Source organism: Microbulbifer rhizosphaerae, assembly GCF_014191725.1.
GTDB classification, from domain to species: Bacteria; Pseudomonadota; Gammaproteobacteria; order Pseudomonadales; family Cellvibrionaceae; genus Microbulbifer; species Microbulbifer rhizosphaerae.
On sequence record NZ_JACHWZ010000017.1, the window covers coordinates 1 to 57,671 of the forward strand.

Annotated in this window: 36 protein-coding genes; 12 read left to right on the top strand and 24 right to left on the bottom strand. The window is 59.2% G+C overall.

Features of this window, described 5'->3' with window-relative positions; genetic code table 11:
• Positions 1–140: 140 nt before the first annotated feature.
• The 4 genes from manD to FHS09_RS16275 all read right to left on the bottom strand — a co-directional run bounded on the left by manD (position 141) and on the right by FHS09_RS16275 (position 6,252).
• Positions 141–1,352 carry a D-mannonate dehydratase ManD gene (gene manD / locus FHS09_RS16260; protein WP_183461835.1) on the bottom strand — a complete coding sequence of 404 codons (1,212 nt, stop codon included), beginning with the start codon at positions 1,350–1,352 and terminating at the stop codon, positions 141–143.
• A 127-nt stretch (positions 1,353–1,479) separates the two neighbouring features.
• Positions 1,480–2,505, bottom strand: a complete 1,026-nt coding sequence (locus tag FHS09_RS16265; protein WP_183461837.1) for a DUF4380 domain-containing protein — start codon at positions 2,503–2,505, stop codon at positions 1,480–1,482.
• Between the two features lie 3 nt (positions 2,506–2,508).
• Positions 2,509–3,492 carry a glycoside hydrolase family 43 protein gene (locus FHS09_RS16270; RefSeq protein WP_221192069.1) on the bottom strand — a complete coding sequence of 328 codons (984 nt, stop codon included), beginning with the start codon at positions 3,490–3,492 and terminating at the stop codon, positions 2,509–2,511.
• Positions 3,493–3,846: 354 nt separating this feature from the next.
• Positions 3,847–6,252, bottom strand: coding sequence for a glycoside hydrolase family 3 N-terminal domain-containing protein (locus FHS09_RS16275; protein WP_183461842.1), 2,406 nt, complete (start codon positions 6,250–6,252; stop codon positions 3,847–3,849).
• A 121-nt stretch (positions 6,253–6,373) separates the two neighbouring features.
• On the opposite strand from FHS09_RS16275, the gene FHS09_RS16280 reads away from it, so the two are divergent.
• The 9 genes from FHS09_RS16280 to FHS09_RS16315 all read left to right on the top strand — a co-directional run bounded on the left by FHS09_RS16280 (position 6,374) and on the right by FHS09_RS16315 (position 18,696).
• Positions 6,374–8,626: an alpha-glucuronidase family glycosyl hydrolase gene (locus FHS09_RS16280; protein WP_183461844.1), complete on the top strand. Its 2,253-nt coding sequence runs from the start codon at positions 6,374–6,376 to the stop codon at positions 8,624–8,626.
• 133 nt (positions 8,627–8,759) lie between these two features.
• On the top strand, positions 8,760–9,209 hold the full coding sequence (locus tag FHS09_RS16285) for a hypothetical protein (protein ID WP_183461846.1): 450 nt from the start codon (positions 8,760–8,762) through the stop codon (positions 9,207–9,209).
• Between the two features lie 476 nt (positions 9,210–9,685).
• Entirely contained in the window at positions 9,686–12,715 is a 3,030-nt protein-coding gene (locus FHS09_RS16290; protein WP_183461848.1) for a TonB-dependent receptor, read from the top strand.
• Between the two features lie 159 nt (positions 12,716–12,874).
• Positions 12,875–13,597 (top strand): SapC family protein, encoded by a 723-nt coding sequence (locus tag FHS09_RS16295; protein ID WP_183461850.1) that lies wholly within the window; start codon positions 12,875–12,877, stop codon positions 13,595–13,597.
• Between the two features lie 39 nt (positions 13,598–13,636).
• Positions 13,637–14,671, top strand: coding sequence for a cupin-like domain-containing protein (locus tag FHS09_RS16300; RefSeq protein ID WP_183461852.1), 1,035 nt, complete (start codon positions 13,637–13,639; stop codon positions 14,669–14,671).
• Between the two features lie 31 nt (positions 14,672–14,702).
• Positions 14,703–16,223, top strand: a complete 1,521-nt coding sequence (locus FHS09_RS16305) for a tryptophan halogenase family protein (protein ID WP_183461854.1) — start codon at positions 14,703–14,705, stop codon at positions 16,221–16,223.
• A 127-nt stretch (positions 16,224–16,350) separates the two neighbouring features.
• Positions 16,351–16,860, top strand: coding sequence for a CE1 family esterase (locus tag FHS09_RS22580; protein ID WP_221192058.1), 510 nt, complete (start codon positions 16,351–16,353; stop codon positions 16,858–16,860).
• On the top strand, positions 16,832–17,485 hold the full coding sequence (locus tag FHS09_RS22585) for a carbohydrate-binding domain-containing protein (protein WP_221192059.1): 654 nt from the start codon (positions 16,832–16,834) through the stop codon (positions 17,483–17,485). Before FHS09_RS22580 ends, FHS09_RS22585 begins: the two co-directional genes overlap by 29 nt.
• Before the next feature lie 86 nt (positions 17,486–17,571).
• Positions 17,572–18,696 carry a LacI family DNA-binding transcriptional regulator gene (locus FHS09_RS16315; protein ID WP_221192060.1) on the top strand — a complete coding sequence of 375 codons (1,125 nt, stop codon included), beginning with the start codon at positions 17,572–17,574 and terminating at the stop codon, positions 18,694–18,696.
• Between the two features lie 15 nt (positions 18,697–18,711).
• Here the strand turns inward: FHS09_RS16315 and FHS09_RS16320 are convergent, their stop codons facing one another.
• On the bottom strand, positions 18,712–19,584 hold the full coding sequence (locus tag FHS09_RS16320; RefSeq protein ID WP_183461856.1) for an SDR family oxidoreductase: 873 nt from the start codon (positions 19,582–19,584) through the stop codon (positions 18,712–18,714).
• Positions 19,585–19,675: 91 nt separating this feature from the next.
• A complete protein-coding gene (locus tag FHS09_RS16325; protein ID WP_183461858.1) occupies positions 19,676–20,038 on the bottom strand; it encodes a PRC-barrel domain-containing protein in 363 nt (120 codons plus the stop codon).
• A gap of 833 nt (positions 20,039–20,871) precedes the next feature.
• Here FHS09_RS16325 and FHS09_RS16330 point away from each other — a divergent pair.
• Positions 20,872–22,842: an alpha/beta hydrolase family protein gene (locus FHS09_RS16330; protein WP_183461859.1), complete on the top strand. Its 1,971-nt coding sequence runs from the start codon at positions 20,872–20,874 to the stop codon at positions 22,840–22,842.
• Positions 22,843–23,013: 171 nt separating this feature from the next.
• Here FHS09_RS16330 and FHS09_RS16335 read toward each other — a convergent pair whose 3' ends face one another.
• From FHS09_RS16335 to FHS09_RS16365, 7 genes are all read right to left on the bottom strand, one after another.
• Positions 23,014–23,823, bottom strand: coding sequence for a 3-keto-disaccharide hydrolase (locus FHS09_RS16335; protein WP_246395097.1), 810 nt, complete (start codon positions 23,821–23,823; stop codon positions 23,014–23,016).
• Positions 23,811–24,368 carry a gluconate 2-dehydrogenase subunit 3 family protein gene (locus tag FHS09_RS16340; protein ID WP_183461860.1) on the bottom strand — a complete coding sequence of 186 codons (558 nt, stop codon included), beginning with the start codon at positions 24,366–24,368 and terminating at the stop codon, positions 23,811–23,813. The genes FHS09_RS16335 and FHS09_RS16340 overlap by 13 nt, the downstream gene beginning before the upstream one ends.
• Before the next feature lie 2 nt (positions 24,369–24,370).
• Positions 24,371–26,059: a GMC oxidoreductase gene (locus FHS09_RS16345; protein ID WP_183461861.1), complete on the bottom strand. Its 1,689-nt coding sequence runs from the start codon at positions 26,057–26,059 to the stop codon at positions 24,371–24,373.
• Between the two features lie 70 nt (positions 26,060–26,129).
• Complete coding sequence (locus FHS09_RS16350) at positions 26,130–27,029, bottom strand: hydroxypyruvate isomerase family protein (RefSeq protein WP_183461862.1); 900 nt, start codon at positions 27,027–27,029, stop codon at positions 26,130–26,132.
• A 12-nt stretch (positions 27,030–27,041) separates the two neighbouring features.
• Positions 27,042–28,292 carry a nucleoside permease gene (locus tag FHS09_RS16355; protein WP_183461863.1) on the bottom strand — a complete coding sequence of 417 codons (1,251 nt, stop codon included), beginning with the start codon at positions 28,290–28,292 and terminating at the stop codon, positions 27,042–27,044.
• A 115-nt stretch (positions 28,293–28,407) separates the two neighbouring features.
• Positions 28,408–29,466 (bottom strand): sugar phosphate isomerase/epimerase family protein, encoded by a 1,059-nt coding sequence (locus FHS09_RS16360; protein ID WP_183461864.1) that lies wholly within the window; start codon positions 29,464–29,466, stop codon positions 28,408–28,410.
• 31 nt (positions 29,467–29,497) lie between these two features.
• Entirely contained in the window at positions 29,498–30,661 is a 1,164-nt protein-coding gene (locus tag FHS09_RS16365; RefSeq protein WP_183461865.1) for a Gfo/Idh/MocA family protein, read from the bottom strand.
• Positions 30,662–30,946: 285 nt separating this feature from the next.
• On the opposite strand from FHS09_RS16365, the gene FHS09_RS16370 reads away from it, so the two are divergent.
• Positions 30,947–31,966: a LacI family DNA-binding transcriptional regulator gene (locus FHS09_RS16370; RefSeq protein ID WP_183461867.1), complete on the top strand. Its 1,020-nt coding sequence runs from the start codon at positions 30,947–30,949 to the stop codon at positions 31,964–31,966.
• Positions 31,963–32,859 carry a sugar phosphate isomerase/epimerase family protein gene (locus FHS09_RS16375; protein ID WP_221192061.1) on the top strand — a complete coding sequence of 299 codons (897 nt, stop codon included), beginning with the start codon at positions 31,963–31,965 and terminating at the stop codon, positions 32,857–32,859. Before FHS09_RS16370 ends, FHS09_RS16375 begins: the two co-directional genes overlap by 4 nt.
• Positions 32,860–33,080: 221 nt before the next feature.
• On the opposite strand, the gene FHS09_RS16380 is transcribed toward FHS09_RS16375, so the two are convergent.
• From FHS09_RS16380 to FHS09_RS16430, 11 genes are all read right to left on the bottom strand, one after another.
• Positions 33,081–34,430, bottom strand: a complete 1,350-nt coding sequence (locus FHS09_RS16380; RefSeq protein WP_183461869.1) for a serine hydrolase domain-containing protein — start codon at positions 34,428–34,430, stop codon at positions 33,081–33,083.
• Positions 34,431–34,468: 38 nt separating this feature from the next.
• Positions 34,469–37,276: a glycoside hydrolase family 2 protein gene (locus tag FHS09_RS16385; RefSeq protein ID WP_343057504.1), complete on the bottom strand. Its 2,808-nt coding sequence runs from the start codon at positions 37,274–37,276 to the stop codon at positions 34,469–34,471.
• Between the two features lie 236 nt (positions 37,277–37,512).
• Entirely contained in the window at positions 37,513–39,087 is a 1,575-nt protein-coding gene (locus FHS09_RS16390; RefSeq protein WP_183461871.1) for an RICIN domain-containing protein, read from the bottom strand.
• 105 nt (positions 39,088–39,192) lie between these two features.
• Entirely contained in the window at positions 39,193–41,925 is a 2,733-nt protein-coding gene (locus FHS09_RS16395; RefSeq protein WP_183461873.1) for a cellulose binding domain-containing protein, read from the bottom strand.
• Positions 41,926–42,212: 287 nt separating this feature from the next.
• A complete protein-coding gene (locus tag FHS09_RS16400) occupies positions 42,213–43,793 on the bottom strand; it encodes a sodium/sugar symporter (RefSeq protein ID WP_183461875.1) in 1,581 nt (526 codons plus the stop codon).
• Between the two features lie 122 nt (positions 43,794–43,915).
• The gene (locus FHS09_RS16405) at positions 43,916–46,108 is read right to left on the bottom strand and encodes a WD40/YVTN/BNR-like repeat-containing protein (RefSeq protein WP_183461877.1); all 2,193 of its coding nucleotides are present in this window, start codon (positions 46,106–46,108) and stop codon (positions 43,916–43,918) included.
• Positions 46,109–46,241: 133 nt separating this feature from the next.
• Positions 46,242–46,880 carry a tryptophan 7-halogenase gene (locus FHS09_RS16410; protein ID WP_221192062.1) on the bottom strand — a complete coding sequence of 213 codons (639 nt, stop codon included), beginning with the start codon at positions 46,878–46,880 and terminating at the stop codon, positions 46,242–46,244.
• A 181-nt stretch (positions 46,881–47,061) separates the two neighbouring features.
• Positions 47,062–49,974: a TIM-barrel domain-containing protein gene (locus tag FHS09_RS16415; protein WP_183461879.1), complete on the bottom strand. Its 2,913-nt coding sequence runs from the start codon at positions 49,972–49,974 to the stop codon at positions 47,062–47,064.
• 88 nt (positions 49,975–50,062) lie between these two features.
• Positions 50,063–51,739 carry a DUF5597 domain-containing protein gene (locus FHS09_RS16420; protein WP_183461881.1) on the bottom strand — a complete coding sequence of 559 codons (1,677 nt, stop codon included), beginning with the start codon at positions 51,737–51,739 and terminating at the stop codon, positions 50,063–50,065.
• Between the two features lie 135 nt (positions 51,740–51,874).
• A complete protein-coding gene (locus tag FHS09_RS16425; protein ID WP_183461883.1) occupies positions 51,875–54,760 on the bottom strand; it encodes a TonB-dependent receptor in 2,886 nt (961 codons plus the stop codon).
• A gap of 64 nt (positions 54,761–54,824) precedes the next feature.
• Positions 54,825–57,353 carry a glycoside hydrolase family 95 protein gene (locus FHS09_RS16430; protein ID WP_246395098.1) on the bottom strand — a complete coding sequence of 843 codons (2,529 nt, stop codon included), beginning with the start codon at positions 57,351–57,353 and terminating at the stop codon, positions 54,825–54,827.
• Positions 57,354–57,671 lie beyond the last annotated feature (318 nt).

Sequence of the window (57,671 nt, forward strand, 5' to 3'; positions counted from 1 at the left end):
CCCCCTCGATGTGGCTCTGTGTTTAGGGTTCTTTCCAGCCTCCAAACATAACCCACGATGTCGAGGCTGGGCAGGTCAATCCATGATGTCTACAGCGGGCCTGCGGCCCGCGAGCCGAGCTGGGGCTCGGCGCTCCCGGCTTACCAATCGTGCATGGAGCCGTCTTCCAGGCGGTTCACCGGCAAATAAGCTCTCTGGTAGGGAAACTGTTCCGCAAGCGGCTCGTCGATATCCACACCCAGCCCCGGTGCGTCGCCGGGGTGCAGGTAGCCGTCGGCGAACTGGTATTGGTGGGGGAAGACCGCATCGGTATCCGCGGTGTGACGCATATATTCCTGGATGCCGAAATTGGGAATCGACAGGCCGAAGTGCAGCGCCGCGGCCATGGTGACCGGGGACAGGTCGGTGGCGCCGTGGCAGCCGGTGCGCACCTTGTACAGCTCGGCGAGGTTGGCGATGCGCTTAAGATGGGTGATGCCGCCGGCGTGCAGCACGGTGGCTCGGATATAGTCGACCAGCTGTTCCTCGATCAATTGCTTGCAGTCCCAGATGGTGTTGAACACTTCGCCCACTGCCAGCGGTGTGGTGCTGTGTTGGCGGATCAGGCGGAAGTTGGCCTGGTTTTCCGCCGGCACCGCGTCTTCCAGCCAGAACAACCGGTAGGGCTCCAGGTCTTTGGCCAGCCGCGCCGCCTCGATGGGGGTGAGGCGGTGGTGCACGTCGTGCAGCAGGTGCACGTCCCAGCCCAACTGCTCCCGCGCCGCGGCGAACAGCTCGGGGGCGCTGCGCAGGTATTTTTCCGTGGACCAGAGGTTTTCGGTGGGCAGGTCCGCGTCCGCGGGCTCGTAGAAATCCTTGTCCTTGGAAACACCGTAGGTGGAGGCGAGCCCGGGCACGCCGGATTGCAGGCGCACCGCGCGATAGCCGCGGTCGATATAGCGCTGCGCTTCCGCCAGGGTGTCCTCGATGGTCACACCGTTGGCGTGGCCGTAGACCATGCAGCCCTCGCGGCAGGCGCCGCCGAGCAGTTGGTAGAGAGGCAGGCCCGCGGCCTTGGCTTTGATATCCCAGAGGGCCATATCCACCGCGGCGATGGCGGACATGGTCACCGGGCCCCGGCGCCAGTAGGCGCCGCGGTAGAGGTACTGCCAGGTGTCTTCGATTTTGTGCGCGTCGCGGCCGATCAGGCAGGGAATAACGTGGTCGTTCAGGTAGCTGGCCACCGCCAGCTCGCGGCCGTTCAGGGTGGCATCGCCGACGCCGTGCAGGCCGGAATCGGTTTCGATTTTCAGGGTGACGAAATTGCGCCCGGGACAGGTGATGATCACGCGGGCGGCAGTGATTTTCGACATGGAGTTTCTGTCCTTCGGGAGTTGGGTCTTTTGCCCTGTAGGAGCGGCCGTTGGCCGCGATCGACGGTGGGTAAATTCTCAGATCGATCGCGGCCAACGGCCGCTCCTACAAAAGGGGGAAATTCGGTCAGGGCGTTTCGAGACCCAGCTCCCGCAATGCGCGCAGATGTCCCTCGACGGTGTCCTCCCCGGTATAGGCCACCGCGTGCCATTTTTCCGTGGCGGACATGGATTCGCCGGGGGCGAGTGTGCGGTAGGGCCCGTGCACTTCCAGTTCCAGCACCCCGCTGCCCGGCTGCGCCGGGTCCGCTTCCAGGTAGAGTTCCACCAGGCTCTGGTCCGGGTGTATGGCGTCGCGGGGCAGCAGTGGGAATTCGATCACGAAAAGCTGGTCGTCGGTAAAGGCTGCAAACCAGCCGGCGGCGGGCTCGATATAGGCCTTGGCCTTGATCTGTTCGCCGCGGGTGAAATCGAAAAATCCGCGCTTGCGTTTTTCTTCATCGGCCTTGGCTTCGCCGGCCATCTCGGGAAATTTCGACAGACGCAGGTCGCTGTCGAAATCCTTCACCGGCACATAGACCCGGGTTTCCGGCCCCACCCGGGTGTTGAACCAGATATCCCAGCTCACGGCTTCGTCCCGGCGGTTGACGGCTTCCACCCGATGCTCCAGGGCGTCGCCATCCAGACGGACTTCCTTGGTGAGCTGCAGGCCGGTGACCGGGCTCACCGGCGAGACGATTTTTGCCGAGGTGTCGGTGAGTTCGGCCAGGGAGTATTTGCTCAGCACGGTGAAAGGGTCCGGCGGCCAGTCCGCCTTCGCTGCGCGGCGTTCGGGATTCACGGTCTGCTGTCCCCACCAGTTGCTCTGCGGCCCCGGCCAGACGATATGGCCGAAGTAGGGGATAAAGCCGGCGTCCGCGGAGACTTCGGGCGCGGGTTGTTCGCGCACCGCCTCGCCCACTTTCAACAGGTTGTCCCGGCCGGCGGCGGCAAACCCCAGGCCGCGGCCGCCCAGTCCGGTGGTGAAGCTGTAGCTCAGCTTGTCGTTTTGCAGCCGGTGCACCTCGACCTCGCGGGTGTCCGGATCGGCACAGGCTGCAGCGGCGGTAAGCAGGCCCGCCAGCAGGCAGGGGATTCTTTTGCTGTTTTTCATGGTTCAGTCCGCAAAGGCGCTCAGGGTTTGGATGCTGCCGTCGTCGTTGTGCGCAAGCGGCATCATTTTCACATTGCGCAGGTGGGTCTGGCCGCCGGAGAGCTGGGTGTCGTGGTAGAAGAGATACCACTGGCCGTCGAATTCCGCGATGGAGTGATGGTTGGTCCAGCCCAACACCGGTTCAAGGAGTATGCCGCGATAGGTGAAGGGGCCGTAGGGGCTGTCGCCGGTGGCGTAGGCGATATTGTGGGTGTCACCGGTGGAGTAGGAGAAGTAATAGGTATCGCCGTACTTGTGCAGCCAGGCGGCTTCGAAGAAACGCTTGTCGTTGTCGCCGGCGGGAATGGGGCTGCCGTCTTCGTATTGCAGCAGCACTTTCTTCGGCTGTTCGGCAAAGCTCAACATATCATCGGAGAGTTTCGCCACCATCGGTGCAAGGGCCGGCTTGTCGTCGGCAGGGTAGCTGTCCTCCGCCACATATTCCCCCGTCTGCCAGCGCTGCAGCTGGCCGCCCCAGATGCCGCCGAAGTACAGGTAGTGCTCGCCGTTGTCCTCGAACACGGTCGGGTCGATGCTATAGCTGCCGGGGATGGGTTTTTCCAACGGCTCGAAGGGGCCGGTGGGGGAATCGCTCACCGCCACGCCGATGCGGAAGATATCCTGCTTGTCCTTGGAGGGGAAATACAGGTAGTACTTGTCGCCTTTTCTGGCGGCGTCCGGTGCCCACATCTGGCGGCCGGCCCAGGGGACGTCGTCCAGCGAGAGCGCCACGCCGTTGTCGATCACCTCACCGCCCAGCTTGTCCATGGACAGGATATGGTAGTCGCGCATCGCGAAGTGCGCGCCGGTGTCGTCCATGGGGATATCGGTTTCGATATCGTGGGAGGGATAAATATAGAGCTTGTCGTCCCACACGTGGGCGGAGGGGTCGGCGGTGTAGATATGGGAAACCAGCGGCTCGGAGACGAATTTGCGCTCCTGGGCCATGCGTCGGTTTTCGGCTTCTTTCTGGATTACGTCGGGAACTTCAGCCTGTGCTGTACTGGCGGCTTCAGGTTTTCCGCCGTCGCAGGCAGAGAGGGCGGCGGCCAGTGCCACGAGGGCGGGCAGTGCCCGTTTCTTCATCATCATTATTGGTTTCTCCATTTTTTATTTATGTGTCGGTTTTTGTTTCTGTTGTAGGAGCGGCGGGGCGGCCATCCGCCGTTGGCCGCGACAAATCGGCAGGATAGCCGATTTGGACGCCGCAGGCGCCCGGAGGGCGAGCGCCATGGATGGCGCGAGTCAGCGGCATGAGCTACGAAGTGAGGCAGATCGCGGCCAACGGCCGCTCCTACAAGGTTATCCTTCCACCATCAGTGTGGCGGTTTTCAGGTCCGCGGAATTGCCACCCACCATAATCTCAAATTCCCCCGGTTCGACAACCCTTTGCATGGTGCTGTTCCACAGGGACAGTGCTTCCGGGCCGAGGGTGAAACGTAGTTCACGTTTTTCACCCGGCTGCAGGGTGACGCGTCGGAAGCCGCGCAGTTCTTTTACCGGCCGGGTCACCGAGGCCACCCTGTCGCGGATATAGAGTTGTACCACTTCGTCGCCAGGGTACCCGCCGGTATTTTCCACCGCCACCGAGACTTGTACTGAACCGTCTGTTTTGATCGTCGGCGCGGAGAGTTGCGGCTCACCTATTTTGAAAGTCGTGTAGCTGAGGCCGTAACCGAAGGGAAACAGCGGAGATTTGTCGTCGAACAGGTAGCCGCGCCGGGAGCTGGGTTTGTGGTTGTAGTAGAGGGGCAGCTGGCCCACATTGCGCGGGAAGGTAACCGGCAGTTTGCCGCCGGGGTTGATATCGCCGAACAGCGCTTCGGCCACCGCGGTGCCGCCCTCCTGGCCCAGGTACCAGCCCTCGATCAGGCTGTTGGCGCGGGCGGCGATATTTTCCAGCGCCGGCGGGCGGCCGTTGATCAGCACTACCACCACCGGTTTGCCCAGCTCGAACATGGCCTGGGCCAGTTCCTCCTGCTCGCCTACTAAGCGCAGGCTGGAGCGGTCTCCCAGGTGGTTGTTCGCCCAGGCCTCGCGGCTGGTCTGCTCGGTGTCGCCGAGCACCAGCACTATGGCGTCGGCATCTTGCGCCACCTGTACCGCCTGTTGGATGCGCTCGCGGTTTTCCTGCGGGTCCGCCTGGGTCACTTCGCTCGCCCACCAGTCGGAACTCTCGGTAATGCGCGCGCCCTCGGAGTGCACGACATTCGCCGCATCGCCCAGCCTGGCCTGAATGCCGTCGAGAATGCTCACGGTGTGGCGCGGCTGGCCGGAGTAGCCGCCCAGACGTAGTGCCGCGGCATTGGGGCCGATTACCGCCAGGGTTTTCAGTGCGCTTTCATCCAAAGGCAGGGTGCCGTCATTTTTCAACAGCACCAGGGATTTGCGCGCGGCCTCCAGGGCCAGTTCGCGGGCTTCGGGCTCGCCGGCGAGGGTTTCGGCGCGGTCCGGATCGCCGTAGGGGTTTTCGAACAGACCGGCGTTGAATTTCAGGGTCAGCATGCGCCGCACCGCGTCGTCCAGTTGCGCCTCCGGCACCCGGCCCTCGCGCACCGCCGCGGCGAGGGTGATGTAACCCTGGCCGTCTGGCAGGTCCGAATCCACGCCGGCGCCCAGTGCCGCGGCGGCCGCGGACTCCATATCCGGCAGCAGGTGGTGCAGGTCGACCAGCTGGGGTATCGCCCCGTAGTCGCTCACCACAGCACCCTCGAAACCCCACTCCCCGCGCAGCACCTCTTCCAGCATCCACTTGTTGACGTGGCTGGGGACGCCGTCGATCTCGTTGTAGGAGGCCATCAGTGCGCCCAGTTCAGTGCGCTTGACCACCTGCTCGAAGGGCGGGAAGAAATACTCCCGCAGGGTGCGCTCACCGAAGGGGGCGGCGCCCACGTTGATGCCGCTCTCCGGCTGGCCGTGGCCGGTCATATGCTTGAGGGTGGCGAAGACCCTGTCCTCCGCCAGCGGCAGGGTTTCGCCCTGCAAGCCTTTCACCGCAGCCACGCCCATCTCGCCCACCAGGTAGGGGTCTTCGCCGAAGGTCTCCTCGATGCGCCCCCAGCGCGGGTCGCGGGCGATATCCACTACCGGCGACAGAACCAGCGGTACGCCGCGGGCGCGTACCTCACCGGCGATCGCAGCGTTTACCCGTTGCACCAGCTGCGGGTCCCAACTGCTGGCCAGGGCGATGGCCTGGGGAAAACTGGTAGCGTCGTTGGCGGCCAGGCCGTGCAGCGCCTCCTCGTGGAATAGCACCGGGATGCCGAGGCGGGTTTCCTCCAGTGCGTATTTCTGCACCGCATTGACGAACTCCACGTGATCGCGCGGGTTGCGCCAGCGCGGGCCGTCGTCATTGTCGGGGGAGGGCGCGCCGCGGCGGTCAGAGGGCCGGGCGATATGACCGATGCCGTGGGGGTGGGCGTCGCGGGCTTTGGCCGGGTCGAAATTGAGTTCGGCGTCGACGATATCCGCCTTGCCCTGCCACAGGGTGGTGATCTGGGCGACTTTTTCGTCCAGGGTCATGCGCGCCAGCAGGTCCTCCACGCGGGTTGCTACCGGTGCCGACGGATCGCGGTACAGGGGCGCGGACGGTTCGGCATCGGCGAGCTGAGGCCCGGAGTTCAGCTTGAGCGCGACGACGGCGGCAATACAAAGTCCGGCGCCGAGGCCGATGGCGAGCCGGCGTCTGGATGGATTCGCTGATTCCATGGGGCTTTCTCCCTTTGTTTTTATTGTGTGTTATGGTATGGCAGAATATGATAGCGCTACCATAATAAATCCATGCGCCGTCTTGTCAAAAGAATTCCAATAAAAAATCGAGGTGAGAGTAATGCGCGTTGGAGCCCTCTGGTGTCGATTGATTTTGCCCTTGCTGATACTGTCCTCACCCTTTTCCCGGGCCGAGGACGGCTACGACCTGTGGTTGCGTTATCAGGAGCTTCCAGCGGAATGGCGCTCGGCCAACGCAAAATCCCTGCGCTCGCTGGTGGCGCCGCAAAATCCTTCTCCTACCCTGGCCGCCGCGCGGGATGAGCTGTCGCGCGGTCTACGGGGGCTGTTGGGGGAAGAGGTTCGCTTGAATGAAAAGGCCGGTAGGGGCGCGCTGCTGATCGGCACGCCGGCGTCGTCGCCGCTGATTGCCGGGCTTGATCTGCCGCTCGGCGACCTGGGGAACGAGGGCTATGTGATTCGCAGCGTCGAGATCGGCGGCCGCGCCGCCACCGCCATCGCCGCCAACAGCGATATCGGTGTGCTCTACGGCACTTTTCACTTCCTGCGCCTGTTGCAGACCCGCCAGCCGCTGGTGGACCTGGCGATCGAGAGCAGGCCGAGTGTTCAGCTGCGCCTGCTCAACCACTGGGACAACCTGGACGGCAGCGTCGAGCGCGGCTACGCCGGGCAGTCCCTGTGGGACTGGTGGAAACTGCCGGACTACCGCGACCCCCGCTATACCGACTACGCCCGCGCCAACGCCTCCCTTGGCATCAACGGCACGGTGCTCAACAACGTCAACACCAATGCAAACAGCCTGACCCCGGGCTATATCGCCAAGACCGCGGCCCTCGCGGAGGTGTTCCGCCCCTACGGTATCCGCGTCTACCTCTCCGCGCGCTTCAGCGCCCCGGTGGAGATCGGCAGCCTGGAAACCGCCGATCCCCGGGATCCCGCGGTGCGCGACTGGTGGAAAGCGAAGGTTGACGAAATTTACAAGGCCATCCCCGATTTCGGCGGATTCCTGGTGAAGGCCAATTCCGAGGGCCAGCCGGGGCCCCAGGACTATGGCCGCAGCCACGCCGAGGGCGCGAATATGCTCGCCGAGGCCCTGCGCCCCCACGGCGGCGCGGTGATGTGGCGGGCCTTTGTCTATTCCGACGTCAATCCGGAGGACAGGGCCAAGCAGGCCTACAGCGAGTTCCAGCCGCTGGACGGGCAGTTCGCCGACAATGTGCTGCTGCAGGTGAAGAACGGGCCCATCGACTTCCAGCCCCGGGAGCCCTTCCACCCGCTGTTCGGCGCCATGCCGTCGACCCCGCTGATGATGGAGTTCCAGATCACCAAGGAATACCTGGGGTTCGCCACCCACCTGGTCTACGTGGGTCCGCTGTACGAAGAGGTGCTGGATGCGGATACCTGCCAGCCTTCCCTCCTTGTAGGAGCGGCCGCTGGCCGCGATCGGCCCCAGATCGAGGCCAACGGCCGCTCCTACAACAATGAAGAATCATCCTGCGGAAATGGCGCCACCGTCGCCCGGGTAATCGACGGCAGCCTGCACAACTATTCGCGCACCGGCGTCGCCGGCGTCGCCAATATCGGCAGGGATCGCAACTGGAGCGGCTCCATTTTCAACCAGGCCAACTGGTACGTCTTCGGCCGCCTGGCCTGGAACCCGGACCTCGGCGCCCAAGAAATCGCCGAAGAGTGGCTGAAGATGACCTTTACCGCGGATAAGCAATTTGTCGACGCCGCGGCGGAAATGATGATGCGCTCGCGGGAAGCGGCAGTGGATTACATGACGCCCCTGGGGCTTGCGCACCTGATGGGCACCGATCATCACTACGGCCCCGCCCCCTGGGTTTCCGAACTCCCCCAGCCGGAGTGGAACCCGGTCTACTACCACCGCGCGGACAAAAACGGTATCGGCTTCGATCGCACCGCCGAGGGCAGCGACGCCGTCGCACAGTATGCGCCGCCCGTCGCCGGGCGCTTCGGCAGCCGGGCAAAAATCCCGGAGGAATACCTGCTGTGGTTTCACCACCTGCCCTGGGATTACACCACCAGTTCCGGCCGCATCCTGTGGGAGGAACTGGTTCACCGCTACGACCGCGGCGTGGGGGAAGTGGAGGCGATGCAGGCCACCTGGGCGGAACTGAAACCCTTTGTGGACCCCGAGCGCTTTGCCGAGACCGACAGTTTCCTGCGCATCCAACAGCGGGAGGCGCGCTGGTGGCGGGACGCCAGCATCGCCTACTTCCGCGAGGTGTCCGGCTGCAAACTGCCGGCGGGGGTGCGCCCCCCGGAGCACTCGCTGGAGCACTACCGGTCCATCTCGTTTCCGCGATCGCTGGGCCAGCCGGGTGGGTGACCACTGAGGGAGCCGGCGCCGAAACGGCGGGAACACCGGCAGACGCGGGAGTGTGCTGCTACGCTGGAGTCGTCCCGGCAACGCATGACCATGGCACCGGGATCACACATATCCCACGCCAGGAGACAGAGAGATGCTCCACGCCCCCACAGCCGTTGTCCGCTTTTCACTGCCCTTGCTTGCGGTTCTCGCACTTTCCGCGTGGACCCGGGCTGCCGACGAGACCGTTGGGGAACCGCAGCTGTCGGCGGCACAGACCAAGGTGGTGGAGGAGCAGATCGCCGGGCTCAAGTCTGCGGAGGGGCGCCAACTGGCGTCGAAGTGGAGCAACGCGAAGAAGGTAGCCGAGGTCATGTGCCAGCCTCTGGCCCTGGAGACACTGAGGGCGCGGGTCCCGGGAACGGACCGGGTCTTCCTCGGCACCGAAGATCAAGGCACCTTGACGCTGTCCAGCAACCGGCTGTTGTCGGGCCGAGGCGAGCTGCGTCTCGGAAACGACTGGAGGGAGTTCCTCTTCGATTGCCATCTCGATCCCGACACGGGCAAGGCCACCGCCTTTCGGGTTACTTTCGAGGAACGTTGAGCGCTAACATTTCCTTCTTTTCCATCCTGATATCTCACTTTTAAGGGTCAAACTTCCCGCCTACGCAAAGTTATACGTCCAAGATTGTGACGCAGCGCAAATAAGGACGATGGAGGCAGACTCTCTGCCGCAGAATTGTTTAAGGGTCAGTGATATCCCTAAAAGGACCCTATTTTAACAATAACAAAATGTTCATTCAGGAAGTGCCGATATTGCTGTCTGCGTAAAGTGGACCGTCGGTTACAGCGGCGGTAATAATCAACGGCAACCCGGCTGCAAGAGCAGAAACGAATCTTGGGAGAGAGGAGATGAAATAACTTGACATCGCCGGTCGAACGACATATCTCTACGCTTTGGTAGCGTTACCATCAATGGATAATTGAATAATAGTTGAGCACCGCAGCCAAGGACCCCATGGATGTGTGTAGTCATGGAGATTGCAGCGGCGGCGCGATGATAGGAATGAGAGGAGCCCCATGTACAGATATAAAAGAAACAAACTGTCCGAAGTCATAATCACCGTGATGGCGTCCGCCATCGGTTCCCACCAGGCCTTGGCGCAGGAGCAGAGCACGCTCGAAGAGGTCACCGTCACCGGTATCCGCGCCTCCCTCGAGCGCTCCATGGATATCAAGCGCGAATCCTCCGGTGTGGTGGATGCGATTTCCGCCGAGGATATCGGTAAGTTCCCTGACACCAACCTGGCTGAGTCGCTGCAGCGGATTACCGGGGTTTCCATCAACCGGGTGAACGGTGAAGGTTCCGAAGTGACCGTGCGCGGCTTCGGTCCGGAAAACAACATGGTCACCCTGAACGGCCGCACCATGCCCACCGGTACCAGCTACGGCGGCGGCAGTGGCGCCGACGGTACAACCCGCTCCGGCGGCAGCCGCGCATTCAACTTCGCCAACCTGGCCTCAGAAAATATCAGTGGGGTAGAGGTCTACAAGACCAGCAAGGCGGACATCGCCACCGGCGGCATTGGTTCAACGATCAACATCAAGACCATGCGGCCGCTGGACAATCCGGGCTTCACGGCCACCATCGGCGCCAAGGCGGTGCACGATACCACCAACCGCTACAACGACGATGTGACGCCGGAACTCTCCGGAATCGTCAGTTGGACCAATGAGGAGGAGACCTGGGGTGCGGCATTGGCTCTCAGCCACCAGCAGCGCGACTCCGGCTATTCGGGGGTCACCGTAAACAACTGGAATATCGGTGTCTGGGGGCAGGACGATCTCTACAGCCAGGGCGGGGTACCCGACGAGGATAAAGCCGATATTGTAAATGCGCCGGCAGAGGGTCAACTCTACGCGCGTCCCAACGACTTCCGCTATGCTTTCTCCGATACCCAGCGCGAACGTCTCAATGGCCAGCTGACGCTGCAGTTCAAGCCCACCGACAAGATGACCGCCACGTTGGACTACACCTACGCCGACAACGATATCGAAGAGCATCGTGGCGAGATCACCAACTGGATCCAGAATGGCTCCAATGTGTCCCGGGTCGTGTTCGACGATTCCGAAATCGCAACGCCGATCAGTATCTCGGAAAACTATACCGGTACCGTGGATATTGGCTACGAGCAGCAATACCGCTCCCAGAGCGATACCCTGGACTCCCTGGGTTTTAATTTCGAATTCGAGGTCAACGACAGCCTGACCCTAGCCTTCGATGTGCACGACTCCACCATGAAGAGCCTGCCCACTGGCCCGGACAAGAGTGGTGAAGTGGCCATCGGCCTGGGCTCGCCGACCGTGGGATCAAAGACCCTGGACTTCTCCGGCAGTACGCCCACCTACAGTTTTGATACCAGCGTTCCCAATAACGCCCTGACGGCGGACAATGTGGGTTCGTCGATCCTGCGCGTGCGTGGTTCCGGCTCCACCAACGACGTTACCCAGCTCAAGTTCGACGGCAAGTGGGAATTCGACAATGGCCGCTTTGATTTCGGCGTCGAGTCCCGCTCCATCGAAATGGATGCCTATCAGACCTCCGGCGTCAACCAGACACTGGGTAACTGGGGGATCGCCAACCCGGGAGAATTCCCGGCCGATATGTTCCGGGTCATTGACGTCCAGGATGAATTTGAAGACTTCAACGTAAATGGCAGCCCTGCAGTCGGCTTCCGCGGCGACGCGGTGGAACTGACCCGGTACGCCAATACCCTCTATCCGGGTACCTGCCTGTGCGTCGCCGATACCAACTCCTCCCACGATATCCTGGAAGAGGAAACCACGGCTGCTTACTTCCAGGTGGCTCTGTCTACGGAGTTGGGGGCCTTCCCCGCGAACTTCCTCGCTGGTGCCCGCTATGAGACTACCGACGTAAGTTCGCAGTCCCTGGTCAACCCGATTCCCTATCTCGTTTGGGAAAACAACAATGACTTCTCTTCGGGGCCGGCGGGCGCAACTGTGGAATGGTCGGAGAAGAACAGCTACGACAATCTGCTGCCGAGCCTGGATTTCAGTCTCGAGTTCACTGAAGATGTCGTCGGTCGTTTCTCCTACAGCAAGACCATCGCCCGTGCCGGCTACGGTGACCTGAGAGTGGCGCCGGGTAGCTTCGGTACCGACGGCTCCACCTTTAATGGTGCTACACCGACAGCGACTTCATCCAACCCGTCCCTGCTCCCGCTGGAATCCGACAACCTGGATCTGTCCCTGGAGTGGTATTACGGCGACTCAAGTTTTGCTTCCCTCGGCTTCTTCGAGAAGCGCGTGGACAACTTTATCGGCATTGGCCAGGAGGAAGAGACATTTGGCATCCTGGACCAGACCAATGGTCCTCGTGTGCAGGCGGCTGCAGCGGCGCTGGATGATCTGGGTCTTGCCACCGACGACACCAACCTCTATGCCATGGTCGTGCTGATGGAGCACCCGGAAGCGATTACGGACAACCCGGATATCTTCCCCAACGGCGTCTTCGAAGGCACCAACGAGCAGCTGCTGCTACTCGGTGAAACCGACGGCTGGGACGTTACTCCCGAAGAGGGCGACCCGGAAATGGTGTTCACCACCAGCAAGCCGATCAACAACAGGCAAGCCAAGATCTACGGTGCTGAACTTGCCGTGCAGCACTTCTTCGGCGAGACCGGTTTCGGCGTACAGGCCAACTACACCATCGTGCGCGGTGACGTGGGCTTTGATAATCTCGGCCTGCCGACTGAAAACCAGTTTGCGCTTACCGGTTTGAGCGACACGGCCAACCTGGTCCTGCTCTACGAAAACTACGGCATTCAGGCGCGTCTGGCCTACAACTGGCGCGATAAATTCCTGACCGCCGTTAACCAGGGCAGCTCCAGGAACCCGAGGTATATAGATGAGTTCTCGCAGATTGACTTGAACGTCAGTTACGAGGTCAATGATCAGTTGTCGGTGGCTTTTGAAGGTATCAACATCACCGGTGAGGATATCGAACAGTACAACCGCAACGAACGCATGGTCAGGTTTATGGATGATCTGGGCGCCCGTTATCAAGTGGGTGCCCACTATAAGTTCTGATCGCCATGTACTTTTGAGTTAGTTTGATATGCTTATAAAGCCGCTGGTTTCAGCGGCTTTTTTTTTCTATTTAAAAAGGCGATACAGGTGTAGTATGGTTGTATTAAACAGCGGTGAAAGCTGCGAGAAACCTTTGGTATAAAAATAAAAGACGGTTCTATGGCTAATTATGTGCTTCTGAACAATGTACAACATCAAAACCTGAAGGTGGTCGACCGCTACTCCAGCGAGCTGGGGGATGGCAAGGCGGCGGTAATGACCTTTCCCACCGAGTTCTCCGACGTGCAACGGGAATACCCCATACTGTTGAGCCGAGATCCACAAACCGGTGACTACCAAGCTGTTGCTTTGCTGGGTATTCAAAAAGACGAGAATCTTTTTCTCTGTGATACAGGCAATGGTTGGAGTGCCTCTTATATCCCCGCTGTTGTGACGAGGGGGCCGTTTATCGTCGGTCTACAGGAGCAGGAAGATGAGGCGGAAGGTGCGCCGATGATCTATGTGGATCTGGACAGCCCTAAGGTGAGTGAAACCGAGGGTGAGCCGCTGTTCCGGCAGTTTGGAGGAAACAGTCCCTATCTTGAGTATACTTCAGAAGTCCTGCGCACCATTCACCAGGGAGCGGAGGTTGGCAAGGCCATGTTCCACGCTTTCGACCAGCTTGAGCTGATCGAGCCGATAACCATCAATATTGACCTGAAAAATGGCGACAAACACCAACTGAGCGGCTATTACACAATCAGTGAAGAAAAGCTGGCAAACCTGAGTGGTGACTCTTTGAGAGTGCTGAACCTGTCGGGCTATTTACAGGGGGCTTTCCTGATCCTGGCTTCCCTGTCAAATATCAAAAAGCTGATTGATAGGAAGAACGCGCGCTTATAGTGTGAGAAGTACGGCCGTTATCAGTGGTGAGTTTTCAGTATGACCGGGATAACAAAGCAGACTAAAACGATTCAAAATTGCGCGCCGGGTGAAATTCCGGAAGAAATGCTCTGTTCTGCCGAACCTGTCGTTATCAAAGGATTGGTGAAAGACTGGAAACTGGTTGGAGAAGCCGGGAAATCTTCCTATGCCGCGGTGGAATACCTGAAGTCGTACTATAGTGGAAAACCAGCACTGATCAACATTGGTCATCCGGGGATTGATGGCCGGTATTTTTATAATGATGACCTGAAGTCCCTGAATTATGACACCGTCAAGGCGCAAATCGATGAAGCCCTCTCCTTGATCCTCAAGGCCGAAACGGATCCCGAACGGCCCTCTTATTATATTTCCTCGACATCCATTGACAGTCATTTTCCCGGGCTCCGGGAAGAGAACGACCTGGATATACCAAGAAAAGAAAGGTCATATCCGGTATCTCCTCCCCAGATGAAAATATGGATCGGGACCCGCTCTATCGCCACCTGTCACTATGACGCCCTGGACAATATCGCTTGCTGCATCGCTGGGCGCAGGCGTTTTACCCTGTTTCCCCCCAGCCAGATAAAGAACCTGTACTTTGGCCCCCTGGACCTGACACCGGGCGGCCAGGCCATCAGCATGGTGGATTTCGATAACCCGGACTTTGAAAAGTATCCCCGCTTTCGCGATGCCCTGGCGGCGGGGCAGGTGGCCGATCTCGAGCCGGGCGATGCGGTCTATATCCCCAGTATGTGGATGCACCATGTGGAGAGTTTCAGCTCTTTCAATGTGCTGGTGAACTACTGGTGGGATGACGCTCCCATGTACACCGGCTCCGGTATGAATGCGCTGTACCACGGGATTTTAAGCCTGCGCGACAAGCCCGAGCACGAGAAAGAAGGCTGGAAGCAGTTGTTTGACTACTATGTTTTCGGCCCGTCCGAGCTGGCGGGAGAGCACCTTCCCGAGCATGCGCGAGGGGTGCTGGGAGAATTGGATGAAATCAAGTCCAGACAGTTGCGGGCAATGCTGCTGCAAAAACTGAATAGATAAAGGCTTCTGGCTGTTACCACTCGGGCGAGAAATGAATACAAAGACAGATGATAAATTGCGGGGCAGGATATCCAGAGTGGTGATAGCCGGCGGTGGCACCGCAGGCTGGATAGCCGCAGCAGCCCTATCGAAAAAGCTGGGCGAATTGCTGGATATCACGCTGGTTGAGTCCGAGCAGATTGGCACTGTCGGCGTGGGGGAAGCCACCATTCCGCCTCTGAGAACCTTCCACCGACTGCTGGGCATCGACGAACAGGATTTCATGCGGGCCACCCAGGCCACCGCCAAACTGGGTATCGCTTTTGAAAACTGGGGCCGGCAGGGCGATCGTTACATCCACTCGTTCGGGAGAATCGGGACCAGCGCCTGGCTGTGTGACTTTCACCACTTCTGGCTGCGTGGCAGGGAAATGGGTTTTGATGCCGAACTGGGAGACTTCTGTCTCGAGTTGCAAGCGGCGGAAGCGGGGAAGTTCGCAACTTCGCCCAAGTCGGAGATCAATTTTGCCTATCATCTGGATGCGGGGCGCTACGCGAAATTCCTGCGCTGCTTCAGCGAGGGCCTCGGGGTCAGGCGCGTCGAGGGAAAAATCCGTGAGGTCAGGAAAAACGCCGAGTCTGGTTTTATCGAGTCGCTTTTGCTGGAGGACGGACAGGTAGTCGAAGGAGACCTGTTTATCGACTGCACCGGTTTTCGCGGCTTGTTGATCGAGCAGACCCTGAAAACCGGCTACGAGGACTGGTCCCATTGGTTGCCCTGTGACAGCGCCGTGCCGGTACAGACAGAAGCGAAGGGGCCGGCGCTGCCCTACACCCGTTCCATCGCCCGCGAGTCCGGATGGCAATGGCGCATTCCGTTGCAACAGCGGGTGGGTAACGGGTTGGTCTACTGCAGCCGCTATCTGTCCGATGACGAGGCGACAGCGCAGTTGCTGGAAAACATCGACGGCGAGGCGATCACCGAGCCTCGGGTGATCCGATTCAAAACCGGAAGGCGCCGCAAGGTCTGGAATAAAAACTGTGTGGCTTTGGGCCTGGCCAGCGGTTTTTTAGAGCCGCTGGAGTCCACCAGCATCCACCTGATTGTCACCGGGGCAACGCGGCTGATGCAGTTGTTTCCTTTCGACGGCATAACCCGCTCACTGGTCGATGAGTACAACGAACTCTCCCAGGATGAACTGGAGAAAATCCGCGATTTTATCGTGCTCCACTACCATGTGACCCAGCGGGAGGACAGCCCCTTCTGGCACTATTGCAAAAACATGCAAATTCCCGAATCCCTGGACCATCGCATTCGCCTGTTCCAAGAGAGAGCTCATGCCTTTCAGGCGGACAGCGAACTGTTCCGCGTGGATTCCTGGGTCCAGGTGATGCTCGGGCAGGGCCTGATGCCCGAAGGTTACCACCCCCTTCCCCGGCTGATGACCAAGGAGGAAATGCGCCGGCTGCAGCAAAGCATCAGCTCGACCATTGCCAGGGCGGTATCCTCTTTGCCCGACCATCAGGACTTCATCGACCACTATTGCAAGTCGAATGGCCGCGAGGAACTCTAGAAACTATTCCATAAACATAGCGGGTGGGGATGGCCGCCAGATCATCCCACTATTCGCCGCCCAAGAGCTGGCCTTGTACTGCTGCTGGTCTTTTGAGGCTGTTATAAAAAGTCCAGGAGGGATAAGTATGTTTATTGTAGAGAACCGCGGTCAGCTGGCCCGTCATCGCCATGCCATTGCTGTTTTTTCCCTAATGTGCCTGACCACCTGCCCGCTATTGCTGCCCTCGGCGTCAGCGGCCACGCTGACCCAGGTGAGCAATTTCGGCAACAACCCGGGCAACCTGGAGATGTATCTCTACGTGCCCGACAACCTGACCGGCCCCGCGCCGGTTCTGGTGGCGCTGCACTACTGCACCGATACCGAGCCGGTGCTTTTCAGCAACACCCAGTTCGCCTCTCTGGCCGACCAGTACGGCTACATCGTCATCTACCCGTCGGTCACGCGCAGCAGCCAGTGTTTCGACGTATACAGCTCCCAGGCCCTGACCCGTGGCGGCGGCAGCGACCCGGTCTCGGTCAAGTCGATGATCGACTACGTGGTGCAAAATCACAAGCGGCCGGCCGGGTGCACAACGCCTTCCCCGGCTACGGGGGCCCTATCCGCGTATGCAATTGCGGCACGGCGTGAACGATGACGTGCTGGATTACAATAATTTCGGCGAGGAAATTAAGCAGTGGACCTACGTCCACGAACTGAGCCAGACGCCGACCGCTACCGACACCCCTCAGCCCAACCAGAGCCGAACGCGCTACGGTAGCAGTGGTCCCAACGCCCCGGTTGAGGCCATCAGTATCCAGGGAGCGGGCCACAATATTTCGATCAATGCTGCGGAAGTTATCCGCTTCTTTGGCCTGGATGGCACCGGCCCATCCGGCTCGTCTTCCAGCAGTTCCTCCTCGTCGGGCGGTGGCAGCACCATCGCCGTGCGCGCGCGCGGTACCACCGCACAGGAGTCGATCACCTTGCGGGTGGGCGGCATCGACGTGGAAAGCTGGACACTGGCCACCGGTATGCGGGACTACACTGCCACCACCGCCCTGAGCGGCGATGTCCTGGTGGCCTTTACCAATGACAACGGGGACCGCGACGTGCAGGTCGACTATGTGCAGGTCAACGGTCAGGCCCGCCAGGCCGAGGATCAGAGCGAGAACACCGGTGCCTGGGATGGCTCCTGCGGTGGGGGCTCATTCAGCGAGTGGCTGCACTGCAACGGCCATATCAACTTTGGCCCTGTCTCCGGCGTTTCGAGCGGTATGTAAAGCTGGGGCAATTGGCGACTGCGCTTTATTGTTGCGGCTGAATCAGTTATACAGGGCTGATATAAGACCTGCAGGCCAGTGACACAGTGAAACAGAAGCAGACCCGCCGTCAACGCAATACCCACCGCAACAACAAGATGCCCACCATCAGCGACGTCGCTCGCCGCGCCGGGGTATCGCCGATGACGGTGTCCAGGGTGATCAATGGCGAGAGCAATGTGCGGGCCAGCACTCGCGAGGTTGTGAACACCGCTATCGAGGAACTCGGCTACACGCCCAACCGGGCGGCGCGCAGCCTGGCGGGTGCGAACCAGATCAATATAGGCCTTCTTTACAGCAACCCCAGTGCCGCCTACCTCAGCGAGTTCCTGGTGGGCGGCCTGGAACAGGCCGGCCGCCACAATGTACAGCTGAGCGTCGAAAAATGCGATGTGGAACTGGATGCGGAAGAGGTGGCCTATCGCCTGGTGTCCCGTGGCATGGAGGGCATACTGCTGCCGCCCCCCTTGTCGGACTCGCCGCAGGTACTGGACGCGCTGGAGTCCAGCGACACGCCGGCGGTGGCGATCGCCAGCGGTCAGCTGCAGAAGAAGAATGTCTCGGCGGTGAGCATCGATGACTACCGGGCTGCCCATGCCATGACCCGGCACTTGATTTCCCTGGGGCACCAGCGGATCGGCTTTATTGTCGGTGACACTAACCAGGTGGCCAGTGAGCGCCGCCTCAGCGGCTATCGGGATGCCCTGCATGAAGCGGGCCTGCCGGCCCCCGAGGAACTGGTGGCCCCGGGCCTGTTCACCTACCGCTCGGGGCTCGACGCCGCCGAGCAACTGCTCGGACTCGAGACCATCCCCACGGCCATTTTCGCCAGCAATGACGATATGGCCGCGGCCACCGTTGCCGTAGCCCACCGCTACGGGCTGGACGTGCCCGGCGATCTTTCCGTGTGCGGCTTCGATGACACCGCCCTGGCCACTACCATCTGGCCGGAACTCACCACCATTCACCAGCCGATTATCGAAATGTCCCGCGCCGCGGTGGATCTGTTGATCAAGAAAATACGTGCACGGCGCGCGGGCACCAAGGATGAATGTCGCCACCTGCTGCTGGATTTCACCCTGGTGCGCCGGCAGTCGGACGCCCCGCCCCGGCGGCGGCCGCCGATTACCGTAATGAAAACCTCCGGGGAAAAGCAGACCTCCAAAAGCTGAGGATGCGGGGCAAGCTTAGGTTTCCATAAAGCCGCCGCCGTTGGGGTGGATCACCTGGCCCGTGAGATAGGACCCATCCTCGCTGGCCAGGAATACAAAGCAGGTGGCTACCTCGCATGGCTGTCCGGCGCGCCCCATCGGTGTGTCGCCGCCGAAGTCCTCGACTTCACTGGCAGAGAAAGTGGCCGGAATCAGCGGCGTCCAGATTGGGCCAGGTGCAACGCCGTTGACCCTGATTCCCCTGCCGGCGAGGGATTTGGCCAGTGAGCGGGTGAAGCTGGTGATCGCACCCTTGGTACTGGAATAATCGATCAGGTGATCGCTGCCGCGATAGGCGGTTACCGAGGTGGTATTCAGGATAACCCCATCATCCGGCAGTTGTTCCAGCGCCGCCTTGGTGAAATAGAAAAAATTAAAGAGGTTTGTGGCGTAAGTGTCTTGTAGCTGCTGCGCGGATATCCCGCTGATATCCTCGGTCGGATGTTGTTGAGCCGCGTTGTTGACCAGTATGTCCAAGCGGCCGAACTTGTCCGTGGTGCGCTTGACGCAGTCGCGGCAGAAGCCCTCATCGCGGATATCGCCGGCAAGCAGCAGACATTCCTGTCCCTCCTGCTCCACCAACTTCCTGGTCTCTTTCGCATCCTCATCTTCATTCAGGTAAACGATGGCGACATCCGTTCCCTCACGCGCGAAATGCACCGCCGTTGCACGGCCTATGCCGCTGTCGCCACCGGTAATCAGCGCCACTTTATCCTGTAGTTTGCCGCTGCCGCGGTAGTTGTCGCGGATAAACACCGGGCGCGGCTTCATGACGCTTTCCCGGCCGGGCTGTTTTTCCTGGCTTTGCGGTGGCCTTTGTTGCTGCTGTTTGTGGAAATCCCCGGACATGCGCCCTCCTGTTCGCATAATGACAATACCGGATCAGGCTGGAAGTGAGGAGAACAGAGGTTCCCCCATTTGTGGGGGAACCAGGCACTGCTTAGTGGCGGCGCGAAGCCCCTTCGGAGATGCCGTACTGCTGGTAAACATTACTGCGGAATTTGGGATCTGCCATGTCCGGCCAATGATCCTTATCAAAGCCTTCAGCTTTCTTCAGCTGCTCTTTGTCTATATTCAGGATAAAACACTCATCTGCGGTATCCACCCGCATGGCTTCCGGGGGTATGGCAAACAGGTCATCACCCATGCCCATGACGCCGCCAAAAGACAGAACATAGTAGGCGACGTTGTGAGTTTCCGTATCGATCATGATCTCTTTGATTTTTCCAAGGTCTTCGCCCTGGCGGTTCTTTACCTGGTCTCCCTCCAGAGAGGAAGCCGAGAGCAGTGTATGATTAGCCATGATGAAATTTCCGTAAATTAGGTTGACTGGGAAAGTTATGGGGTGCTTGTAATGCATTCTCCCGGAACCAGTTTAGGGCTGTTTTCCCATTTCGATGTTTCTTAAAACAATTTTTCCGCCTTTCTTTCTGTCGTCCATAAAAACAAGGAATTTCAAAAGACGATAAAGATGGAGTGCAGCCTCGAATCTTGCCGAAGCCCAACATGTCTTTAAAATCATTCAGCGGATATCTTGCAAAGCATCCTGGTCTTTATCCGGTAGCTGGTCTTTCTCCCGGAGCTGGACATTCCGGAGTTTCGACTATCTGGTAGAACTGGATGCGCCCTTTTCCACTTCATAATCATAAGTGCCACATTGCGCAAGTCTGTTTTATTGTCAATATCATAGATGTTCCCGTCTTCCGGCATGATATTCCTTGGCAATTCGTTCGAAGATTTTGATGTCATTGCGAATGGTGGCGGAGATCGAGTGACGTAGACAGCACCGCCAACGGCGGCCTCGAGGTGCTATGGGTACCGGGCAAGAGCTGTCTTTAGCGCCTGGACTGGCCGAAATCTGTGCTCGGCGGGATGCGGATACCCCCGGGGCTGCCCGGTGGGCTTGTCGTTGTAAATCCTTGTAAGTTCTTGTGCCTGGTATCGAAGGTGGCGCCCCCGAGGCGGCTTTCCCACACACAGGAGGGGTGGCCCGACGGACGCCGGTGGTTTCTCCCACCGGGTGATACCGGTTTCGTTCCTTCCAGGCGGACAGCCAGATACAAATTGGGTATCCTAGGTGGTTGGATGCCTTTGCCGTGGGCAGGCGTTTGGCAGTAACAATAAGGATAAGTATTGATGACCAATTCCCTATTGCGACCACTGAAAATTGCTGTGGTCTTTCTATTGAGCTTTTGCTGGTATCTCCCTTCCCATGCGGCCGAGCAGGCGGAGCTTTCCGTGCACGAATACGGCGCACTGCCCAATATCAGCATGATGAGCATTTCGCCAAGCGGCGATATGATCGCCTTCCGGAATACGGACGGTGAGCGCGATCTTGTCGTGGTTGTCTCATTGAAAGAAAAAAAGCGCCTGGCGGCGGTGGATGTCAGCGAGATCACTCCCCGCTACCTGTATTTTGCCACTGAGGATGAATTAATCCTGGTGGTTTCCGAAGTGCGTCACTTATTCGGCTACCGCGATGAGCTGGACTTGAGCACCGCTTACGCCTACAACCTGCGCCGGAATGAACTGCGCCAGTTGCTGACGCCTGGCGACGTGATCTACCCGGGCCAGAGGGGGATGGGACGTATCGTCGGCATGTCTCCGGATCGCAAATACGTGTATATGCCCGCCTATGTGCCGGAAGACAGGCACGACCGGAGTCCCGATATGGACCTGCTGCGCGTGGAGCTGGATTCTCCGCGCCGGCCAAAGGTGCATTTCAAGGGCAAGAACAGTTCCCTGGATTTCTTCGTGAACAGGCAGGGGGAGGTCATCGCCCACGAGATTTTCAACAACCGCCGGGACAGGCACCGCATACTGGCCAGGCAGGGGGAGGAGTGGAAGGAGATCTACCGCGAAGACACCGAAATGATGAATATCTCGGTGGTGGGCATATCCCCGGACCGGGAATCCCTGGTGGTCCTTGCCAATAACGACAGCACCGGGCGCGACGACTACTACCTCATGTCGCTGCTGGACGGCAAACTCCAATGGGCCGGATTCGGGCGCGAGGATGCGGATGTGGAATATACCTACAAGGACCTGAACCGGGTGGTGTGGGGTGTGCGCTATTCCGGCTTCACGCCCAGTTACAAGTTCTTCGATCCGGAGCTGGACCGTCGCATGGCGGATATCCAGGCCATGTTCCCCGAACACTCGGTTAGGTTGCAGGACTGGAGTGAGGGCTGGAAAGACCTGGTCGTGTATGTGGAGGGATCGAGCTTTTCCGGCCACTATTACAAATTCAGCCAGGGACAGCCGCCGGTGCAACTGGCGAGTGCGCGCCCGAATATTACCGAAAAGCATATTCATCCCATCGGCAAGGTAACTTTCCGGGCGCGCGACGGCTTGCCCATTCCCACCCTGCTGACCATTCCGCGCCACAAGCTGGGAAATATGAAGGACCTCCCGGCTGTGCTTATGCCCCACGGGGGGCCCGCCTCATACGATCGGATTGGCTTCGACTGGCTGGCCCAGGCGCTGGCCAACCGCGGCTACCTGGTGATCCAACCCCAGTTTCGCGGCTCTGAGGGGTTCGGTCAGGATCACTATGAGGCCGGTCACGGCGAGTGGGGGCGAAAAATGCAGGACGACCTCACCGACGCAGTGCGGTTTCATATCGACAAGGGGATCGTTGATCCCGAGCGGGTGTGCATAGTGGGCGCCAGCTACGGCGGCTACGCGGCTCTCGCCGGTGGCGCCTTTACGCCGGAACTCTACCGCTGCGTTGTGTCCATCAATGGCGTGGCTGACCTGCGCGACATGCTCAAGGAAGAAAAGAGCGAGCACGGCCGGGATCACTGGGTGCTGGCCTATTGGGAGAACAACATCGCCAAGGGCGACGCTTCCAAGGAGAAGCTGAACGAGATATCGCCCGCGCGACACGCGAAAAACTTCCACGCACCGGTGCTGTTGATCCACGGTGAGAAAGACAAGACGGTGCCCTTCGCCCAGTCGAAGACCATGTACAAGCAACTTAAGCGCGCGAAGAAAACCGTCGAACTCCTGGAGTTGGAGGAGGAAAACCACAACCTGCTGCAAGGGAAGACCCGATTGCAGGCGGTGGAAGCTGTGGTCGCGTTCGTTGACCGGCACCTGCAGTAAGCACGGCGGGTGATCCGGCGTGCATTACCCGGGACCTAAGTCCTTTCCTGCGGGGGACACGGCTCAGAGCTGGTTTGAGCCCGCGCCGCCATGAGCAGGCCGCGGTGATCACGCCCGCCGGACGCAACAGCTGTCCGGCTTCGGCGATATCAGCGGCCTCGCGCAGCCTGCTTACAGTTCTCTTATCCAGATATTGCGGAAACTCACAAAATCGTTGTGGTCCTGCAGGGCGATGGGTGCGCAGTCGTGAACTTCATATCCGGGTTCGCCTATCCACACGGTTGTGCCCAGTATTTCCACATGATTCTGCACCAGCATGCCATTGTGTAGAACCGTAATGGTCGCCGGCTCGACCAGCTTCTTGTGTTCAAATCGAGGTGCTTTGAAAATAATATCGTAAGTCTGCCATTCACCCGGCGGCCGCGAGGCATTCACCAGGGGGATATGCTGCTTGTAAATTGAAGCAGCCTGACCATTGGAGTAGGTCGGGTTTTTATAGGAATCCAGGATCTGCACCTCATAGCGTTCCTGCAGGAATACGCCGCTGTTATTACGCTGTTGGCCCTTGCGATCACCGAACTGGGTGGGAGTGCGCCATTCGAGGTGTAATTGCACATCACAGAATACGCGCTTGGTGCGGATATCACCCATTCCCGGCACTACGGTCAGGACTCCTTCCTTCAGGGCCCATTCGGCCTCGCCGCCTTGCGTGGATTCCCACTGCGACAAATCGTTACCATCGAACAATACGACGGCGTCCGAGGGCGGAGCGTTCGATAGCGCTTTCACGGCCTTGGGAACCGGTTCCCATACTTCTGACTTTTCGGCGAGTTGCCAGGGTTCCAGTGCTTTGTCTGTTGACTCCGCATCGCAGGATAATACCGCGAAAACACACGGAATGGTCATGGCAAAGGCCGTTGATCTGAAGAGTCGGAGGGGATTGTTTTTCATTTGATTGTATTTCCTGATCAGGTCGCCCAAGCTCGATCGCCCTCCGTATAAGGGATACAGCCCTCAAAATGGCCCGGTATTGCGGCATAACGAAGCACTTCGGTTGCGCCCAGCTTTGAGGTAAAGAAGCCGAACAGGGTGAGTTGCTTCATCATGGTGAAGTAGTGCGGGTCAGTCTGCCCCGCATTATGCAGCCTGGATTCACGGTCCAGTTGCGAGATCAGGCTGTGCCGATCTCCCGGGCTCAAATCCATAAAGGCAGTGTCGTAGGACTCCAGGCTGGCGGTCTGCAGCTGTGTGATACCGCGATGAAAAACAGCCTGCTCTTCGCTGATATAACAGTCGTTCACCATAACGGTCATAAACTGCCCCACCTGCGCATCCTTCGCGCCGGGCGTATTGGTTCGTGGAATAATGGTTTCGGCAATCTCATCCAGAAGCGCCACATGGGTAGCGTCAAAGCGGTATTCTTCCGGAGGCTCCCTGCGTGTACAACCTGTCAGCAGTACATTTCCGCCAACAAAGGCCGCGCCTGTAGCGGCGGCAATCATTTTTAACAGTTCGCGTCTGTTCATGGCTAAAGGTTACCTTTTTTCAGTTCTTCCACTGCGTAATCGGCAGCCCGGGCGGTGAGTGCCATGTAGGTCAGTGACGGATTCACGCAGGATGCAGAAGTCATACAGGCCCCATCGGTAACGAAGACGTTGGGCGCATCCCAGACTTGGTTGTGACCGTTGAGTACGGAGGTTTTGGCATCGCGCCCCATACGCGCGGTTCCCATCTCGTGAATGCCCTTGCCCGGGGCATATTCGCCGGAAAATCCGCGTACATTCTTTGCGCCCCCGGCTTCCAGTATGTCCACGGCGTCCTGCATCATGTCCTTGCGCATGGCGATTTCGTTCTCTCGGATCTCTACATCCATCGCCAGTACCGGCAATCCCCACCTGTCTTTGACGTCGTGATTCAGGTAAATCCGGTTGTCGTGGTAGGGCAGCATCTCGCCGAAGCCGCCCATGCCGATTCTCCAGTTACCCGGCTCGCTCAGGGCATCCTTGAGATCGGCGCCAATGCTCAGCTCCGCTACGTCTCTCCTCCAGCCCCGTCGACTGGCACCCCCCTGGTAACCGAAGCCGCGCAGATAATCGCGCTGGTCGCCGTTCCAGTTGCGGAATCGCGGTACATAGATCCCGGTCGGGCGGCGGCCGAAGTAATACTTGTCCCGGTAACCCTCCACTTCGCCGCCAGCTCCCACATTGAGATGGTGGTCCATTACATTGTGACCCAACTCGCCGCTGCTGCTGCCCAGGCCATCGGGCCAGATATCGGTGGCGGAGTTCATCAGCACCCAGGTGGAATTGAAGCTGGAGGCGTTCAGGAACACAATTTTGCTGGTGAACTCGTAAGTCTGATTGGTTTCCGCATCGATAATTTCGACGCCGCTGGCGCGCTTCCTGTCTTTGTCGTAAAGCAACCGGGTCACAATGGAATAGGGGCGAAGCGTAAGGTTGCCGGTTGCCATAGCCGCCGGTAGAGTCGAGGATTGAGTGCTGAAATAGCCGCCGAAGGGGCAACCCAGCCAACACTTGGCCCGAGCCTGGCAATTTATCCGGTTCTGCTCCGGCATGGGCTGAGTGATATTTGCGGCTCGCCCCATAATCATATGACGATCGCCCTTAAAGGCCTTTTGGATTCGGGCGGCGACATCCTTTTCCACACAGTTCATTTCGAATGCGGGCTGGAACTGACCGTCTGGCAGGACATCCAGGCCGTCGCGGTTGCCACTGATACCGGCAAAGCGTTCGACATGGTCGTACCAGGGGGCCAGGTCGTCGTAGCGAATGGGCCAGTCGACGGCGATGCCCTCGCGCAGATTGGCTTCAAAATCCAGACGGTTCCAGCGATAGCTCTGGCGCCCCCACAGCAGTGACCGGCCACCGACATGGTAACCGCGAAACCAGTCGAAGCGTTTGTCTTCCACATAGGGAGAATCTTTGTGGCTGGCCCACATGCCGGAGGTGGATTCGTTCAGCGTATATTCGCGCTTCAGTACCGGTTCCTCTTCCTTCATTTTCTGGGTTGGTGTGTCCCGGTGCGGGTAGTCCCATGCTTCCTTGTGCGCATTTTTATAATCTTTTATGTGTTCTATATTGCGTCCGCGTTCAAGCAGCAGGACTTTGAGCCCTTTCTCGGTAAGCTCTTTGGCAGCCCATCCACCGCTGATACCAGAGCCAACCACGATAGCGTCGTAATGATTATTATTCGCCATGGTCATACCTCTTGTGCCGTATTATTTATGTTGTAAATTGAATGTCTGGATTTCGGGGCGCCTTTATTTGTTAGACATCGCAGATTTGTATTGCTGATTTCAATGATTCGATATTACCCTCGATATTCCCTCTGGTAGGGATAAACTCCTGGGCAATGTAGCCGTCAAAGCCGGTTTCCTTGACCGCGCGGGCAATGGCCGGATAGTAGAGTTCCTGTGTGTCATCTATTTCATTGCGTCCTGGAACACCGGCTGTGTGGTAATGACCGAAGTATTGATGATGATCGCGGATGGTCCGGATAATATCCCCTTCACTGATTTGCATATGGTAAATATCGTAGAGAAGTTTGAAATTGGGGGAGTCCAGTCGTTTACACAATTCTATCCCCCAAGCGGAGTTGTCACATAGGTAGTCAGGGTGGTCGACCTTGCTGTTGAACAGTTCCATTTGCACGATTACGCCGCGCTTTTCCGCTTGGGAAAGAATTTTCTTGAGGCCTTCGATGGCATTTTTCAGCCCTGTTTCCGGGTCCATCCCACGGGCGTTGCCGCTGAAGCAGATCAGGTTCCGGTAGCCGGCATCTGCTACCAAGTCGATATGCTTGCGATAGTTATCAATCAGCTGAGTGTGAAATCGGCTATCACCCCAGCCATCCTCCAGGCTGATTTCCGCACCATTACACATGGAAGAGTCGACCCCCTCGCGTTTGAGCAGGGCCCAATCCTTCGGGCTCACCAGATCAATGGCGGCAAAGCCCAGGTCCTTGATCACCATGCATAGCCTCTCGAGGGAGAGCTCGCCATAGGTCCAGCGGCTGACGGAGTGGTTGATGTTGCCTTTCAGCTTAAAGGGCTCTGGAATTTTTGGAGTGGCCAGGGTGTTCGCACTCAGCGCGCTCATCGCGCTAGCCCCCAGCGTGCCTGCGGCAAGGTTGCGGAGCACGGTGCGTCGGTTCGGGTTGAAAGTCATTTTTACTTAGCCTCACTCGGTGGAGCCCTGTGATAACAATCCCTCGTCAGCATGTGCTTTTTCTTTGTTGAATGTCAGTGTGAAGAGCACAAAAACTGCCAACGCAAAGGCCGCAGGGAACAGCCAGATGTTTTGCCACAGATGGCCATCCGCGACGGTAAACTTTTCGGTAATTTTCCCGGCCACCCAGAACCCAATGAGCATACCGACACCATAGGTAGCCAGGGTAATCATGCCCTGGGCGGAACTCTTGAATTTTTCGCCGGCTTTGGAGTTTGTGTAGATTTGGCCGGATACGAAGAAGAAGTCGTAACAGATGCCGTGCAGAGCAATGCCGAGGATTAGCATGAATACAAGGTTGTCGGCATCGCCGAAAGCGAACAATGCGTATCTCAGTGCCCAGGCGATCATGCCGATCAGTAGCGTCAACTTGATGCCGAAGCGTTTAAGGAATATCGGCAGCACCAGCATAAAAAGTACTTCAGAAATCTGGCCAATGGTCATTTTGCCTGTGGCATTTTCAACGCCGATTTCCGTCAGGAAGGGGTTGGCGTTTTGGTAGTAGAATGCCAGGGGAATGCAGATCAGTACTGAGGAGAGGAAGAAGAGCGCAAAGTTGCGGTCTTTCAACAGGCCCAGGGCATCCAGTCCCAGTGCATCGCGAAGCGTCAGTCTTTCACCCAGCGCAGCGGCGGGTGGTGTCTCGGGCAGGGTAAAACTGAAGATACCCAGAATCAGCGACGCCAGGGCGCCCATCAGGAAAGTGTTTTTCAGCAGGCCCGCCGCAATGGCCTGTTGAGAATCCCAGGAGAAGCCATAGCTGATAATGAGCCCCGCGGCAATCCAGCCGACGGTGCCCCACACCCGAATTTTGGCAAAGTCTTTGGCCGGGTCATTCATTTGCCGGAATGCCACTGAGTTGACCAGAGCGAGGGTCGGCATATACAGAATCATATAGGCCAGTACAAAGGGATAAAAACTACCGAAGCTCTCGGCTCGATAGAGTTGATACATCAGAACTGCACCCACCAGATGAAGGATGCCAAGTATGCGCTCGGCATTGAAGTATCGGTCAGCGATCAGCCCGACAATCAAGGGGGCGACGATGGCGCCCCAGGATTGAGTCGCAAAGGCCATGCCGGTCTGGCTACCGGTGGCATTGAGGTTTTGGGCCAGGAATGTGCCCAGAGTGACAAACCATCCTCCCCAGATAAAAAACTGGAGGAACATCATGGCGCTGAGACGTATTTTTATAATATTCATCTGTTGCCCACACTTTTTGTTAGAAATGTCCTGTTTTGAATGGCGCTAAATTAAGTCGAAAGTGTGATGCTGAGAGCCCGCCTAGGCCTTAACTTGGTGCCATTCCTTCCTGTTCCTAATCCGCTAATCCGAGTATCCGGCGGTTGCGCTGTTCGCTGGTATTGCCACCGGCAAAGTCGTCAAACGAGCGCGCGGCCCTGTTGATCATTCGTTCCTTTATGAAAGCCGCGCCTTCGGCCGCTCCCTGTTCGGAGTTTTTCAGGCAGCACTCCCATTCGAGCACTGCCCAGCCTTTAAAATCGTATTGGGTCAGCTTGCTGAAAATACTTCTGAAGTCCACTTGGCCATCACCCAGTGAACGGAAGCGGCCCGGGCGGTTCACCCAGTCCTCATAGCCGCCGTAAACGCCGGCGCGGCCGGTGGGGTTGAACTCCGCATCCTTGACGTGAAACATGCGAATGCGGTCGTGGTAGCGATCGATAAAATCCAGGTAGTCGAGTTGCTGCAGGACAAAGTGACTGGGGTCAAAAAGAATATTGGCCCGCGGGTGGTTGTCCACCGCTGCCAAAAATCTTTCAAAGGAGGCGCCGTCGTGCAGGTCCTCTCCCGGGTGGATTTCGTAACAGAGGTCCACGCCGGCTTCATCGAAGGCGTCCAGAATCGGTCGCCAGCGCCGCGCCAACTCGGCAAAGCCTTGCTCAACCAGGCCGACGGGGCGCTGGGGCCAGGGATAGACCAGATGCCAGAGCAGAGCGCCGGAAAAGGTAGCGTGAGCTTTTAGTCCCAGCCGCTGGCTCGCCTTGGCCGCCAACTTCAACTGGTCGACGGCCCACTCGGTACGCGCTTTGGGATTGCCCGCGAGGGCGGTGGGGGCGAAGTTGTCGAACAGCTCATCATAGGCCGGATGCACCGCCACCAACTGCCCTTGAAGATGAGTGGATAGTTCGGTGATTTCTATCCCGGCTTCGGCACAGATGCCGCGCATGTCGTCGCAGTACGCCTGGCTTTCTGCAGCTTTCTTCAAGTCAAAAAACTGACTGTCGCTGGTCGGGACCTGGATGCCTTTATAGCCTAGGGATGCGGCCCACTGGGCAATGGTATCCAGGCGGTTGAAAGGCGCCTCATCCGCCATAAACTGGGCCAGGAAAATCGCCGGCCCCTTGATACCTGTCATGTCAATGCTCCTCGTTTATCGTTATCGGTCTTCAGCCGACATTGGGCAATTCAATCCACTTGGTGTCGCTTTCCCGGCTGGCGACGACGGTTTCAATAAACGCCATACCGCGCAGGCCGGCCGAGATGCCGGGGACACCGGGTGCAGAGCCTGCTGCTCCGCTGCGAATGGCGGCCGCAAAATCCCGATACAGATTGCCCATGGCTTCGAGGTAGCCTTCGGGGTGACCGCCCGGTAGCCGGCAACGCCGCAACGCCTCGGCACTCAGGCCTGGCTGGTCGACGCCGGCGCGCAGCACCTGCATAGGTTGGCCAAGCTGGCGATAGACCAAGCTGTTGGGTGACATTTGTTGCCATTCCAGACCACCTTTATCGCCGTATACCCGGATTTTTAACGCGTTCTCCTCGCCAGCACAGACCTGGCTGGCGATCAATACACCGCTGGCGCCATTCCGGGTGCGGAAGAGGGCGGCACCGTCATCGTCGAGCCGGCGATCCGGGAGATGCGTATTCAGTTCGGCGCACAGGGAGGTAATCTGCTGGTTGGCGATGAATTCGGCCAGGCCAAAGGCGTGGGTGCCGATATCGGCCATGCAACCGCTCGCGCCGGCCAGTGACGGATCACAGCGCCAGGCAGCCTGCTTGTTGTCCTGGGCCTCTTGATTTTCGCTGAGCCAGCCCTGGGGATATTCCACGTAGATCTTACGCAGGGTGCCGAGCATGCCTTCGCGCACCATTTCCCGCGCCTGCCACACCATGGGGTATCCCAGATAGGTATGCGCAAGGCCGTACAGGCAGTTGGACGCATCCAGGGCCTGGGCCAACTGCTGGGCCTCCCCCAGGGAAACAGCGGCGGGTTTCTCGGAAAATACGTGGAAACCGGCGTTGATCGCCGCTAAAGCAATGGGTACATGTAAATGGTTGGGGGTTGCGATAACCAGCATCTCCATGCGCTCAGGCGCCGGGCGCTGGGCCTCCTGCTCGATCAGCGCTTGCCAGGAGTTGTAGGTGCGATCAACTGCCAACCCGAGATCGGTTGCTGTGCGCCGATTGTTGTCGGGATCGCGGCTGAAGGCGCCGCACACCAGTTCGATCCTGGCATCCAGTGCCGCGGCACAGCGGTGGACGGCGCCAATAAAGGCACCTTCGCCGCCGCCTATCATGCCCATACGCACTTTATTCTGATCTGTTTTCATAGGGCTCCTTAGGCCACTTCACCTTGGAGAAATGTGCTTGATAAGCAAAATGTATCCGAATACATTTGGGATCGTCAACATAAAAATGTATCCGGATACATATAAGATTGGAAATGGTTTCTGTGCAATTCGGCACATTTTGTCGAAATATCGTCTTTAGCTGGCACGGAAAGTGAGATTTTGGTCAGTTTCTGGGCAGGGTTGGCGCATACTTATGATACCGGATACAATCCCGGTGTTTGTGAAGTAGTGTCCTGCATGGCAGGCGTCCGTGGAGGGGGGAGGATGTCAAACAATCGAGAGGTCGCAAAACTGGCGGGGGTGTCTGTGGCCACGGTGTCCCGCGCCTTGCAAAAGCCAGAGCTTGTTTCCTTGAAAACCCGCAACAAGGTTCTATCGGCAATCAAGAAGCTCGATTACAGGCCCAACCTTATGGCGGCAAAGTTTCGCTCGGGCAAGTCTGGGAATCTGGTAGTGCTTGTACCGACCGTAGCCAACCTGTTTTTTGCAAGGGTTATCAGCGGGATGCAAGAGGAGGCCCACAAAAGGAGCTACTCCATTTTGTTGTGCAACACTTTCGGCAATCCGGAAATGGAAGAGGGGTACGCGAAGATGGTGCATACCTTCCAGGCGGATGGCGTTATTCAACTGCGAGCCTACAACCCCTTCGGTGCAGAAGATGCTGGCGGTAACGCTGCGCTGCCGATGGTTAATGCCTGTGAAGTGCTGGACGATACAACGGTTCCGACGGTCGCTCTGGATAATCGTGCGGCGGCGCGCGCGATGACCGAACACTTGCTCCAGCTGGGCCACCGGCGCATTGCGGTAATCAAGGGGCCTAAGAGCAGCCCATTGACCCGTGACCGCCTTGCGGGCTATCGCGATGCACTGGAAGAGGCTGGAATAGCTTTTGATGAAAGCCTTTTATGTCCCGGTGACTTTACCTTGCATTCCGGCCACAAGGCCGCCGGTGTTTTAATCGATCTCAATGAGAGACCCACGGCAATTTTTTGCGAAAACGACGAAATGGCCATAGGGGCCATACAGCGTATCAAGCAAAGCGGCCTCAGGGTGCCCGACGATATCTCGGTCGCAGGGTTTGACGATATTGCCTTCGCGCCATTCAGCGACCCACCCCTGACAACGATAGCCCAGCCCGCCGAGGAGTTCGGCAGTACAGCAGTGTCGTTGTTGATTGATTTACTTGAGGGTCGGATCAAAAAGGCTCCGAAGGTTATTTTGCCATTTGAGTTGGTTGTCAGGGCCAGCACAGGGCCAGCTTCAATCGAGGAGACATTGCAATGACTGACAATAATAAAGTGGGACTAAAGAAGGATGTGTTAATAAGCCGGCGCCAATTGCTTGGCTTGGGTGCAGGGCTGGGGCTGATGGCAATTCCGGGGCTGAGTTCACTGGCCAAGTCCTCAGCTCAGAAAAAAGTAGGCCTGCAGCTTTACACTCTACGGGACCTAATGGCCAAAAGTGTGCCGGAAACGCTTAAACTCGCGGCCAGTGTTGGTTACAGGGAGGTCGAGTTTGCCGGCTATTTCGACCACAAGCCCAAAGTACTGCGCGAAATACTGGATAGTGAAGGGCTCACCGCGCCATCAACCCATGCGCCGTTGGAAAGTCTGCAAAAAGATTTTGAATCCTTGATAGAAGCGGCCCAAATTCTGGGGCACAGGTACATCGTCGTGCCTTATCTCAATGACGAGCAGCGGGGCACCGGTATCGATACCTACAAGCGCCTGGCTGAACAGTTCAATATCCTGGGTGAACGCTGCTCCAAAGCCGGCCTCAAGTTTGCCTACCATAACCATGCATTTGAATTCGACAAAGTGGACGATCAGGTCCCTTACCATGTCATTCTGGCTGAAACCGATCCACAGCATGTCTATATGGAGCTGGATCTCTACTGGATTGCCAAAGCCGGGAAAGACCCTCTGGACTATTTTCGCAAGCATCCCGGGCGATTCCGGCTCTGGCATGTCAAGGACATGGACGAGAATGGTAACTTTGCCGATGTTGGTCAGGGCGTTATCGACTTCCGCCGGATTTTCGCCGCCGCAGATATTGCGGGACTTGAGCACGGATTTGTGGAGCGGGATCATACCGATGACCCGATCAGCACCATTCGCCAGGGCTATGAAGGGATGAAGCAATTAGCCTCTCATACGAATGGCACTAAATTAAGCTGAAAGTGTGATGTGAGGCCCCCGCCGGAGCGCAGCATACGGAGTATACGTGGAGCATTGTGAGCACCGCTTACGCGTCTCCTACCTGCGCCGGAATGAACGGCGTCAGTTGCTGACTGCGGCGTTGCACTTGCTTGACGTAGATCACTACGCCGGCGCAAGTGCGCCTAGCACCTGGCCGCTTAGCGGCCCGCTGATATCACTATTTAATACCAGACAGGACACTAGTATTCAGGCGCTGAGTCATTGCCAAGCTGGTATGCCTTGCTGAGAAACCGCGGGTACAGCGGCTCGTGCCGGAACATGTTCAGGTAGAAAAGGGCGATCATGTGGTTTTCCGGGTCGATGATATATCCCGTTCCCAACATGCCTCCCCAGGCATAGGCGGTATTCGACACCTGCGGAAGCGGCTTTTTATCGTCGTTATAGAGTTCGAACCCCAGCCCAAACTGAAAGCCTTTTGCGCCGGAATGCTGTGCTGGCAGGCGGTTTACCCGGGTCATCAGCTCGACGGTTTCCGGCTTTAAAATGCGCTTGCCGTTGAACTCCCCTTTGTTGAGCAGCATCTGGCAGAATTTGGCGTAGTCCCCGATCGGGCCATTCAGGCCGATGGCGCCTTCGCTGTAGCTTTGCTCCCTGCTCACCGCTCCCTCGCTGTAGATGTTGGTGGCCGGTTGCAACTGGCCGTCGACGGCGTTGTAAGCCTTGACGAAACGGTCGAGTGCCTCCGGCTCGTAGTACCAGTCGGTGTCGTTCATGCCCAGCGGGTCGAGTACGGATTCCTTGACGTACTCCCGCAGCGGCATTTCGGAAATACGCTCGACCAGGTAGCCGAGCATATTGCTGCTGACGTGGTAATTCCAGTCACTGCCCGGATCGAAGCCGAGAGGGTATTTCACCAGGGCGAGCATCTCCTCCTCGAGATATCTGGCATGGTAATCGCCGCCGCCGCTATGCTGGCCGTGGGGCGTGAAGTCCGGGGCCGCGCCGCCGAAGCCGACGGGGCGGAAGTCCGTTTGCCGGTCGGCCCTTTGAAGCTCGCCGGCCGGGCCCGCGCCGAGCCCGGAGGTATGCGACATCAGGTGGACGAAGGTCAACGGGGTGGCGGTGGGGCGGGTTTCGTAGGTGCCGTCCTCGTGGATGGCGGTCACCACCTCATTGGGGATTTCGGGAAAATATTTGGCTACAGGATCGTCGATGGACACCAGGCCCTGTTCCACGAGCGTCATAAAGGCAACAGTGACCACGGCCTTGGTCTGGGAGAAGAGTACGTAGTAGTCGTCAACCGTCGCGGGTACCCGCTTCTCGATATCCTTCCAGCCAAAGGCCTTGGAGTAGAGAACCTTGCCGTCTTTGGCCACGAAGCCCACCACGCTGCTGGCCTTTTTCTCGTCGACAAATGACTGGAGCAGTTGGTCGATATCCGCAACCGCTTCGGAGTGGGCTCCCTGCCGGGGCTCAATGGCAGAGTAGTCAAATTGTTGCGGCATTTCGCTCTGGGGGGTGTCTCCCGAGCAGCCCGCGAGGACGAGGGGCAGAATCAGTAACAGTTTGCGATTGAAATACAGGTTCATGTCCTTCTCCTTGGAAGTTCTACTTTTTAAATGTTCATTCATTCGGGAAAGGTGCCGAAGTACAGAAAGATCTCACCCTGGTACCACTGCCCCAGCTTGCGGACCCGGTTGGGCCCGCCTTGGGGACCGTGCGCCTCCGGTGGGTGAAACTTGGTGCCTATGGGTGCTATGCCGGTGAGCAATGAGATATCCCCCGCGGGAAACTCGACGCTTGTCTGCATAGGGTCTTTGGCTTCCTTCGGAGTAAACAGCCGCAAAAAGGTGTTCTCTGCGGTGGCCACCAGGGTAATGGGCAGTTCGCGGGTTTCCAGTTGCGCCCAGTAGAGGTCGCGGTGGAAGCCCTTGAATTCCGGATACTCCCAGGACTGCCCGGTGACCGTGTCGTTGTAGTTTTTGTGCCAGATATCGAAGGTCACGCCCTTGAGGCGGTTTTTCCACACCCGGTAGGGCCCCCGCCCCAGCCAGCGGACGCCGGTGACTTTTTCCTCGGGATAATCGAAGGTCACGCCCAGATAGTCCGTCTCCACCTGCCCGGGCATCTGGTAGGCATAGGTCAGCTGCAGCCAGCTGCCCGGGTGCAGGCGCCACTCGATCCGGCGCATCTCGCCTTCCCCTTGGTACTGGGCGCTGACGACCTGCGCACCGGCCTCCTGCCGCAATTCAATATTTGATAGCTTGCCGTCCCCGGACACCAGCCGAGGGCCGTTGCTCAGGGACAGCTTTTTCCCGCCTCGGCTGACGCCGGCCAGGCGGCCGGTGCTTTTGTCGATCGACAGCTGGAGATCGCCGGTACCGAGGCGGATCTGTGTTTGCGTTTCCTCCGCGGTTACCGTGCCTTCGCTGTCGGTCTTTACCATGCGCCCGGCCATCGCCGCGGGCGGGATGATCATCCAGGTCCAGGTATAGATATCCCTGCCGGTGTGGTCTCTCGCTGTCAGGGCCAGTGCGTCCCGGGACCGCCAGTCTTCGGGAAGCTCCAGTTGCAGGGTGCCGGACCGGCCCGGGGCGATATCGGGTGCGTCGGCTCTGCCCCGTGCCGCGATCTTGTGGCCCGCTTTGTGGTTCGCGGCCGTTTGCGCCGGGCCGGGAAAATCGATCAGCGCCCAGCGGAAATCCAGCTCGCGCAGATTGGTGAAATCGTAGCGGTTGGCAACTTCCAACACGCCGTCAAAACTGGTCGGGAGGTGGCTCTGTTCGCTCTGTGGGAAATACACCGGCGACCAGATTTCGCGGATGGCGAAGAAGCTGCCCTCTTTTTCCCGGTAGGGGCCCAGGATACCGTCGGGAGCGGAATTGCCCGCGGTATCGATTGCGCCATCCCGGTCGTCGCGTACCACGCCCTCGTCGACCAAAGCCCAGATAAAACCGCCGGCGGACAACGGGTTTTGCAGCATCCGCTTCCACCAGTCGTCCAGTCCCGCGGCGGCGCCGCCGTCGTAGAGGCCGTGCAGGAATTCGGTGGGCATAAACACTTCCCCGCCGCCGAACAGGCTGCCGGTACAGCAGTTGTAGCTCTCGTAGTGGGCGGTATTGATGCCGCCGAACAACTCCCAGGGATGGATCACCGGCCGGTGCTGGATATCCCAGTGGGAGAAGTCCCCGTCCAGTTCAGTGTTCCAGCCGCCCTCATTGCCGTTGGCCCAGATGATCACCGAGGGGTGATTGTGGTCGCGCACGATCAGCTCCTGCACCAGCGGCCGGCCCGCTTCGGTACTGTAGGCGTCCTGCCAGCCGGTGAGTTCATCGATCACGTAGAGCCCGAGTTCGTCGGTCATTTCCAGGAAATGTCGGTCCGGTGGGGAATGGCCCACGCGCACCGCATTCATGTTCATCTCCTTGATCAGTTCCACATCCCGGCGGCTGATTTCCGGGCTGGTGGTGCGCCCGGAGTCGGGCCAGAAGGAGTGGCGGTTGGCTCCCTTCAGGCGCACCTTGCGGCCGTTGATATAGAGGCCGTCCCGGGGACGGACCTCGACGGTGCGAAAGCCGAAAATTTCCTCCACTTGGTGCAGGGTTTTATTGCGGTCCCGGAGTTCGAAAACGGCCTTATAGCGGTGGGGTTTCTCCGCGCTCCAGGGAAGGATATCTTCCACTTGGGTTTCCATGGAGACCTGTTTTTGTCCCGGAGAAATTTTTACCGAAAACGGCCTGCCAATTCGTTTGCCGTCGAGGGTGGTGATCCTCGCCCGGACGGAGTCGGCGTTGTCGATACCGCCGAGGAAAACCTGGGAGTGAAAATCACCGGTGTGCCCGGCGTCCAGGGCCGCTCGCCGGATATGCTGGGTTGGCCGGGCTTCCAGCCAAACCGGGCGGTAGATGCCGCTGAACATCCAGAAATCGGCGCGGCGCTCAGCGAGATTTATTGAGTCGTCGGCAGAAAATCGCGTGACTTTTACTTCCAGCAGGTTGTCTTCGCCGTAGTTCAGGTGTTCGCCGATATCGTAGCGGAATTCATAAAAGCCACCCCGGTGTACCGGACCGGCGGGTGCGCCGTTGATGCGCACCTCTGTGTCGGTCATGGCGCCGCCAAAAATAATTTCTATACTTTTGCCGCGCCAGTTTGTGGGCACGGAAAATGTGTGACGGTACAGCCCCTCGCGGTCCGGCGCGGGGGTACCCTCCCAATCGCTCCAGTAATGGTAACTGCCGAAGCCCTGCATCTCCCAGTTGGAGGGGACTGGAATGGTTGTCCAGCGCCCGCTGTTGCGCCCGCCGCTGACGTTGAACTGCCAGTCGACGGTGTGGTCTTTGTCGGTGCCGCTGAGGTAGCGGATTTCAGTCGGATCGGCGAAAACCGTTGCGGAGAGGGCAAGGAAAAACAATGCAGATATTGACCGGGAAATCACAGCTTACCTCTTCTTTACTCATTCTGGATGGCCGCTCTGTGGGAGCCTGCCCCGCAGGCGATGGGGTGTCGGCGATACCCATTTCGCCAGCAGGGCTGGCTCCCACAGGTGCTAACCTGTTGCTCAGTACGTAGGGTGCGCCGAGCGCACCGCGCCGGGGGGCGGTATGGAATTCACCCCTTTCGGTGCGCGCGGCGCACCCTATGCTCGATGTATTACGGTGAGCCTTTATGCGGCTACCGGGGCCCTGTGGTGCCATCCAGGGAAGTCAGGCCCGAGGCGTCGTCCGGACTGTAGTTGTACATATTTACGTCCCAGAAAACTGTGTCGCCGCTGTCTCGCTCGCTGTCGGTGGCCGACTGGCCGGTGTAGACATTGCCGCTGGCGCTCATATAGCCGGATTCGTTCCAATGCGGATAGCGGGTATCGGCAAAGTAATTGGATTCCACCAGTGCATGGGCGCCATTGCTGGCATTGATTCCGAAATAGGTCACCTCCAGGTAGTAATTGTTGTAGAGGTGTCCGCGCGTCGTGCTGCCGTCCAGTTTCGGATTGCGGCCACCGGTGTAGTCAAAAAAATTGTGATGGTAGGTCACCTGGGAATTCACCACCGCGCTTGTGTACCAGTGCTGGTTGGCGCACACATAGTTGTTGCGGCCGTCGAAGTGGTTGTTGCTGAGGGTGACGTTGGCACTATCCCTGATGTCCACGTGGCCATCGGAAATCATGCTGAAGCCTACGTGGTCGACCCACACATGGCTGGAGCCGTCCAGGGTAATACCGTCCCCCCCCTCCACCAGATGCGGATTGACGTTGGCGATGGACAGATTGCGCACTATCACGTTTTTGGCTCCGGACAGGTTCAGGCTGGCGCCCTCGATAGTGCTGTTGGCACCCAGGCCGACCAGGGTTTTGTTGTCGGCCACATTGATCCTGGTGTCGAAGCGGTAGACGGTGGTGGTGTCGTTGCTGTCCGAACCCAGTTCGACACAGGTCTGCGAGCCGACGGGGATGCGGTAAGTGAACTCACCAGAGTCCTGGTAGTCGGGGCAGGCGACCTGGCAGGCGGCGAGGGGACGCCCTTCGGTGAGACAGTCGATGGTGGTGTTGTCGGGCACCTGCACCACCGCCGCGCCACTGGATTCGAGCGCGGATTTCAGTGCGCTGCAACTGGTGACGGTTACCGGTGTTGCGCTGCCGCCGCCGGTGGTGGTGCTCAGGCCGTCGCTGCCGGACTGGGATGCGAAGCCGTCCACGGACTGCCCGCAGCCGCCGCTTACCGGATTGAAATACCAACGCTGCAGGCCGCTGGCGCTGTCGCTGTACTGGTGGACGTTGGCCCCGCGCGCACTGCTCTCCGCGGTCAGGGATTTGCCGCTGTACCGGCTGACGATATTCCACGCGCCGGTGGTGGATTTTTTCAGCTGCCACTGCTGGTTGCTGGCGCCGGTGGATGTCCACTGGCGGATATCGCCGCCGTCCGCGCTGCTCCACTCCCAGACATCCAGGGACTGACCACTGTGACGGGCGATAATGCTCCAGTAGCCGTTGCCCAGGTCGTTGAGCGTGAACTGCTGGTTGGTTCTGCCATTGTCGGTCCACTGCAACACATTGGCGCCAGCCTCGGTGGAGGCGCCGGCCACGTCCAGGTTGTGACCGCTGCCGAGGTTGGTGATCTTGTACAACTGGCCCGATAGCGGCGCCTGGGTGCAGTTGGCTGCGCGACTGTGGGCGGAGGATAAAGCGATAACCAGAGTCACGGATAAAATTGTCAACCACGGGCGGGCTGTTGATGAGAGAATTTTATTCATTTCGGATTCCGGAAATTATGGAGTGTGAAGCCCTGTTATCAGGGCCGTTCCTTATTGTTACGAATAGGGCCGGCGTTTCGCCGGCCCCAAACCTCTCCGGTCGGCTTACTGACACACGTCTCCGGAAATAGTAGGAATCTCCAGTGGTTCGCTGCTGTCCTTCTCACCCTGGAAACCGAACTCGGCGAAGGCGCCGGGCTGTATCCTGCGGTTCCAACCCAATGACTTGGCGGTGTAGGGATTGCTGCCGCTGACATTGGCGTTCCAGGTGTTGGTCAGCCGGCTGCTGCCGCTGTAGCTGAAGTTCACTTCCCAGCCGTTGATTTCCACACTGCCGTTGTTGGTAATGCGGATACTGCCGGTAAAGCCCGCACCCCAATGGCTGCCCTCGATATATTCGCAGCTGCTACTGCCGCCGCCGGAACTGGACGAGCTGGAACTTGAGCTTGAGCTGCTGGAGGAGCTGGAACTGCTGGACGAACTGGAACTGCTCGACGATGAACTGCTGGATGAACTCGAGCTGCTGGAGGACGAACTGGAACCACCGCCTACCGGGTCCGCGTAAAGCAGGCCGCGGCCGTTGGTGCCCAGGTAGACCCGGCCGAAAATGCGCGGGTCGCCGGTGATGGCTTCGCCCATATTGCCGTACTGGTGCTGGTCGTCATTAATGCGCACCCAGCTCTGGCCCTCGTCGGTGGAGCGGAAGACTCCGGTCACGCCGTCGACGGTGCCCACCAGGTACAGCGTCTGGTAACCCGCACTGGTCGCCGGAGCGCCGAGGCCGATATTGACTCCCTCCGCGACACTGGCGATCTTGCTGAAGCTGGTGCCGGAATCCGTGGAACGCCACAGGCCGGTACTCTCTCCTTCAGTGACATTACTGCCGACCCCGCCGCCGGCGAGCCACAGGTGGCCTTCCCGGCCCGGTACCGCGAAGAACTTGCCGCTGGCCGGCAGGCCGCTGGCAGCGGTGGCGGAGAAGCTGGCGCCGCCGTCGATCGATGCATAGAAGGTGCCGCCGCTAAAGGCGTAGAACTTGTTCGGATTGACCCTGTCGCTCTCCACCCGCGCGCCCTGGGGTACTCCGGAGACCTGGGTCCAGGAGCTGCCGGTGGTGGTGGAGTAGTGTACCGCCGCGCCGTCCGGACTCCACACGATGGTGCCGCCGTTCGCGCTCATCGCCACATTGCCGCCGCCGGTTACTCCGCCGGGCTCCTGGGCCTGCCACCAGCTGTCGCCGGCGGAGGTGGAAACACCGATATGTGCTTCATCGGCGTTGCCCACGCGCACCATGATGTTGGGGGCCAGCTCGGCGAAGTCGATACCGGTGGTGCTGGTGAGGTAGGGGGTTTGGTACATCAGGTCCGGCACCGCATCCACGTCGAGATGCTTGAAGCCGCCGATATCCCCCAGCGCGGAAAAAATATTCGCCGTGCCGCTGGGCGGACTGGCCAGGTCGAGCACCGCGGTCTCCTCCAATCCCGCGATCATTGGACGGATGGTGATGGTACCGTTGCTGTCCCAGTTGGTGAGGTTGGTGGAGCCATAAATGGTGGCGCCGGTACCGTACATGAAGCGGTTGGAATTGTGCGGGTCGATTTCCACCGACTCATTCATCCAGCCCAGCTTGGGTGTCTCCTCCGGCGGTTGCGGATTTTGGCCGAAGCTGAGCCAGGGCACGCTGCTGATATCCATTTCATAGCGTTTGATACGCTCCGGATAGTTGCCCCAGTCCCAGATGCGGGTCCAGGTAGCGCCGCCGTCGGTGCTGCGGAACAGGATCATGTCCGGCCACCAGGAATTCAGAGAGGCCACCATGATGGTGTCCGGATTCTGACGGTCGATGGTGAGCCCGGAAAAGCCGAAGTAGAGATCGCCGCCGCTGACCGGGGTAATATCGGTCCAGGCCCCCGTCGCCGAGTCGAATTTCCACACCGCGCCGGTTTCGCCATCGTAGGGACCGCCGGTATCACTCATGGCCACGTAGAGGACGCCGTTCACCTCGTCGTACACGCCTTTGTGGGGAATGAAGCCGGTAGGCGCGCCGGGAATGGCTTCCCAGGTGGCGCCGCCGTCGGTGGAGCGATAGAGGGATTCACCCAGGTCCGCCACGCCGACGTAGATCGCGTCGGAGCCTTGGCCGGGAGTGCCGGACGAGGGATCGAAGGTGACCCAGACAACACCCTGCAGTTTGTCGCCGTAGCCCCATTCGTCATTCGGGTCGGCGGCATAGCTACCCGGGTTGGGGAAATTGCCCACCTGGGACCAGGTGACACCGAAGTCGGTGCTGCGCCAAAGCCCTTCACCCAGTTCAGCGCCGTAGTAAATGGTGCTGTTGTCGTTGGGGTCGATGCGCAGTCGCTCGCCCATGCCGCGCCCGGGCATATTGCCGCCCACCTTGAACGGCAGCTCGGTGACCTGCCAGGTTGCGCCGCGGTCGGTGGAGCGGGCGATGCCGCCGTTGTTCGGGTCCCAGTCATTGGTGTACATGCCCAGGGCTGCGTACACCCGGTCCGGGTCCACCGGGTCTGTGGCCAGGCTCATCACCCCGTTCCAACCCCACTTGTCCCAGCCCACCCAGTCCAGCAGCGGGACCCATTTCTGTGCGCTCTCATCCCAGCGATAGGCGCCGCCGATATCGGTGCGCGCGTAAATCAGGTTGGGCTCGGTGCGGTTGAAAATAATTCCCGGCACAAAGCCGCCGCCGTCGATACGCACATTCTTCCAGTTGTACTCCTCTGCCGGTGCAGCGCTGGCGGTGGACGTCAGCAGGGACAGCGCGCAGGCCTTCAATAGTGCAGGCCAGGAAAACCTCGACAATGACGATGGATTTTTCATCGGTAAACTCCTCTCATATCGCGTTGTTAATTATTTTTTGGGTGTGGAGGAGGGGTACCTCTACGCCGCACTTCCACGATGTGCGGTGCAACTACAAAAGGTTTTGCTTTTTTATTCTTTCCGTTCTGGCGGATGGGGACACCTGGTGGCGATACTGTTGAGTCAGGTTTCCCTGTAGGAGCCTGCTTGCAGGCGAACGGCTACGGAGTTCTGTTCTTATTCGCCTGCAAGCAGGCTCCTACAGGGTGCCGATTCTTAACTCAACAGTATTACGCCCACCAGTCCGGTTACCACCAAGTGGCATAGAGCGCGATCAGCACCAACGTGATCCCCAGCGCCGCCAGGTTGAAACCCTGGGTGGTGGAGAAATTGATCTCGCCCAGCGCCACGGTGTCACCGCCGCCGCTGTTAATCACCAAGTCGCGGCGCGTTTCCAGAAGAGACACGCTCACCGCCAGCAGCAGGCAGACCAGGAAGACCACCCCTATGCGGTCCATAAACGGCAGCTCGGGCCACCAGAAGTAGCAGACCAGCGACAACACCGCGGAGGCGATGGCCGCGGTCAGTGCGCCATTGGCGGTGGCCCTGGGCCAGAAGACGCCGAGTACGAACAGCACCACAATTCCCGGGGTGAAGAAGCCGGTGAATTCCTGGATATACTGGAAGGCTTGTTCGAACTGGCCGAGCAGGGGCTGGGCGCAGATCATGGCCAGTACCAGTGAAACCACGCTGGCTACCCGGCCTACGCGCACATAGTGGCGTTCGTCCTGCTGCGGCCGATAGCGGGAATAGATATCCATGGTGAAAATGGTGGCGATGCTGTTGGTCATGGAGGCCAGGGAGGACACGATGGCCGCCACCAGTGCCGCGAACACCAGACCCTTGAAGCCCACCGGCATCAGGTTCATCAGCGCCGGGTAGGCCTGGTCAGGGCGCTCCAGGTCCGGAAGCAATACCACTGCGGCGATGCCCGGCAGCACGACAATAATGGGCATCAGCAGCTTGAGGTAGGCGGCGAAGGCAATACCCTTCTGCCCCTCGGCGACATCCTTGGCCGCCAATGCCCGCTGCACGATGTACTGGTTGAAGCCCCAGTAGGAGAAGTTCACCACCCACATGCCGCCGACCAATACCGAAATCCCCGGCAGGCTGATGTAGTTGGGATTGTCCTTGGCGAGGATCATGTCGAACTTGTCCGGTGCCTGCTGCACCAGGGTTGTAAAGCCGGCGAGCGGGCCCGAGCCGTCTCCGATCAGGTCCAGGGCCAGGTAGGACAGCATCAGGCCGCCGAACACCAGCAGCACCACCTGGATGATATCCGTCAGCGCCACCGCCTTGAGGCCGCCGTAGAGGGAATAGGCCGCGGAGAAGAGCCCCAGGAACATCAGGCCGAACAGCAGCTCCACACCGGCGATGGCATTGATCGCCAAAGCCCCCAGCCACAACACCGAGGTCAGGTTTACGAAGGTGTAAACCCCCAGCCAGAAGATGGCCATTACCAGCTTCACCCGCTGATCGTAGCGCTGCTCCAGGAACTGGGGCATGGTGTAGATTTTCTTGCGCACGAACACCGGAAGGAAGTACTTACCCACCAGGATGAGCGTGATCGCCGCCATCCACTCGTAGGAGGCGATGGCGAGTCCGATGGCGTAGCCGGAACCGGACATGCCGATGATCTGTTCCGCGGAGATATTGGCGGCGATCAGCGAAGCGCCCACGGCCCACCAAGGCAGGCCCTTGCCGGCAAGGAAATAATCCTGGGTATTTTTCTGGTGCCCGGCTTTCTCGCGGGACACCAGATAGCCTATGGTGATCAGTGTCGCTACATAGGCGATAAAGATCAGCAGATCGACGGTTGCCAGTTGCATAGCTTTTACCTTTTCGAGTTATTGTTCTGTTCACTTTTAGGAGCCTGCTTGCAGACGAATGATTCAACGCACCAAATCATTCGTCTGCAAGCAGACTCCTACAGTCGGGGGGCAGCGCCCATTCATCGAGCCGGTTCGCCCATCACGATACCGCGGCCATCGGTGGCTACATATACCCGGCCGAAGTGGCGCGGATCTCCGGCGATGGTCCGGAAGCGACGACCGTATTCATGCCGTTCGCCGTTGATCCGCAGCCAGTGGCGGCCGCTGTCGTCGGAGCGCCAGATAGCGCGCAGCCCATCGCGACTGCCGATGGCGAACAGCGCCGGTGCGTTTTTCCCCGGCGCGGGTCTGCCAAAATCCATCAGTTCCACGGTGATTCCGCTTTTCACAATTTTGAAATTACGGCCGCCATCGGTGGAGTGGTAGAGTCCCCTCTGCGATACCAGCCACAAGGTTCCTTCCCGGTCCGGCGCGGCCAGCAGAGGCCACGCCTGTTCGCGATTGGTGGGTTCGTCCATGCGGATACCTTCGGGTAGACCGCGGGTGTTCTGCGGGTTGAACGTGGCTCCGCCGTCCCGGCTGACGAAAATTTCGCTGTTGGCAAAATCCAGTGCATAGAAAACTTTGGCGTTGACCCGGTCGGCCACGGGTCGCGCTTGCAACGGCAGGCCCTCCACAGGCGTCCAGTGGCGGCCGCGATCGCGGCTGACCTGCGGTACTGGGGCCATAAACATAAAGGTGCTGCCGTCGGCGGAGACGGTGATGGCGTTGTCGCCGGTCTGGTCGTAGCGCTTTGTGGTGTCGCCGAATTTCAAGGGTGGTACCGTCAACGGTTTCCAGTTTTTCCCGTAGTCCTCCGACCATGCCAGGGTGGGCACCGGCGTCGTCCCCGGTCCTTTGGGGGCCCGGTGTGGCGGCGTGCCGCTGCGTACCAGGATATTGGGTGCCTGCGCGGCGTAGTGGATGGTGTTGGTATTGGCGAACAGGGGATCGGTAAGCATCCGCTGCGGGGAGCGGTCGAAATCCTCGTGTACGAAACCGCTGATATCGCCGAAACCGCTCAGCAGTTCCGGACCCGCGGGCAAGCTGGTCAGGGTGATTACCGCGGTCTGTTCGACACCGGCTACCCAGGGGCGCCAGAGCAGTTTGTCTGCGGCTGCATTTTGCGTGCGGTAGACCGTGGCGCCGGTGGTGTATACGATTTCCCGCTCATCGAACGGGTTGATGGCGAGACCGGCGATCCACCAGCCGAAGTCGGAATCCTCGTTACCCCAGTACAAGTAGGGCGTGTTACTGACATCCCGCGTGCTGTGGGATTCCAGTTCCCGCCAGTGGCGGCCGCCGTCATGGGAGAGATAGATGGTGTCCCGAGGGCGCCAGCGGTTGATGGTGGAGACGGCGACGATGTCCGGATCTTGCCGGCTGGTGCTGATGCCCATAAAACCGCCCTCGGCCCTTTTGGGGAGCGGCGTGATGTCGGTCCAGCGGCCGTAGCGAATATCCAGTTTGTAGACGGCGCCCGCTTTGATACCGTTCGGGCCGATATTGTCGCTGTAGGCGATATACAGATTGTTTCCACCAACAGCTGCTTTTACCGGCAGCAGCGCGGGGCCGCCGGAAATTTTCTGCCAGCTTTTGCCGTCGTCATCCGAGCGGTAGAGCCCCGCACTCTGCCTGTCGGCCACCCCGGCAAAAACGCTTTCTCCTGCGAAGACCACAAAGCTGATACCGGCATTGGTGGTCCGGCGCTCTTCGGGTAAGCCCAGGCCTGGGTGGGGAAAGCTTTTCACTTTGTGCCAGCTGGCGCCGCGATCGCGGCTGTGCCACAGGCCATCGTGGCGCGAACCGAAATACAGGCTATCGGTATTGTCAGGATCTATCGCCAGTCGCTCCCCCAGGCCTCGGCCATCCTCGTTGCCGCCCATGCGGAAGGGTACCGGAACAATTTCCCAGTGCTCGCCGCGGTCGAAAGAGCGCAGCATGGCCGCCGGGTTTCTCTTGTACATACCCGCGGCCACATGCACCACTTCCGGGTCTTTCGGGTCCGCGGCGATGCTCTCGATACCGAAATAGCTGGATTCCGCCATCTGGTCCTGCAGCGGTATCCAGCGCTGCAGCTTCTTGTTCCAGCGATAGGCGCCGCCCATATCGGTGCGCAGGTAGGCGAGGCCCTCTTCCGCCGGGCTGAAAATAATATTGGGCGCAAAGCCGCCGGCGCCGACGGTGATATTGCGCCATTGATAGCCATCCCCGGCGATGGCGCCGTTAGCGGAGATGATCAGAAGAATTGAAGCTAATAATCTCTTAAACATTTCTCAGCCGTCATTTCCTTTACAGGAGCGCCCCCCTGGGACCGCGGAGCTCCAGCTCCGCATGCGGGCCGCGGCCCGCCCATCAGGCGCCGGCTGCGCCGGCGTTGCGGAGCTGGAGCTCCGCGGTCCCGGGTCAGTCCGTGGCTAGTTGCGCGAGAAACTCCTCGTGGCGCGGTGCGTGCTCGCTGCCCAAGGCTACGGCGCGGCGCATTTTTTCCAAAAGCTGTGCAAGCTGCTCTGTATCCAGTTGGTCCACATCCGACAGGTATCGCCGGGGACGAAAGTGCAAACCGTTGTAGATGGCGAGCCAGCTCGCTTCGCTGAACGACTCCTGTTCGTAGACGAGCAGTCGACCATCTTCGCTCATGGCTGCGGAAAGGCAGTAGTCTTCCAGTGGTGCCGCGCGGCCCAACTTGTGCAGTTTCAGCCAACAGGGGAAGAAGGGCAGCTTGCCAACAGGTGCGCCGAAATCGGCAAAGGGGTGGAAGAAGCTCTCCCCTGGTTTGTACCAATCGGCAAATTCAATGCCCAGTTTGAAGGTGGCCCCAGTGGCGGCGATGAAGTCGCTCTCCTTGATACCCAGATATTGGTTCAGGCGGATTACGCCGGGCACCGTCGCTTCGCCCACACCCACGGTGCCGATCTGCTCGGATTCCACCAGCTGTATGCGCAACGGGTGTTCGCGGTAGTGGTGCACCAGCACGGCGGCAGCCATCCATCCGGCGGTGCCGCCGCCGACGATGGTGATGTTTTGAATAGCTGTATTCGCCACGAATTGTTGCCTGTTTCGTGATGGGGCGTAGGATACGCCTTGTTTGATGGGCGCATTCCCGGGACCGCGGAGCTCCGGCTCCGCATACGTCGGCGCAGCCGGCGCGTCTTTGGCGGGCCTTCAGCCCGCAAGCGGAGCTGGAGCCTTCAGCGCTCCTGAATAGCTCCGCGGTCCCAGGGAATTACGCCGATTTTTTCAGGACCAGTTTTTCTCCGTTGTATTCCACTGCCTCCGCCGGCTCGGCGTCGAAGTCCGTCGCGCTCTGGCCTTCGGTGATCCAGCGGACTTTGATCTGCCGCTTTTCGGCCATGCCCTCGAAGCTGCCGATGCGTTCGCCGATGGTCAGGGTGCCAGTGGCGTCGTCGTAGCTGAGAGGGATGCGGGACCACTGGCCGTTTTCATAGCCATAGCTGAGGCCGTCGTCCTCGTAGATCTCGAAGCTGCCGTCCGCGCCGGCATACACGTTGATGGTGAGCGGTGCATTCAGGCTTTCGCCGGTATGTTGGATCGCAGGGCCGGTGGGAAGGATGGAACCCGCTTTCACGAACAGCGGCATACGCGCATAAGGAGCCTCGGCGTCGATGCTCTGGCCACCGCGGTATTTTTTACCGCTGTAGAAGTCGTACCAGTCGCTGCTCGCGGGCAGGTAGACATCTCGGCTGCGCGCGCCGTATTCATAGATGGGGTTCACCAGCAGTGAGGGCCCGAACATGTACTGGGTGTTGATATCGCGCACCTTGGGGTCTCCGCCGAAATCCATCGGCAGACCGCGCATCATGGTGCCGTCCTTGTGGTGGGCATCACCGGCCAGGGTGTAGATGTAGGGCATCAGGCGATAACGCAGTTGGGTGTACCAGACCATGCTCTCGTAGGTCTCGCTGCCCTCATCGGCGACATTGTAAATTTCCCGGTAGGGATTCTGGCCGTGGGCACGGAACAGCGGGGTGAAGGCGCCGAACTGGAACCAGCGCAGGTTGATTTCCTGCCACTCCTGTTGCTGTGCCGGGTCCATCTGCGAATAGTGGCCCACGGTCACGTCGCCGTTGTAGCGGTAGCGGTCCTCCGGCGTGAAGCCGCCGATATCGAAGGTCCAGTAGGGCATGCCCGCCATGCCCACACCGACGCCCGCGGCGATCTGTTCCTTCAGGTTGGACCAGCGGGATACCACGTCGCCGCTCCAGATCGCCGAGCCGGTGCGCTGGATGCCGCCGAAGCCGGAACGGGTGAGAATAAAGCTGCGTTTGTGGCCGTCGGTTTCACGCTCGCCCTTGTATACGGTCTCCGCATGGGGCAGTGCGTAGGCGTTGAAGACTTCGGCGCCGGTGCCCAGGGCGTTGGGTGAGATCAGGTCCTTGCGGTGTTCGAAGCTGAGGTTGGAGTGGATATCCGGCTCCACCGCATCCAGCCACCAGGCGTCGAAACCGAGGGTGTTGAGTTTGTCCCTGATCTGGCCCCAGTAGATTTCCCGGCACTCGGGGTTGTAGGCATCGTAGAAGCTGTTCAGGTAGCCGGAGCCGATCCAGTCGAGGTTTTCTTCCTCGATGTTCTTGTTGAACATGCAGCCCTTGGCATTGAGCGTCTTGTAGTGCTCGGTGGTGGGGTAGAACTTGGGCCATACGGAAATCATGATATTGGCGTTCAGCTCGTGTACCCGGTCCACCATGGCCTTGGGTTCGGGGAAGTGTTCGCTGTCGAAGTCGTGGCTGCCCCAGGCGTCCTGCGGCCAGTAGGACCAGTCGAGTACGATATTGTCGATGGGGATTTTGCGCTTGCGATATTCCTCCAGCGCGCCCAGCAGTTCATCCTGGGATTTGTAGCGCTCGCGGCTCTGCCAGAAACCGAAGGCCCATTTCGGCAGCATGGTGGCCTTGCCGGTGAGTTCGCGATAGCCGGAGATCACGTCGTCCTTGCTGTCGCCGGCGACAAAGTAGTAATCCACCGCCTTGCCGGTATCGGAGGCGAATGAAAGCCGCTGCTTTTCCGCCGCCGGCAGGGGAGCGTGCTGCAGCAGGCGGAAGTAGCCGCCCTGGGGGGTCCAGTCCAGGCTCAACGGATATTTTTTGTTTGCCTGCAGGTCCACTTCGGCATTGTGGTACCAGGGATTCCAGTTCATCCGCCAGCGGTCCAGCAGCAGTTCGCCGTTCAGGGACAGTTTGGCGTAGCCGCTGGAGTACATTTTGAATTCGTGCTCGCCGCTGGTTTTCGGTGAAATGCTGCCCTCCCACTCTATGCGCAGGTTTTTTGCATCCTGCACTTCTTCCGGGAGGGGGATTTCGCGCACGCTGGCGTGGGACAGGAACTGGTAGTCGAGGTCCGCTACCGCCCGCTCCACTTTCAGCTCATCGCCGTCGTAGTAGCGCGCAGTGAGCCCGCCCTTGTTGCCCTCTGCATCGTAGAGTTCAAAGGCGGCGGACAGCGGCTGCGGCGGTTGCGGGTCGCCCAGGCGGGTAATACCGTTGTTGTTCCACAGCAGGCCGTAATTGCGGCTGGAAACCAGGTAGGGAATGGTGATTTCCAGGTTGTAGGTGGTCAGCTCGATATTTTTACCGGCGTAGTCCACGCGACCGTCCTGCTGCTGTCCCAGGCCGTAGAAGGCTTCATCGGGCAGCGGTTGGAACTGCTGGCGAATTCCATAGGAATCCGCATCCACCGGGCCGGGATCGTTCTGCACCGGGGCCAGGCTGCGCTCCGCTTCGGCGAGCAGCACTTCGCCCTGTGCGTCTTTGAACTGTACCGCGCCATTCGCCAGGGAAACCTCCGCGGAAATTTCTTCCGTCTTGATCACCAGGTGGCCGTTACTCTGCGCTACGGAGAACTCCGTTTTCTGGGGTTCGGCGATCACCATCAGGTTGTCGGGCAGGTTGGCGAAACTCGTCTGCGGTGTAGCGGTTACGCGGATGATGTCGTTATCGATTACCTGCAGGCGCACCCGCTTGAATTCGCCGTCCGCCAGCTCGACCACTGCGCCATCGGCAGTCTGCTGCCAGTTTTTCGCGGTGCTTTCTGGCTCCTTGGGCGTGCCGTCGCAGGCGTAGAGCCAGGGGAACAGAGCGAGGGCCAAGAGCGGCCGTATGCTCATTTTGGGTTTTTGCATGGTTCTCTCCGAATCTAATTTTAAGTTGTTATCGAATCTGTTCTATCACGTAATTTTTGTATGGGGTATCCCTTGTAGGAGCCGCACATCAATTTGTTTTATAAGTCGCCAGCTTGACCTTCAGCACATGAGGTTCATTGGTGAAATTGAGTCCCCAGTCGGTCTGGTCACCGTTCCAGAGCCGCTCGAAAACCCATTTGCCATTTTCGAAATGGCCTTCCTCCACTCGCGCCATCGTAAACTGCTCGCCGTCGAGTTCCCGCGAGGGGGAGAAACTCACCCGCGCGCGGAAGGCGGTCACCAGGTATTCGTTCTCGCCCAGCTCCGCGATCACGGCGCCGCCGGAAGAGGGGGTATTGCCTTTGGGCGGGTCTATCCAGAACATGGGACGGCCGTAGGTGACCTCGGCTGTCCAGTCTCCCAGGTCCAGGCGCTGGGTGTAGGCCTCGCCGTTGTTGTCCCCGTCTTCACCTTCGGTGGTCTGGGCATTCCACAGCTTTTTGTCTTTGTAGGTGTCCACCGGCTCCGATACACCCCAGGTGCGCTGCCGGAAGCTGATATCGGCCCACTCCCGCGCCATGGGCGCGAAGAGTCCGTATAGCTCGGAGAAATGACCGATGGTCTCGTCGTCCATTTTCTCCGCGCCCAGGGGGTAGTTGGTGTAGTCGGTGTAGTCCATGCCGAAGGGCGCAAAGCCGAGCGCGCCGTGGCCCAAGGCGGTGAAGAAGTAGCGGGCGTAGGGTTGGTCGTTGCCGATCTCGGCGATATACAGCGGGTTGTCCGCGCGGCTGTACAGGTCCATCACCCGGGCCACGGTTTTGTGGTCGCGGAAATAGATATCCGGGGAGATCATGTCGATATTGGGAGCCGCGGACTTCCAGATATGCAGCACATTATCGGTTGCGCCGCCACTGGAGTAGCTCCCCGGCTTGCCCGGTTTGAACGGATTGCGCAGGGCCACGTTCACGTACATGGGCAGGGGATAGGCCGCCTTACCGGCCTCGGTGATTTCGTCCACATAGCGGGCGATATGCCAGGCGTGGAAGAATTCGTCCGCATCCCGGCCGAACACAGACCGCCAGTCACCGGCTTCCCTGTTCACGTCGGCGAGCAGTTTTTTCGGTACCTGCTTCTGAAATTCTGCCTCCGCGGTTGGGGAATAGTCCCGTGCGGAGCCGTAGGTGCCCACTTCATTTTCCACCTGCACCATGATCACCGTACGCTGCCAGTCGATTTTCTTCAGGTGCTGCATCAGGGCAACGAAGGCTTTCTTGTCCGCCTCCAGGGTTTCCCGGAAATGCGGCGACAGGGAATTCAGGACTTTGCCGTCTTCGGTAATCACCCTTGGGAAGCGCTCGTTGTTCAGCTTGACCCATTCGGGGGCATAGTGCGGGGCATTGTTCTTCCAGGTGGCGAACCAGAGCAGCACCAGCCGCACATCCCTTTCCCGGGCCTGGTTTACCAGCGTGTCCACGAAGGAAAAGTCGAATTCGCCCTCTTCGGGCTCCACCTGTTCCCAGGCCACGGGGATGACCAGGGTATTGGCCTTCATTTTTTCCACCACCGGCCAGACGTCGGGCAGTGCCGCGGCGTAGTTGGCGGAGTTGTTGGTCTGGGCGCCGAGGATCAGGTAGGGGGCGTCGTCGACCATCAGGGCATAGCGGTCGTTGTTTTCGACCAGTTGGGGAACGGAATTTTCGTTTTGCTCTGAAGTCGTGCAGGCACTTGTCAGTAGCACGACCAGAATTGCTAGAAACCTAGACATCGGCTACTCCATTTTCCCGATGGATGGGAAAGCAAGACCAAGGTTGTCACCGTTATGTGTATGCAGTTTTTTCTCATCGTTTGAAAAACAGGGGCTCTTGCGAGCCCCGTAAGCGCGGTTATTGTCTATTTTTTACTAGAAGTTTACGCTGACCCTGCCAATGTAGGTGGTGTCGTTGACGTAGGAACTCTTGTGATCTCCTGCGGCATTCTGATCGGCGATCAGCACTGTCTCCGCATTGCCAATGTTGATTGCCTGTAAGCTGAATGCCACGCTTTCGTTGAAGCGGTATTCAATCGATGCATCCAGTTGGCCGTAGTCGTCATTGTATACAGGCAGGCGCCACTGGCCGTTGGTATCCCCGTTAAATCCGTTCTGGCCAACACCCATCAGGAACTTGCTGCGCCAGTTGTAGGCGAGGCGGGCAGAAATCGGACCCCACTCGTACATGGCGGTGAAGTTGTAGGAGTCACGTGAAATACCGGTAAACGGTAGTTCGGCGTAACTGGAGAAGTCCGTGTCCACCGGCTGGGAGATATCTTCCAAGTTCATTTCGCTGTCGATATAGGTGTAAGTCGCATCTATACCCAGTCCGTTGAAAGGCTCCGGCAACTGGTCGAAGAACTTCTTCAGGCCGACTTCTGCACCTTGCAACTTGCCTTCACCGTTGTTGGTGGGACGGGCCACGCTGTAGCTCCAGCCGTTGTACTCCTCCTGCACGAATTCGCGGCTGACAAGGTCTGTTATATCCTTGTAGAACAGGTTGATATGGGCCATACCGCCGGCGTCGTCGAAGTACCACTCAAGCGACAGGTCGTACTGATCTGCCAGGGTGGGATCCAGTTTCGGGTTATCGAACAAGTCTGCGGTAAGGATGAAGTCCTCAAGCGAAGGGCCATCTGCAAGCTCCGTGCCCTCCGGCAGATCGGCACTCAGTACCTGATAGGCCTGGAGATCGCCGAATGCGGGACGTGACATGGCACGGGCGGCGGCGAAACGCAGCTGTAATTCGTCATTGAGCTCCATTTTCAGATTGAGGCTAGGCAATACGTTGGTGTAGCTGTTGTCCACGGCCAAAGGCTGTGCTTCTCGATAAAAACCCTGATTGCCATCCAAATCGGTAATGGCCGTTGGATATATCGTGTTTCCTTCGGTGGACATTTCGGTTTTGACTACACGCACTCCGACATTACCGCTCACCGGATATTTCAGGTCGTCCCAGCCGAAGTAGGTCACGCCGTAAATGGCGCTGGTGTTTTCGTCCTGCAGGTTGGAGTAGGCATCGTCATTGATATCGCGAACGGAGATAGGCCCGTAGCAGCACAGATAGTTCCCCGAGTCCGCCGCCTCTTGGTGGAGGTCGAGGAAGGTCTGCGGGAACCCTGAGGCCAAGCTGATATTCGGAGTCATGAACACCCCAGGGTGAACGCCGTCGCCCCGGTAGAAGTTATCCAATGTATTCAGACTCAGTTGGTCGGCATTTGCACGGGGCAGAGGCGCCATGCCGTCCACCGCCCACCAGCGCATCCACTGTTGGTAGATGGGCTGCCAGTCGTAACCGGTATCGTGGTTTTCCGAGCTGGTATCGGTAAAGCGCACGCCGAATTTAGTGGAGCGAAGCACTTCGGAATCGAATTTGTATTCGGCGTCCAGGCGCAGCGCGGTTTCCTCGGCCTCGTTGTCGGTGCGGTTGTCCATGGTGAAAGCCATATAGTAGTTGGCCGGGTCACTCAGGTAGTCCGCGTCGGTCCGCATTTGTGGGCGGTCGCCAGTGAGGTCGACGTAAAGAGAGTCCAGCTGTACACCGGTGGCTACGGTGGCATCGAGGCTCTTGGTATCCGCCATCACATGCTGCAGGTCGAAACTCAAATCCCACTTGTCATTGGGGTTCCATTTGAGGTTGTAGGAGATATCGGTGGTCTCTGATTGGCGGTCCTGGAAGCGCGTCGCCGCACCCATGGGAATGCCGCCGGTTACCGAGGCGAGCTCGCCCTCGCGGAAAATACCGTTTTCGTCGTAGGTAAACTCGGTTCCGGCCGCGGGTACAATATCGTAGGGCCAGTTGTCGACGAAAATGGAGCTCTCGTCCCAGAACTCTTTGTACTGGCTGTTGAACACCTGGAGATGCATTTCTGTGGTGTCGTTGACTCGCCACTGCACCACGCCGTAGGCGCCCTGGCGCTCGCGGTCAAACTCGTAGCTGCGCCAGTCGGCGCCACGGGGAACGTATACGGTTTCTCCGGGGACTAGGTCTTCGCGCGGGAAGAGGGCACGGGTGTAGACGCCGTCGGTGCGGGTGGCGGCTTCCGAATAGGCGAAGTCCAGCAGTACGCCAATCTCTCCTTCGCCAGCGGCCCAGCGGTTGCTGAACAGGGCTGAACCCGAGGGGCTGGTCTTCTCGACAAAATCTCCGTAGTTGCCCTCGGCGGTGAAGGAGAGTTCCATCTCATCGTAATCGAACGGCTTCTTGGTACGCAGATTGACAGTGCCGCCCAATCCACCTTCCACTAGATCCGCACTCTGGTTCTTGTAGACGTCGACTCCCGCCATCAGCTCTGGGGGTACATCCTGGAAGCTTAGGGCGCGGCCGCCATCTGCGGTAAAGCTATCGCGGCCGTTCAGTTCACTGCGGACCATCGTGAGGCCACGCACCATAACGCCGGAGCCTTCGGCGGAGAAGTGCTCTGGGTCACCCAGAGATTTGAAGTGGGTTATGGAAACGCCCGGGATACGCTGCAGGGCTTCTGTCACACTGCGATCGGGTAGTTTGCCGATATCGGAGGCGACTATAGAGTCCACGATCTGGTCGGCATCGCGCTTGATATCCTGGGCCGACATAATGCTGAGGCGCTGCCCGGTGACCACCACCTCTTCCAAGGCCGCATCGTCCGCTTCGCTGTCCTGCGCGAAGGCCGGCATGGCCGCACCCATCGCCAGCAGGGAAGCCCCTGATGCGAGACGGATGTAATGCGGCAGTTTCTTTCTGGTAAATGTACTGGTGCGTTTATTGTTATCGGTCATTTTTTCTCTCCTGTCATATCGGTCAATTTATAACCTAAGACACTTTCCATTGCTTCTGCTAAATCTATCTCCCCGCGGCCTTGGAGCCCGCTGGTTGTTGCGGGATCTTGCCGTTTTCCAGGAGATAGGTTTCCCCCGCCTGCGCAGTAAAGGTTTTGAGTTTCCCTTCACCTTGCGGGCTGAGAATTTTGTTGTCCGTCTCTCGGCGCAAAATAAATTTGCCACCTGCCGGCAGGCGCAGGCGGATTTCGCCGGAGCGGCCGCTGTGGATGCGCGCGTGCAGTAATTTTCCGTCGCGCCAGTGCATGCCCACGGTGGCGTCGCCGCGGGCGCGCAGGCCGGTCACCGAGCCGTTGCGCCAGATCTGGGGCAGCGCCGGCAGCAGGTGGATCTCCCCCGCGTGGGATTGCAGCAGCATCTCCGCGACACCGGCGGTCGCGCCGAAGTTGCCGTCGATCTGGAACGGGGGGTGGGTGCTCCACAGGTTGGGCAGGGTGCTTTCGCTGAGTTGCGCGGCGAGAATCCTGTGCGCGCGATCGCCGTCGGCGAGCCGTGCCCAGAGGGCGACTTTCCACGCGCGGCTCCAGCCGGTGCCGGCGTCGCCGCGGGCCTCAAGAGAGGTGCGAGCGGCTTTGACCAATTCCGGGGTCGGGGCTATCTGGTCGCCGGGATAGAGGGCGAAGAGGTGCGAGACGTGGCGATGGTGGTTTTCCGGGTCGTCCAGGTCCGCTTTCCATTCCTGCAACTGGCCCCAGGAGCCGATGCGCAGGCCCGGGTCTAGTTTTTCCAGGGTGTCGTCCAGTTGCCGGGCGAATGCGGTGTCGCCGAGCAGTTCCGCGGCGTCGCGGGTATTGCTCAGCAGGTCAAAGACAATCTGCTGGGACATGGCGGCGCCGGCGGTGAAGTCGCCGTGTTCCGGCGAGTAGCTGGGACTGACCACCAGCAGGCCGTCCCGCGGGTCCGGTACCAGCGTGTCCAACCACACCTGCGCGGCGCCCTTCATGGTCGGGTAGGCGCGCTCGCGCAGGAAGTCGAGATCGCCGGAGAACAGGTAGTGCTCGTAATAGTGTTGCGCCAGCCAGGCCCCGGCCTCCGGTTGCCAGAAGGCAGTGGGCCAGGCGATGACTCCGGAAAAACCCCAGATATTGGTGTTGAGGAACAGGGTCCAGCCGCGCGCGCCGAGTAGTTTTTCCGCGGCCAACTCGCCCGGCTCCCGAAGGCTGTCGATAAAGTCAAACAGAGGGCCGATGGTCTCCGCCAGGTTGGTGACTTCGGCGGGCCAGTAGTTCATCTGCAGGTTGATATTGACGTGGTAATCGGCGTTCCACGGCGGTGTGGCGGAATTGTTCCATACCCCTTGCAGGTTGGCCGGCAGGGAGCCGTTCCGGGAGGAGCTGATCAGCAGGTAGCGGCCGTATTGGAAATACAGTGCTTCCAGGGTGCGGTCGGCGGCCTGGTCGCCGCTGCCGTAGTTTTTTAGCCACTGGTCGATTGGCCTGTCTGTAGGAGCGGCGGGGCGGCCAGCGGCGGATGGCCGCCCCGCCGCTCCTACAGGGGAGAGGTTCAGGGTGACGCGATCGAACAGGGCGCGGTAGTCGGCGATATGGTCGGCCAGCAGGGCCGGGTAGCCTTTGCGGCTCGCCCGGCCGATGCCGGCCTCCACCATCCTGTGAGGATTGGGGCCCCGGTAGCGGGGGTAATTCGATGCGTAGTCGGTGCCCGCGGCCAGCAGCAGGGTGGCGCTGTCGGCGCCGGTGACGCTGATGCCGTTGCCGTTGCGGGAGACTTTGCCGCCCTCGGCGATTACCCGCAGTTGGGTTTCGTAGTGCAGGCCGTTGTCGTGCAGTTGGCCGCTGGCGGTGATTCTTCCATCCGCAGTGGTCAGCTCGGCGCTGCGGTTGTCGGGCAGGCGCAGGCTGGCCTTGAAGCTGATTTTGCCCTTGCGGTCGGCGCGCAGGTGGACGGCGATTACCCGGTCCGGGTAGCTGGCAAAATACTCCCGCGTATAGTGAGTGCCGCCCGAGCGGTAGCTGACCCGGGCAACCGCGTTGGCGATATCCAGTTCGCGGCGGTAGTCGGAGGCTTCTTCTTCCTTCTGCGGAAATTGCAGCAGTAGCTCCCCGAAGCTCTGGTAGTTGCCGTAGGCGGTCACTTCGCGGCCGAGTTCCGCGGCCACCGCCTTCGGGGAGAGGGCGCCCTCGCGGGCAAGGGTTTCGCGCACCTGTTCCAGGGCTTTGGTTTGCGGCTCCCGGGGCAGGCCGAAGTCATAGCCTTCACTTCCCGGCCCGCCGGTCCACAGGGTCTTTTCGTTGAACTGCAGGTGGTCGACGGCGATGCCGCCCTGGACCGCCGCGCCCATGGCGCCGTTGCCGATGGGGAGACTTTCGCGCTCCCAGTCCTGGGCGGGTCTGTCGAACCAGAGGGTAGGGAGAGAGCTGCTGCTCTCCAGCGCCTGTTGCGACGCTTGCGCCGGTACGATGCTTCCCAGAAAAATACAGACCGCGACGGCAGCGCAGAGGCGTTGTCGCTGGGCGGTGTGCCGGTCGGGCCTTTCACCCGAGGGCATATGTTTGGGGCTGGTTGTGGGCATCATCACTGTAAGTACGCAAGCGTTTATTATTTTGAAACGGCTTTCTACGCCCGCCCGGGTTCACGGGCGCTTTTCGGCTTTTTCCGTAACTTATTGATTTCTAAATTGTTTTTATCCTTTGGATACGGTTCTCAGAGGCCCTTCCGATCCTGTACGTGAAAACGTTAACATCCAATGTAAACGTTTACAATATTTATAGCAATAATATGCTAAATAGGTTCTGGCCTTTTGCTGGGCTTGGGTGTTGGTCACGAAAGAGACTCTGTCCTGGCTATTTTTTACACAAATTTGAAGTGGATGGCCAGCTATTTAGAGAAAAAT

Bases quoted from the DNA above. Each gene is read 5' to 3' on its own strand.
- manD (WP_183461835.1), bottom strand. From the start codon at position 1,352: ATGTCGAAAATCACTGCCGCCCGCGTGATCATCACCTGTCCCGGGCGC.
- FHS09_RS16265 (WP_183461837.1), bottom strand. From the start codon at position 2,505: ATGAAAAACAGCAAAAGAATCCCCTGCCTGCTGGCGGGCCTGCTTACC.
- FHS09_RS16270 (WP_221192069.1), bottom strand. From the start codon at position 3,492: ATGGCCCAGGAGCGCAAATTCGTCTCCGAGCCGCTGGTTTCCCATATC.
- FHS09_RS16275 (WP_183461842.1), bottom strand. From the start codon at position 6,252: ATGGAATCAGCGAATCCATCCAGACGCCGGCTCGCCATCGGCCTCGGC.
- FHS09_RS16280 (WP_183461844.1), top strand. From the start codon at position 6,374: ATGCGCGTTGGAGCCCTCTGGTGTCGATTGATTTTGCCCTTGCTGATA.
- FHS09_RS16285 (WP_183461846.1), top strand. From the start codon at position 8,760: ATGCTCCACGCCCCCACAGCCGTTGTCCGCTTTTCACTGCCCTTGCTT.
- FHS09_RS16290 (WP_183461848.1), top strand. From the start codon at position 9,686: ATGTACAGATATAAAAGAAACAAACTGTCCGAAGTCATAATCACCGTG.
- FHS09_RS16295 (WP_183461850.1), top strand. From the start codon at position 12,875: ATGGCTAATTATGTGCTTCTGAACAATGTACAACATCAAAACCTGAAG.
- FHS09_RS16300 (WP_183461852.1), top strand. From the start codon at position 13,637: ATGACCGGGATAACAAAGCAGACTAAAACGATTCAAAATTGCGCGCCG.
- FHS09_RS16305 (WP_183461854.1), top strand. From the start codon at position 14,703: ATGAATACAAAGACAGATGATAAATTGCGGGGCAGGATATCCAGAGTG.
- FHS09_RS22580 (WP_221192058.1), top strand. From the start codon at position 16,351: ATGTTTATTGTAGAGAACCGCGGTCAGCTGGCCCGTCATCGCCATGCC.
- FHS09_RS22585 (WP_221192059.1), top strand. From the start codon at position 16,832: ATGCAATTGCGGCACGGCGTGAACGATGACGTGCTGGATTACAATAAT.
- FHS09_RS16320 (WP_183461856.1), bottom strand. From the start codon at position 19,584: ATGTCCGGGGATTTCCACAAACAGCAGCAACAAAGGCCACCGCAAAGC.
- FHS09_RS16325 (WP_183461858.1), bottom strand. From the start codon at position 20,038: ATGGCTAATCATACACTGCTCTCGGCTTCCTCTCTGGAGGGAGACCAG.
- FHS09_RS16330 (WP_183461859.1), top strand. From the start codon at position 20,872: ATGACCAATTCCCTATTGCGACCACTGAAAATTGCTGTGGTCTTTCTA.
- FHS09_RS16340 (WP_183461860.1), bottom strand. From the start codon at position 24,368: ATGAACAGACGCGAACTGTTAAAAATGATTGCCGCCGCTACAGGCGCG.
- FHS09_RS16345 (WP_183461861.1), bottom strand. From the start codon at position 26,059: ATGGCGAATAATAATCATTACGACGCTATCGTGGTTGGCTCTGGTATC.
- FHS09_RS16350 (WP_183461862.1), bottom strand. From the start codon at position 27,029: ATGACTTTCAACCCGAACCGACGCACCGTGCTCCGCAACCTTGCCGCA.
- FHS09_RS16355 (WP_183461863.1), bottom strand. From the start codon at position 28,292: ATGAATATTATAAAAATACGTCTCAGCGCCATGATGTTCCTCCAGTTT.
- FHS09_RS16360 (WP_183461864.1), bottom strand. From the start codon at position 29,466: ATGACAGGTATCAAGGGGCCGGCGATTTTCCTGGCCCAGTTTATGGCG.
- FHS09_RS16365 (WP_183461865.1), bottom strand. From the start codon at position 30,661: ATGAAAACAGATCAGAATAAAGTGCGTATGGGCATGATAGGCGGCGGC.
- FHS09_RS16370 (WP_183461867.1), top strand. From the start codon at position 30,947: ATGTCAAACAATCGAGAGGTCGCAAAACTGGCGGGGGTGTCTGTGGCC.
- FHS09_RS16375 (WP_221192061.1), top strand. From the start codon at position 31,963: ATGACTGACAATAATAAAGTGGGACTAAAGAAGGATGTGTTAATAAGC.
- FHS09_RS16380 (WP_183461869.1), bottom strand. From the start codon at position 34,430: ATGAACCTGTATTTCAATCGCAAACTGTTACTGATTCTGCCCCTCGTC.
- FHS09_RS16390 (WP_183461871.1), bottom strand. From the start codon at position 39,087: ATGAATAAAATTCTCTCATCAACAGCCCGCCCGTGGTTGACAATTTTA.
- FHS09_RS16395 (WP_183461873.1), bottom strand. From the start codon at position 41,925: ATGAAAAATCCATCGTCATTGTCGAGGTTTTCCTGGCCTGCACTATTG.
- FHS09_RS16400 (WP_183461875.1), bottom strand. From the start codon at position 43,793: ATGCAACTGGCAACCGTCGATCTGCTGATCTTTATCGCCTATGTAGCG.
- FHS09_RS16405 (WP_183461877.1), bottom strand. From the start codon at position 46,108: ATGTTTAAGAGATTATTAGCTTCAATTCTTCTGATCATCTCCGCTAAC.
- FHS09_RS16415 (WP_183461879.1), bottom strand. From the start codon at position 49,974: ATGCAAAAACCCAAAATGAGCATACGGCCGCTCTTGGCCCTCGCTCTG.
- FHS09_RS16420 (WP_183461881.1), bottom strand. From the start codon at position 51,739: ATGTCTAGGTTTCTAGCAATTCTGGTCGTGCTACTGACAAGTGCCTGC.
- FHS09_RS16425 (WP_183461883.1), bottom strand. From the start codon at position 54,760: ATGACCGATAACAATAAACGCACCAGTACATTTACCAGAAAGAAACTG.
- FHS09_RS16430 (WP_246395098.1), bottom strand. From the start codon at position 57,353: ATGATGCCCACAACCAGCCCCAAACATATGCCCTCGGGTGAAAGGCCC.